The sequence below is a fragment of the Nonomuraea sp. NPDC004186 genome (assembly GCF_053603495.1).
In genome coordinates this window covers 1-55,968 of sequence record NZ_JBSGFQ010000036.1, presented here as the reverse complement: position 1 = coordinate 55,968, position 55,968 = coordinate 1, and the positions used below count along the sequence as shown (strand labels likewise).

General features: G+C 70.8%; 52 protein-coding genes (1 of these 52 only partly in view). 23 read left to right on the top strand and 29 right to left on the bottom strand.

The window, feature by feature from the left end:
* The 7 genes from ACWEPL_RS27715 to ACWEPL_RS27685 form a co-directional block, all read right to left on the bottom strand.
* Window positions 1-1,113, bottom strand: partial view of a glycosyltransferase gene (locus tag ACWEPL_RS27715; RefSeq protein ID WP_363962255.1) — the 5' portion only. Its footprint begins 99 nt before the window's first position; 1,113 of the gene's 1,212 nt are visible here — the first part of the coding sequence; it begins with the start codon at window positions 1,111-1,113; its stop codon lies beyond the left edge, outside the window.
* Window positions 1,114-1,223: 110 nt separating this feature from the next.
* Window positions 1,224-3,350: a hypothetical protein gene (locus tag ACWEPL_RS27710; protein ID WP_452437860.1), complete on the bottom strand. Its 2,127-nt coding sequence runs from the start codon at window positions 3,348-3,350 to the stop codon at window positions 1,224-1,226.
* Window positions 3,347-4,567 carry an acyl-CoA reductase gene (locus ACWEPL_RS27705; RefSeq protein ID WP_397371306.1) on the bottom strand — a complete coding sequence of 407 codons (1,221 nt, stop codon included), beginning with the start codon at window positions 4,565-4,567 and terminating at the stop codon, window positions 3,347-3,349. The genes ACWEPL_RS27710 and ACWEPL_RS27705 overlap by 4 nt, the downstream gene beginning before the upstream one ends.
* Window positions 4,567-5,592, bottom strand: a complete 1,026-nt coding sequence (locus ACWEPL_RS27700) for a LuxE/PaaK family acyltransferase (protein WP_363962258.1) — start codon at window positions 5,590-5,592, stop codon at window positions 4,567-4,569. Before ACWEPL_RS27700 ends, ACWEPL_RS27705 begins: the two co-directional genes overlap by 1 nt.
* An 82-nt stretch (window positions 5,593-5,674) precedes the next feature.
* A complete protein-coding gene (locus tag ACWEPL_RS27695; protein ID WP_350731127.1) occupies window positions 5,675-6,982 on the bottom strand; it encodes an AMP-binding protein in 1,308 nt (435 codons plus the stop codon).
* A complete protein-coding gene (locus ACWEPL_RS27690; RefSeq protein ID WP_363962260.1) occupies window positions 6,982-7,740 on the bottom strand; it encodes an SDR family NAD(P)-dependent oxidoreductase in 759 nt (252 codons plus the stop codon). The genes ACWEPL_RS27695 and ACWEPL_RS27690 overlap by 1 nt, the downstream gene beginning before the upstream one ends.
* On the bottom strand, window positions 7,715-7,963 hold the full coding sequence (locus tag ACWEPL_RS27685) for an acyl carrier protein (RefSeq protein ID WP_350731131.1): 249 nt from the start codon (window positions 7,961-7,963) through the stop codon (window positions 7,715-7,717). Before ACWEPL_RS27685 ends, ACWEPL_RS27690 begins: the two co-directional genes overlap by 26 nt.
* Before the next feature lie 162 nt (window positions 7,964-8,125).
* On the opposite strand from ACWEPL_RS27685, the gene ACWEPL_RS27680 reads away from it, so the two are divergent.
* From ACWEPL_RS27680 to ACWEPL_RS27670, 3 genes are read left to right on the top strand one after another with little or no spacing between them, the layout of a single operon-like run.
* Complete coding sequence (locus ACWEPL_RS27680) at window positions 8,126-8,962, top strand: hypothetical protein (protein ID WP_363962261.1); 837 nt, start codon at window positions 8,126-8,128, stop codon at window positions 8,960-8,962.
* A complete protein-coding gene (locus tag ACWEPL_RS27675; protein ID WP_350731135.1) occupies window positions 8,938-10,566 on the top strand; it encodes a hypothetical protein in 1,629 nt (542 codons plus the stop codon). Before ACWEPL_RS27680 ends, ACWEPL_RS27675 begins: the two co-directional genes overlap by 25 nt.
* A gap of 59 nt (window positions 10,567-10,625) precedes the next feature.
* Window positions 10,626-12,512, top strand: a complete 1,887-nt coding sequence (locus tag ACWEPL_RS27670; protein ID WP_363962262.1) for a glycosyltransferase family 2 protein — start codon at window positions 10,626-10,628, stop codon at window positions 12,510-12,512.
* On the opposite strand, the gene ACWEPL_RS27665 is transcribed toward ACWEPL_RS27670, so the two are convergent.
* Together ACWEPL_RS27665 and pseB are read right to left on the bottom strand one after the other, a co-directional pair.
* On the bottom strand, window positions 12,509-13,633 hold the full coding sequence (locus ACWEPL_RS27665) for a DegT/DnrJ/EryC1/StrS family aminotransferase (protein ID WP_452437859.1): 1,125 nt from the start codon (window positions 13,631-13,633) through the stop codon (window positions 12,509-12,511). The two genes, ACWEPL_RS27670 and ACWEPL_RS27665, sit on opposite strands and share 4 nt — an antisense overlap.
* Window positions 13,633-14,610 (bottom strand): UDP-N-acetylglucosamine 4,6-dehydratase (inverting), encoded by a 978-nt coding sequence (pseB, locus tag ACWEPL_RS27660; RefSeq protein WP_355190366.1) that lies wholly within the window; start codon window positions 14,608-14,610, stop codon window positions 13,633-13,635. The genes ACWEPL_RS27665 and pseB overlap by 1 nt, the downstream gene beginning before the upstream one ends.
* Window positions 14,611-14,714: 104 nt before the next feature.
* On the opposite strand from pseB, the gene ACWEPL_RS27655 reads away from it, so the two are divergent.
* Both ACWEPL_RS27655 and ACWEPL_RS27650 read left to right on the top strand, forming a co-directional pair.
* Window positions 14,715-15,443 (top strand): glycosyltransferase family protein, encoded by a 729-nt coding sequence (locus ACWEPL_RS27655; RefSeq protein ID WP_350731143.1) that lies wholly within the window; start codon window positions 14,715-14,717, stop codon window positions 15,441-15,443.
* Window positions 15,440-16,405, top strand: coding sequence for a PseG/SpsG family protein (locus ACWEPL_RS27650; RefSeq protein WP_452437858.1), 966 nt, complete (start codon window positions 15,440-15,442; stop codon window positions 16,403-16,405). The genes ACWEPL_RS27655 and ACWEPL_RS27650 overlap by 4 nt, the downstream gene beginning before the upstream one ends.
* Here ACWEPL_RS27650 and pseI read toward each other — a convergent pair.
* On the bottom strand, window positions 16,386-17,429 hold the full coding sequence (gene pseI, locus ACWEPL_RS27645; protein ID WP_350731147.1) for a pseudaminic acid synthase: 1,044 nt from the start codon (window positions 17,427-17,429) through the stop codon (window positions 16,386-16,388). The genes ACWEPL_RS27650 and pseI overlap by 20 nt on opposite strands.
* Window positions 17,426-17,917: a GNAT family N-acetyltransferase gene (locus ACWEPL_RS27640; RefSeq protein ID WP_350731149.1), complete on the bottom strand. Its 492-nt coding sequence runs from the start codon at window positions 17,915-17,917 to the stop codon at window positions 17,426-17,428. The genes pseI and ACWEPL_RS27640 overlap by 4 nt, the downstream gene beginning before the upstream one ends.
* A 147-nt stretch (window positions 17,918-18,064) precedes the next feature.
* Here ACWEPL_RS27640 and ACWEPL_RS27635 point away from each other — a divergent pair, with 147 nt between their 5' ends.
* The 3 genes from ACWEPL_RS27635 to ACWEPL_RS27625 are packed head-to-tail and all read left to right on the top strand — an operon-like array spanning window position 18,065 to window position 21,447.
* On the top strand, window positions 18,065-19,513 hold the full coding sequence (locus ACWEPL_RS27635) for a glycosyltransferase family 2 protein (RefSeq protein ID WP_452437857.1): 1,449 nt from the start codon (window positions 18,065-18,067) through the stop codon (window positions 19,511-19,513).
* Between the two features lie 48 nt (window positions 19,514-19,561).
* Entirely contained in the window at window positions 19,562-20,389 is an 828-nt protein-coding gene (locus ACWEPL_RS27630) for a CDP-alcohol phosphatidyltransferase family protein (RefSeq protein ID WP_452437856.1), read from the top strand.
* A 20-nt stretch (window positions 20,390-20,409) separates the two neighbouring features.
* Window positions 20,410-21,447 carry a sulfotransferase family protein gene (locus ACWEPL_RS27625; protein WP_350731155.1) on the top strand — a complete coding sequence of 346 codons (1,038 nt, stop codon included), beginning with the start codon at window positions 20,410-20,412 and terminating at the stop codon, window positions 21,445-21,447.
* A 20-nt stretch (window positions 21,448-21,467) separates the two neighbouring features.
* Here the strand turns inward: ACWEPL_RS27625 and ACWEPL_RS27620 are convergent, their stop codons facing one another.
* From ACWEPL_RS27620 to ACWEPL_RS27585, 8 genes are all read right to left on the bottom strand, one after another.
* Complete coding sequence (locus ACWEPL_RS27620) at window positions 21,468-22,532, bottom strand: glycosyltransferase (protein ID WP_363962268.1); 1,065 nt, start codon at window positions 22,530-22,532, stop codon at window positions 21,468-21,470.
* Window positions 22,529-25,159, bottom strand: a complete 2,631-nt coding sequence (locus ACWEPL_RS27615; protein ID WP_452437855.1) for a CDP-glycerol glycerophosphotransferase family protein — start codon at window positions 25,157-25,159, stop codon at window positions 22,529-22,531. Before ACWEPL_RS27615 ends, ACWEPL_RS27620 begins: the two co-directional genes overlap by 4 nt.
* A 109-nt stretch (window positions 25,160-25,268) precedes the next feature.
* Window positions 25,269-25,964 carry an SRPBCC family protein gene (locus tag ACWEPL_RS27610; protein WP_363962270.1) on the bottom strand — a complete coding sequence of 232 codons (696 nt, stop codon included), beginning with the start codon at window positions 25,962-25,964 and terminating at the stop codon, window positions 25,269-25,271.
* Between the two features lie 83 nt (window positions 25,965-26,047).
* Window positions 26,048-26,902 carry an FAD binding domain-containing protein gene (locus ACWEPL_RS27605; RefSeq protein ID WP_452437854.1) on the bottom strand — a complete coding sequence of 285 codons (855 nt, stop codon included), beginning with the start codon at window positions 26,900-26,902 and terminating at the stop codon, window positions 26,048-26,050.
* The gene (locus tag ACWEPL_RS27600; RefSeq protein ID WP_452437853.1) at window positions 26,899-29,247 is read right to left on the bottom strand and encodes a xanthine dehydrogenase family protein molybdopterin-binding subunit; all 2,349 of its coding nucleotides are present in this window, start codon (window positions 29,245-29,247) and stop codon (window positions 26,899-26,901) included. The genes ACWEPL_RS27605 and ACWEPL_RS27600 overlap by 4 nt, the downstream gene beginning before the upstream one ends.
* Window positions 29,244-29,726 carry a (2Fe-2S)-binding protein gene (locus tag ACWEPL_RS27595; protein ID WP_350731167.1) on the bottom strand — a complete coding sequence of 161 codons (483 nt, stop codon included), beginning with the start codon at window positions 29,724-29,726 and terminating at the stop codon, window positions 29,244-29,246. The genes ACWEPL_RS27600 and ACWEPL_RS27595 overlap by 4 nt, the downstream gene beginning before the upstream one ends.
* Window positions 29,727-29,797: 71 nt before the next feature.
* On the bottom strand, window positions 29,798-30,001 hold the full coding sequence (locus ACWEPL_RS27590; RefSeq protein ID WP_350731169.1) for a hypothetical protein: 204 nt from the start codon (window positions 29,999-30,001) through the stop codon (window positions 29,798-29,800).
* Window positions 29,991-31,592 (bottom strand): PspC domain-containing protein, encoded by a 1,602-nt coding sequence (locus tag ACWEPL_RS27585; protein ID WP_452437852.1) that lies wholly within the window; start codon window positions 31,590-31,592, stop codon window positions 29,991-29,993. Before ACWEPL_RS27585 ends, ACWEPL_RS27590 begins: the two co-directional genes overlap by 11 nt.
* Window positions 31,593-31,705: 113 nt before the next feature.
* On the opposite strand from ACWEPL_RS27585, the gene ACWEPL_RS27580 reads away from it, so the two are divergent.
* From ACWEPL_RS27580 to ACWEPL_RS27570, 3 genes are all read left to right on the top strand, one after another.
* Window positions 31,706-32,914 carry an ATP-binding protein gene (locus ACWEPL_RS27580; RefSeq protein WP_452437851.1) on the top strand — a complete coding sequence of 403 codons (1,209 nt, stop codon included), beginning with the start codon at window positions 31,706-31,708 and terminating at the stop codon, window positions 32,912-32,914.
* Window positions 32,911-33,543 (top strand): response regulator, encoded by a 633-nt coding sequence (locus ACWEPL_RS27575; RefSeq protein WP_185070757.1) that lies wholly within the window; start codon window positions 32,911-32,913, stop codon window positions 33,541-33,543. Before ACWEPL_RS27580 ends, ACWEPL_RS27575 begins: the two co-directional genes overlap by 4 nt.
* A gap of 579 nt (window positions 33,544-34,122) precedes the next feature.
* Window positions 34,123-35,097: a L,D-transpeptidase gene (locus ACWEPL_RS27570; RefSeq protein ID WP_363962275.1), complete on the top strand. Its 975-nt coding sequence runs from the start codon at window positions 34,123-34,125 to the stop codon at window positions 35,095-35,097.
* Between the two features lie 68 nt (window positions 35,098-35,165).
* Here ACWEPL_RS27570 and pcrA read toward each other — a convergent pair whose 3' ends face one another.
* Window positions 35,166-37,415 (bottom strand): DNA helicase PcrA, encoded by a 2,250-nt coding sequence (gene pcrA / locus ACWEPL_RS27565; protein ID WP_449969016.1) that lies wholly within the window; start codon window positions 37,413-37,415, stop codon window positions 35,166-35,168.
* A 95-nt stretch (window positions 37,416-37,510) separates the two neighbouring features.
* Here pcrA and ACWEPL_RS27560 point away from each other — a divergent pair, with 95 nt between their 5' ends.
* Window positions 37,511-38,230 (top strand): PIG-L deacetylase family protein, encoded by a 720-nt coding sequence (locus ACWEPL_RS27560; protein ID WP_350731177.1) that lies wholly within the window; start codon window positions 37,511-37,513, stop codon window positions 38,228-38,230.
* A gap of 6 nt (window positions 38,231-38,236) precedes the next feature.
* On the opposite strand, the gene ACWEPL_RS27555 is transcribed toward ACWEPL_RS27560, so the two are convergent.
* From ACWEPL_RS27555 to ACWEPL_RS27530, 6 genes are all read right to left on the bottom strand, one after another.
* Complete coding sequence (locus tag ACWEPL_RS27555; protein WP_350731179.1) at window positions 38,237-38,668, bottom strand: PIN domain nuclease; 432 nt, start codon at window positions 38,666-38,668, stop codon at window positions 38,237-38,239.
* Window positions 38,662-38,862 carry a type II toxin-antitoxin system VapB family antitoxin gene (locus tag ACWEPL_RS27550; protein ID WP_364243537.1) on the bottom strand — a complete coding sequence of 67 codons (201 nt, stop codon included), beginning with the start codon at window positions 38,860-38,862 and terminating at the stop codon, window positions 38,662-38,664. The genes ACWEPL_RS27555 and ACWEPL_RS27550 overlap by 7 nt, the downstream gene beginning before the upstream one ends.
* 220 nt (window positions 38,863-39,082) lie before the next feature.
* Window positions 39,083-39,766, bottom strand: coding sequence for a CPBP family intramembrane glutamic endopeptidase (locus ACWEPL_RS27545; protein WP_363962277.1), 684 nt, complete (start codon window positions 39,764-39,766; stop codon window positions 39,083-39,085).
* Window positions 39,767-39,870: 104 nt separating this feature from the next.
* Window positions 39,871-40,128, bottom strand: a complete 258-nt coding sequence (locus ACWEPL_RS27540; protein ID WP_192790004.1) for a WhiB family transcriptional regulator — start codon at window positions 40,126-40,128, stop codon at window positions 39,871-39,873.
* A gap of 101 nt (window positions 40,129-40,229) precedes the next feature.
* Window positions 40,230-40,874: a neutral zinc metallopeptidase gene (locus ACWEPL_RS27535; RefSeq protein WP_350731185.1), complete on the bottom strand. Its 645-nt coding sequence runs from the start codon at window positions 40,872-40,874 to the stop codon at window positions 40,230-40,232.
* Entirely contained in the window at window positions 40,871-42,280 is a 1,410-nt protein-coding gene (locus ACWEPL_RS27530) for a glutamate--cysteine ligase (RefSeq protein ID WP_363962278.1), read from the bottom strand. Before ACWEPL_RS27530 ends, ACWEPL_RS27535 begins: the two co-directional genes overlap by 4 nt.
* A gap of 668 nt (window positions 42,281-42,948) precedes the next feature.
* On the opposite strand from ACWEPL_RS27530, the gene galE reads away from it, so the two are divergent.
* From galE to ACWEPL_RS27510, 4 genes are read left to right on the top strand one after another with little or no spacing between them, the layout of a single operon-like run.
* Window positions 42,949-43,926: a UDP-glucose 4-epimerase GalE gene (galE, locus tag ACWEPL_RS27525; RefSeq protein WP_350731189.1), complete on the top strand. Its 978-nt coding sequence runs from the start codon at window positions 42,949-42,951 to the stop codon at window positions 43,924-43,926.
* A gap of 59 nt (window positions 43,927-43,985) precedes the next feature.
* Entirely contained in the window at window positions 43,986-44,432 is a 447-nt protein-coding gene (locus ACWEPL_RS27520; RefSeq protein ID WP_350731191.1) for a MarR family winged helix-turn-helix transcriptional regulator, read from the top strand.
* Entirely contained in the window at window positions 44,429-44,680 is a 252-nt protein-coding gene (locus ACWEPL_RS27515; protein ID WP_355190404.1) for a zinc ribbon domain-containing protein, read from the top strand. The genes ACWEPL_RS27520 and ACWEPL_RS27515 overlap by 4 nt, the downstream gene beginning before the upstream one ends.
* Window positions 44,677-45,027: a VOC family protein gene (locus ACWEPL_RS27510; protein ID WP_363962280.1), complete on the top strand. Its 351-nt coding sequence runs from the start codon at window positions 44,677-44,679 to the stop codon at window positions 45,025-45,027. The genes ACWEPL_RS27515 and ACWEPL_RS27510 overlap by 4 nt, the downstream gene beginning before the upstream one ends.
* Window positions 45,028-45,187: 160 nt before the next feature.
* Here ACWEPL_RS27510 and ACWEPL_RS27505 read toward each other — a convergent pair whose 3' ends face one another.
* Entirely contained in the window at window positions 45,188-46,000 is an 813-nt protein-coding gene (locus ACWEPL_RS27505) for a hypothetical protein (protein ID WP_452437850.1), read from the bottom strand.
* A 392-nt stretch (window positions 46,001-46,392) separates the two neighbouring features.
* Here ACWEPL_RS27505 and sucC point away from each other — a divergent pair, with 392 nt between their 5' ends.
* From sucC to ACWEPL_RS27490, 3 genes are all read left to right on the top strand, one after another.
* Window positions 46,393-47,574 carry an ADP-forming succinate--CoA ligase subunit beta gene (gene sucC / locus ACWEPL_RS27500; protein ID WP_363962282.1) on the top strand — a complete coding sequence of 394 codons (1,182 nt, stop codon included), beginning with the start codon at window positions 46,393-46,395 and terminating at the stop codon, window positions 47,572-47,574.
* Window positions 47,575-47,577: 3 nt separating this feature from the next.
* Window positions 47,578-48,453 carry a succinate--CoA ligase subunit alpha gene (sucD, locus tag ACWEPL_RS27495; protein ID WP_350731199.1) on the top strand — a complete coding sequence of 292 codons (876 nt, stop codon included), beginning with the start codon at window positions 47,578-47,580 and terminating at the stop codon, window positions 48,451-48,453.
* 338 nt (window positions 48,454-48,791) lie between these two features.
* Entirely contained in the window at window positions 48,792-50,375 is a 1,584-nt protein-coding gene (locus ACWEPL_RS27490; RefSeq protein ID WP_452437849.1) for a cell division protein PerM, read from the top strand.
* Window positions 50,376-50,387: 12 nt separating this feature from the next.
* Here the strand turns inward: ACWEPL_RS27490 and ACWEPL_RS27485 are convergent, their stop codons facing one another.
* Window positions 50,388-50,807, bottom strand: a complete 420-nt coding sequence (locus tag ACWEPL_RS27485) for a hypothetical protein (protein ID WP_350731203.1) — start codon at window positions 50,805-50,807, stop codon at window positions 50,388-50,390.
* 74 nt (window positions 50,808-50,881) lie between these two features.
* On the opposite strand from ACWEPL_RS27485, the gene purN reads away from it, so the two are divergent.
* From purN to ACWEPL_RS27470, 3 genes are all read left to right on the top strand, one after another.
* Window positions 50,882-51,511, top strand: coding sequence for a phosphoribosylglycinamide formyltransferase (gene purN, locus ACWEPL_RS27480; protein WP_363962284.1), 630 nt, complete (start codon window positions 50,882-50,884; stop codon window positions 51,509-51,511).
* Window positions 51,508-53,046 carry a bifunctional phosphoribosylaminoimidazolecarboxamide formyltransferase/IMP cyclohydrolase gene (purH, locus tag ACWEPL_RS27475; RefSeq protein WP_363962285.1) on the top strand — a complete coding sequence of 513 codons (1,539 nt, stop codon included), beginning with the start codon at window positions 51,508-51,510 and terminating at the stop codon, window positions 53,044-53,046. The genes purN and purH overlap by 4 nt, the downstream gene beginning before the upstream one ends.
* A gap of 506 nt (window positions 53,047-53,552) precedes the next feature.
* Window positions 53,553-53,729 (top strand): hypothetical protein, encoded by a 177-nt coding sequence (locus tag ACWEPL_RS27470; protein WP_350731209.1) that lies wholly within the window; start codon window positions 53,553-53,555, stop codon window positions 53,727-53,729.
* A gap of 121 nt (window positions 53,730-53,850) precedes the next feature.
* Here the strand turns inward: ACWEPL_RS27470 and ACWEPL_RS27465 are convergent, their stop codons facing one another.
* Complete coding sequence (locus ACWEPL_RS27465) at window positions 53,851-54,762, bottom strand: ROK family protein (RefSeq protein WP_452437848.1); 912 nt, start codon at window positions 54,760-54,762, stop codon at window positions 53,851-53,853.
* Between the two features lie 289 nt (window positions 54,763-55,051).
* On the opposite strand from ACWEPL_RS27465, the gene ACWEPL_RS27460 reads away from it, so the two are divergent.
* Window positions 55,052-55,900, top strand: a complete 849-nt coding sequence (locus tag ACWEPL_RS27460) for a bifunctional methylenetetrahydrofolate dehydrogenase/methenyltetrahydrofolate cyclohydrolase (RefSeq protein WP_363962287.1) — start codon at window positions 55,052-55,054, stop codon at window positions 55,898-55,900.
* Window positions 55,901-55,968 lie beyond the last annotated feature (68 nt).

Genomic DNA, 55,968 nt, shown 5'->3' with positions numbered 1-55,968 from the left:
CCGTCCGGCGCCACGGGGCAGCGCGAGCACGGCCATGGTGGTGAGGGCGTAGTTGGCCAGGAAGAGCGTCGCCGCCCGCACGTGCATGGCGGTGCGCCGGTGGAATGTCCAGCGGCGGTTCGCCTCGGTGCCGACGACTCCGGCGAGGACGAGCGCGGCGAAATTCGTCATTGCCGGCGACCAGATATCCCGCAGCGGCAGATAAATGAGCGCGTACAGAATTGCGGAAACAATGCCTATCACGGCGAACGAGGTGAATTTCGCCAGGGTCACCGCGCGGGGCCGCGCCACCACCGCGTCCGGATGCGTGGGCGTCAGCTCGGACCGCGCCACCTCGACGCGGGCCCGGCCCATCGACATCGACCAGGCGACCCTGGCCAGCCCCTTCAGGTCGTCGACCGCCGTCCTGACGATCTTCACGCGCGAGTCGGTGTCCTCGATCCAGTCCACCGGCACCTCGTGCACGCGCAGGCCGTTGTGCTCGGCCAGCAGGAGCAACTCGGTGTCGAAGAACCACGAGTCGTCCTCGACCTTGGCCATCAGCGGCCTGACCACGTCGGCCCTGGCCGCCTTGAAGCCGCACTGCGCGTCGCTGAAGCGGACACCGAAGCCGTACCTGAGCAGGGCGTTGTAGCCGCGCGACACCACCTCGCGGCGCAGCGAGCGGCGGGTGCGCGCGCCGCGCGCGAGCCGCGTGCCGATGGCGATCTCGGAGTGACCGCCGGCCACCGAGGCGACCAGCGGGAACAGGGCCCCGAGGCCGGTGGACAGATCGACGTCCATGTACGCCACGATGTCGGCGGGGCTGTCCTGCCAGGCCGCGCGCAGCGCCGCGCCCCGGCCCCGGATGTCGAGCCGGCGGACGTGCACGCGCTCGAACTGCCCGGCCAGCTCGTTGGCGACCGGCCAGGTGGCGTCGGTGCTGCCGTTGTCGACGATCGTGATGCGCCACGGCAGCGGGAAGCCGTCGCCGAGGAAGCGGGCCAGCGTGCGGACGCAGCCCGGCAGGGCGCGTTCCTCGTTGAGCACGGGGATGACGATGTCGACGCTCGCCAGCCGGGCCGTGGTGTCGAGAACGCGGGGGCTCGGCTCCGTCGCGGCACGCGTTTTCATGGGAGTTCCTGATCCTGATCGGGTGGCCGTACGTCCACGAAAATGCTCCTGGGGCCGTCCAGCGTGGCGCGGGCCGTTTCTCCGCAGCATTCCGTGAGGGGGAGAGACTTTTACCGGGCGGTGAGCCGGTAAACGGAGAAGGACGAATTGCGGAAGCGCAGTCGCGCGTATTTCCCCAATTCCGGGTTCATCCCGGTGAAGAGCCACTTGACGCCGTAGACCTCGGCGAGGCGCCGGACGTTCTCCGCCGTGGGCGCCCGGAAGGCCGCGTCGTTCGCCGCCAGCCGTACGGGATCCGCGAACGGCACCTCGAGATACGGCGAGACGAACAGCTTGGCCCGCGACAGCGTGCTCTCCGCGTACGCCCACCCCTCGACCAGCACCCGCCGCTCGGTGAACCCCGACACCCAGTAGTGCCGGCTGTCGCACCCGGGCGCTTCGACCGGGCGGCAGTGCAGGTCGGTGGCCACCACGTCGCCGGGCGAGGAGTGCGCACGCAACCACCGCCCCGCCCTCAGCGCCCCCGCGGGGATCTCCGCCTCGCGGCCCTCCGGCACCACCCGCAGGACCAGCTCGCGCGCGGAGGCCGGCACCGCGTACCCCGCCAGCAGCGCCACCACCGCCAGCACGGCCCCGCGCCGCCACACCAGCACCGCCGCCGCCACCACCCCGAGCACGAGGTACGGCACCACCACCCGCACCGCCGCGTCCCCGGGCACCACGATCCACGTGGCGAGCAGCGCGCCCCCCGCCCCAGCCGCGACCACGGCCCACGGCACCCGCCGCCCGGCCACCCCGCACACCGCGGCGATCGACAGGTAGGGCCGGACGCTCTCCAGGAAGTAGAGCTGCGAGTCCGACGGATGCCCGAGCAGCACCGCCGCGCCGACCCCCGCCGCCCCCATGCCGAGCAGCAGCGACAGGGACGGCTCCAGCGCCCGCCGGCCCAGCGCCACCACCCCGCCCCACACGCAGAGCAGGCAGAACAGGTGCACGACGGTCAGGACCAGCAACGGCGTCACCGGTACGGCGGCCAGCTCGGGCGCCGCCACGCCCGTCACCAGCCCCCAGAGCCCCCGCATCGTCGCGAACGGCGCGATGGTCGTCCCCTGGGACCCCTGTCTGAACACCACGAGCTGCGCGACCAGCAGGCACGCCAGCGTGATCCCGGCCACGCCGAGCCACGCGCCCGGCACCCGCCGCTCCACCGCCCACCGCACGGCCACCACGACCAGCAGCCCCGCGAGCAGCAACGGCAGGAACGTGGCCTTCGCCCCGGTCAGCGCCAGCAGCAGCACGACCAGCGCCGCCCAGCACCGCCGCCCGCCGGTCAGCAGCAGCACCACGGGCGCGAACAGCAGCGCCCCGAACGTCTGCGTCGGGCTGGCCCAGGCGGTGAACATCGGCCGCGTCGTGAAGACCACGTCCTCCTGAAGGACCGGCCCGAGCAGGAAGTACGCGACCCCGGCCGCCGCGACCCCGGCGCCCCAGTTCCCGCCCAGCCGCCGCCCGAGCACCGCCACCAGCACGACCATGGCCGCCGTCATCGGCAGCGTGGCCAGCCGGTACACCAGCGTCACCGGCTCGATCCCGGTCACCCAGCTCGTGGCGGCCAGCTCGGCGTAGACGAACCAGTGGTAGGAGAGCCGCTCGCCCAGCACGGACGGCAGCGTGGGCGGCACGTGGTGCTTGACCTCGCCGACCAGCGCCAGGTGGTAGGGCAGGTCCACGTACGCGGCGGAGACCGGCACGCGGTAGAGGTTGAGCGTGCTCCACGCGATCAGGTAGGCGACGACCGCCGCCAGCGCCCACGCGCACCGCGCGGGCATGCGCTCTCTGGCGGCCCCGCCACGCCAGTGCCGCCGCAGCCGGGGCACGCAGGCGAACGCGCAGAGCACCCCCGCGGACGGCACCAGCACGAGCAGCGGCACTCCGGCCGCCCTGGCCGGGAGATAGGCCAGGACCTCGACCGCGTACCCCATCGCCAGCCCGGCCGCGACGTCCTCGGCCGTCGACCTCCCGCCGCCGGTCAGCGCCCGCCACAGCAGCGTCCCGGGCAGCGCCACCCCGGCGCCGAGGTAGGCCGCGAAAACGGCCAGGTCGCGGGCGGAGACCCCGCAGCACAGGAACACCACCACCGCACCGGCGCACACGACTCCCGCGGGCACCCACCCGAGCCACCGCCCGGACGACGCCGGCCACCGGGCGAGCCAGGCCGTGGGGGGCGCGGACGTCATCTGATCACGGTCACCAGTCGCGTGAACTCGGCCGGGAGATCGAACCCGTCCCACACCCGATGGAAGCTCAGCGCGCTCCCGATCGGCACCATGCGATCGACGCCGCGCCCGCCCAGCTCCCTGGCCAGCCGCTCCAGCTCGGCCCTGGCGAACCCGAAGTGCGTCATCGTCTGGTCCCGCCGCTCGACCAGCGAGCCCAGCTCGGCCAGCGACCCGAGCCTGGCGTGCGCGAACGTGCCGGCGCCCAGCCACTGCCTGGGCGCGGCGGCGGCGGCCGACAGCGTGACGTTGGCCAGCGCGTTGCCCCGGAACTCGATGCTCTCTGCCAGCCCGTCGGCGGCCAGGCCGTAGGTGGAGACCCGTTTCTCCACGGCCATCGCGGCGTCGACTCCCCACCCCCGGACCGTGACCACGCGCGACACGTGCTCGCAGAAGTCGGCCCGCGCCGTGTCGCAGTCGCCCTCCGCGCCCACCCAGAACACCGTCCTGGGCGAGGAGCAGGCGGCCTGGTCGAACCAGTAGGTGTCGTTGACGAAGCCTTCGGCCACGGTGACCCGCGCGGCCCTGGGCGCGCACAGCCAGGCCGCCGCCCCCACGACGGCGAACGAGGAGCGGTCGGGGAAGACCAGGTCGCGGGCGTGCGGGGCGAGTGAGTGCCGCCGCATCTCCTGTACGGTGCGGTCGCCGCCCCACACCACCCGCAGGTCGCAGGCGGCGGAGAGCGCGGCGGTGACGGAGTCGCTGCGGCCGTAGGAGACGATGCGCTGGGTCGCCGCTATGACGGGGTCGGCGTCGGCCAGCGCGTCGTGCAGCGTCTCCAGGATGACCTCGGCGACCGCGCCGGAGCGCGGCGAGAGGCGCACGATGTTGCGGTTTCCCATCAGGGCCGACAGGGCCCAGGAGTAGACGAAGACGGTGTCGACGTTGGCGGGCGGGATGTGGAAGACCATGCCGCGCGGGACGCGTACGTGCTCGTTGGCGAGGCCGTCGACGGTGCGGGCCAGCTCGCTGGGGCGCAGGAAGAAGCCGAGCGAGCCCAGCTCGGGATGGCGCCGCGCCAGCGCGGGCCGCAGCAGCCGCTTGCCGAAGCCCGAGAGGAACTCGCGCACCCGCTCGTCGCCCACGTCGAGCCCGCCGCGCAGCTCACCCAGCAGGTCCTCGGCGGACACCGGAGCGGCGGCGGGAAAACGCACGTCGAGCTTCGGGTCGTCCAGCATCAGCCCCGCCCCATGGTGTCGCTGCAGCCGCGCGCCTCGGCCCTGGGCAGCCTGCCCAGCACCTCGAACCGCTTGCCCGGCCAGCACCCGTCGTCGACGCCGTGCACCACGCCCAGGTCCTCGGTCAGCAGGACATGGCCCGGGTAGGACGTGGGCAGCGTGCTGACGACCTCGATCAGCCCCGGCTCGCCGACGGGGACCTCCTGCCAGGTCTCCGGGTCGCGGACCACGACATCGGCGAAGTCGGGGCAGTAGAGCCCGTCGCCGTCGGGCCCCTCCAGGAAGACGGTCCCGATCTGCTCGACCATCCCGTAGAAGTTGTGCACCCGGGTCAGCCCGCACTCGGCCGCCAGCCGCCTCCGGAACTCGGCGTTGTCGACCGCCTGCTCGGCCAGCCGCTTCCACCCGCCGGAGTGGACCAGCACCCCCTGTGACAGGTCCGCCCCGAGGTCGCGCAGGTGGAGCCAGACCATGAACGTGAACCCGAAGATCAGGAACCGCTCGCCGCCGTAGCGGGCCAGGAACCCCTTGACCGCCTCGGCGTCCACCCGGCCCCGCTCGTCGAGCACGAAGGTGTGGTCCCTGCCGAAGTTCATCATCCCGAGCACCCCGGCCCCGCGGGCGCTCAGCGTGGGGTCGCGGACGACCGAGCGGCTGTCCACGACCAGCATCGGCAGCCGCCGCCCGCCCAGCACCTCCCTGAGCGTGGCCGCCAGCATCCGCGGCTGCGTTGCGGCGGCCTCGCGGTCGAGGTAGACCCGGCTCGGCCGCTGCCCGGTGGTCCCGCTGGAGGTCAGCACCCTGAACACCTGGTCCTCGGGCACGCTGCGCAGCTCGTGCGTCTTGAACAGCCGCACCGGCAGCCAGGGCAGGTCCGCGAGCCGCTCGTACGGGGGGCCGGCCTGAATGGCGTCGAGCACCCGCCGGTAGGGGGCGCACGCCCGCCGATGCCGCTCGGTCAGCGCCGCGAGCTCGCTCACCAGCGCCGCCTCCCGCTGGGGCTCCGCCAGACTGAAAACGCTCATCCGCCACCCTCCGCCCGATCGGGGACGCCCGAGAGCCCGGCGCGCCGCGCCGGGCGACCGCCCGCGGAGCGTGGCGGGGCCGTCATGTGCGGGACTCCAGGGCTCGGTAGTCGATCTTGCCGGTGGCCAGGAGCGGGAGGCTGTCGACGGCGCGCACGTCGAACCCGCTCCAATGGACCCGTAGCTCGGCGCCCAGCTTGCGGGCCAGGCCCGCGCGGCCGGCCGCGTCGAGGCCCTCGGCCCACACCGTCACGCGGTCGTCGCCGCTGGTCGCAGCCACCGGGACGGAGCCGCGCAGCAGGCGTTCGACGTCGTCGAGGTTGACCCGCACGCCGAAGATCTTGGCGATGCGTTTCAGCCGCCCGGTGAGGTAGAGGAAGCCCTCGGAGTCGAGCCGGCCCAGGTCGCCGGTGCGCAGCACCCCGCCCAGGTCGTCGCCCCTGGCCAGGTCGGCGGCCGTCTCGGCGTAGCCCATCATGACGTTGGGCCCGTGGTAGACGACCTCGCCCTCGTCGACGGTCAGCCGCCCGCCGGGGATGGCCGGCCCGGCGGAACCGGGTTTGTCGGCCAGCCGGTCGGGAGGCAGGACGGCGATCCGGGCCGTGGCCTCCGTCTGCCCGTACATCACGAAGAACCGGTCGGCCTGGCCCGCGAACTCCTGGACCAGGTCCTGGCCGAGCCGCCCGCCGGCCTGCGTGAGCGTGGCGAGCGCGGGGTGCTCGGAGCGGTCGTAACGCAGCCTCCGCAGCATCTCGTACTGGTAGGGGACGGCGGCCAGCGACGTGCACCGGTGGGCGTCCAGATGGGTCCAGAACGACCGCTCCAGCAGCCCCGCCTCCGTCAGCATCACCGTCGCCCCGACGATCAGGTGGCTGTTGAGCACGGACAGCCCGTAGCTGTAGTGGAGCGGCAGGCTGGTGGGCGCGATCTCGTCGGGGACGATGGCCAGGGCCGTGGCGATGGCGGTGGCGTTGGCCAGCACGGCCTGGCGCGACAGGCGTACGAGCTTGGGGTTGCCGGTCGAGCCCGAGGTGGCGAGGAGCACGGCGAGGTCGGGGTGCGGCTCGGGCACGTCGCGGCGCGGCGGCGGCGAGCCGTCGGCCGCGTGCGTGAACCCGAGCAGCGCCGCCGGCCTGAACCGGCCCACCAGCTCGGCCAGCGCTCCGGGAGCCAGGTCGGGGTCGAGCAGCGCGATCGGCCGGCCCGACCGCCAGGCGGCGAGGTAGCGCAGGACGGACGTGAGGTTGTTGCGCATGCCGCAGAACAGCGGCCCGGGCCGCAGCCGGGTCAGGGCCTCCGCGGTGCGCGCGACGTGGCCGGCCAGCTCGTCGCCGCCGAGGCCCGCCGCCTCTCCCGCGACGACGAGCCGGGCCTGTGGGTGCGGGAACATCACAGCACCAGCCCGCCGTCGACGCCGATGATCTGGCCGGTGACGAAACCCGCGTCGGGCGAGAGCAGGAACGCGGTCACGCGGGCGACGTCGGCGGGCGTGCCGAGCCGCCCGAGCGGGGTCGCGGCGACCGTGGCCACCCGGCTCTCCTTGTCGAGCGTGGCGAGCATGTCGGTCTGGATGTAGCCCGGGGCCACGGCGTTGATCCGGATCCCGGCGGGCCCCAGCTCCTTGGCGGCGGCCTTGGTGAGGCCGATCACGGACGCCTTGGTGGCGGAGTAGACCGCCTGGCCCGCGCCGCCCATGCGGCCCATCACCGAGGCGACCAGGACCACCGCGGGGGAGCTGCCCCGCCGCAGCAGCCTGAGCGCGGACTGCAGCGTGTACGTCGCGCCGACCGCGTTGACCTGGAAGAGCCGCTGGACCGTGTCGTGGTGGGCCATGCCGAGCGGGCCGGCCGCGTGGATGCCGGCATTGATCACGAGGGCGTCGAGGCGGCCGTGGCGCTGGTAGATCTGCCGCATCACGGCCGAGACGGCGGCGGGGTCGCCGACGTCGCAGGCGACCGAGTCGGTCACCCCGCCGGTCTCCTCCGCGACCTCGGCGGCGGCCTTCGCGGCGCGCTCCTCGCCGCGGCCGTGGAGCACCACGTCGTGGCCCGCCCCGGCCAGCGTGACCGCCACGGCCCGGCCGATGCCCGCCGTCGAGCCGGTGACCAGGACGACCCTGGGCTCAGCCGGCGGCGGCGCCGACGCCATGCTTCTCCAGCAGCCCGGCCGCCTTGGCGAACGAGCTCATGTCGATCATCTCGTCGGTGTCGATCATGACGGAGAACTCGTCCTCCATCGCGGCGATCAACGCCATGTGGGCCAGCGAGTCCCACTGGGGGATGGCGCGGTATTCGAGCCCGTCGACGTAGGTGTCGGCCGGAAGGTTGAGCGCGCTGCGGAAGACGGCCCGCAGGCGGTCGAGATGACTCATGATCACTCACTCTCTGTCCTCAAGCCACGACGTAGTGTAGCGGGAATTGCGCGCCAGGAGAAAACCAAGACCCCCTCTCGGGTAATGGAACCGTATAACGAGGCGTGGCACCCGTTGAGGGCTGGGAATGTCGGACGGGACACGGTCCACCGTACGGGGGGAATGATGGACGAATCCAATCACTGGTACGGGCACTCTCGCATAATCGGCCGATACTGCGGCCTGCCGGATGAGACGCCGAAACGCATCCAGGGCTTCCTTCAGCACGGATGGAACTATCTCCACGGATTTCCGCCCAACGACCACTGGTGCAGCCCTGGATATCCCCGTTTCATCTGGTCTGACGTGCTACGTCGCCGAGGCTGGTCGATGGGCCGCAGGGGGCACTACCTCATCGGCGCGCCATGGATATACCTCCTTCATCTGGAGCCTGAGCTGGGCGTGGTCCCCGAACGCAAGGGTACGATCTGGTATCCCTTTCATGGCTGGGAAAAGCATTCCGTCAGTGGTGACCATGCCCGGTTGGCCGACGAAATCCGAAATGTCGAGACCGGTCCGGTCACGGTCTGCCTTTATTGGCTGGAATTCGCGAATCCGGACATTCGGCGAGCGTACGAATCGAGGGGATTCCGGGTCACCTGCCATGGCGAGCGCGGCTCCCGGTGGGAGGGAAAGGGACGCGACTTCCTGCGCAAGCAGCTGGTCCAGTTGCGACGCCACCGCAGGGTGGCCTCCAACCGGCTCGGCAGCGCGCTGTTCTACGGCGCCTCGGTGGGATGCGAGGTGGCGGTGTACGGGGATCCGATGCAGTTCGAGGACGAGCGTCCCGAGTACGGGGGGACGGCGCGCCGCATGCGGCTCTGGCCGGAGCTGCACGGCACGCGCGTCGACACCGAGCTGGCGTCGGAGGTGGCGCGGCGCGAGCTGGGATTCGAGTATCAGGCGACACCGGAGGAGCTACGGCGAATGTTCGGATGGAAACGGGGGGCGCGCACGTGATCACGGGGGAGGCGCCCGAGAACGTTCGGTTGATCGGCGGGGAGATGCTGCTGTGGTCCGACATGTCCAACATGGGCGGCATAACGGACTGGCGGGGCACGGCACTGGAGCTGGTCGGCCGGCTCGTCCCCGACAGCGGCAGGGTGCTGCTGGTCGGCCCGCATCCGCAGGTGCTGGTGGACGACGTGGTCGCGCGGGCCCCGTCGGCGGCCGTGCTGCTGCGCTCCTACCCTGACGCCTGTGCCCTGGGCGAACGGCACCCGGGGCTGGCGGTGTTCTGCGGGCGGCTGGAGGTGTTCGCCGCGGAGCAGCCGTACGACCTGGTGCTGGCCCTCGACGGGCTGCTGCGCACGCACTCCGCGGAGGCTTCGGCGGCGGCGTGGAGCGAGTCGCTGGCGGCGCTGGCCGAGCTGGTCGCGCCCGGGGGGCGGCTGGTGCTCGGCGTACGCAACGACCTGGGCGTCGATCGGTTCCTGGAGGCCAGGCCCGCGGACCGGGAGGGCGCCGACGACCAGTGGGCGCCGCACGGCTTCGACCCGAGTTACCCCAGCGGGCCCGAGGCGCTCGACCGCGGGCTGGAGTCGGCGGGGCTGCGCGTGCGGCGGTGCTACGCGGCGTATCCGGGCAGGCAGGCGCCCCGGGCCCTGCTGTCCCGCGAGGCGCTGGCCGCCGACCTGCCGGACGCCCTCACGTTCCCGCTGAGCGCGCGTGGCGGCGACCGCATGCTGGTGGCCGACCCGCTCCGGCTGACCCGCCTGGTCTTCCGGCACGGCCTGGGCGAGGAGCTCGCGCCGCTCTGGCTGGCCGTGGCCACCGCCGCTTCAGACGATGACGACCACGTGGAGCTGCCGCTGGGGCTGGTCGAGGAGGGCTCCGCCCTGTACGAGCTCACCGCCGGCGGCGCCAGGCGGCTGCCGGACGGCGAGGAGCTGCCGATCCCGGCCGGCCGGGTCGTCGAGGAGATCCTCGTCGAGGCGTGCGCCCGCGAGGACGTCAGGACCGTGCGCGAGCTGCTGGCGCGGCTGGCCGAATGGCTGGAGGCGGGCGGCGACGTGACGGCCGCGACCGACAGCCTGGTGTACGACGGCGAGCGGTTCGCGGCCATCAGCCCAGCCGCCGAGCCGTCCACTCCGCCCGGCCCGAAAGTCGTCCTGTGCCGGATCCTGTGGCGGTTCGCGGTCAGGCTGCTGGCGGCCGGTCACCACCACCCGTGGCCGTGGCCGCTGGAGGCCGACCAGCTCGCGCTGACCCTGTGCGGCATGGCCGACCGTCCCTGCGACCAGGGCGACCTCGACCGTGCCCGCAAGCTGGACGTGGAGCTGGGCTGCCCCGCCGAGGTGGCGGAGCACGCGCCCACGTACCGGGATCTGCTGGGCGCCCGGGACCGCCTGGCCGACCAGCTCACCGCGGCGCTGGCCAGGATCTCGCGCCTGGAGACCAAGCTCTCCTACCGCGAACGCGAGCTGGTCAGGGCGAAGGCCAAGCTACGCAGGACCCAGCGCAAGGCCAGCGCCTTCCGCAGGACGCTCGGATATCGCCTCTCCCGCCGCCTGGCGCGCCCCGGCAAGGTCGCCCGCAAGGTCATCCGCCTCCTGTCCGGCTGATACGGCAAGGACGCAGACGCAGGGCGGAAGGACGAAGGACAAAAGGAAGAGGAATAGGTGTGCCGGTTCTTTCGGTGATCGTTCCGTTCTACAACGTCGAGAAGTACATCGGACCCTGCCTGGATTCCATCGCCGCGCAGACGCTGGGCGATCTGGAGGTGATCTGCGTCGACGACGGCAGCGTCGACGGCGGCCCGGCGGTCGTCGGGTCCAGGCAGGCGGCCGACCGCCGGATAAGTCTCATCAGGCAGGACAACATGGGCGTGGGCCGCGCCCGCAACGTGGGCGTACGCCGGGCGACCGGCCGCTACCTGGCCTTCGTGGACGGTGACGACACCGTGCCGCGCGACGCGTTCAAACGCCTGGTGACCTCGCTCGAGTCCACCGGCTCCGACCTGGCCTGCGGCAACGTCATGCGGCTCTACCGCAACCTGCTCATGCCGTCGTGGGCCCACCGGGAGGCGTTCGCCAAGCCGGTGAAAAGCACCCACATCACCCGCCACCCGCTGCTGATCCGCGACCGCATGTTGTGGAACAAGGTCTACCGCCGCTCCTTCTGGGAGCGCCTGGGCCTGAGCTTCCCCGAGCGCATGTACGAGGACCAGCCCGTCGCGATGGCGGCCCACGTGGGAGCGAGGTCGGTGGACGTGCTGGCCTCGGTCGTCTACCACTGGCGGCAGCGCGACGAGCCGGGCAGCTCGATCACCCAGCGCTGCCTGGAGCCCGACAACCTGCGCGACCGCCTCCTGTCGGTGCTGGAGACCGGCTCCCTGCTGGGCCGCGGGGCGCCGGCGCTCAAGGCGGACTTCGACCGCGACACGCTGGACATCGACATGGCCGTCGCCGTGGAGGCCATGGCCGCCATGGGCACGACGGCGGACCCGGCCCTGCTCGACATGATCGTCCGCTACCTCGACGGCGTGTCGCGCGAGGCCTGGCACAGCATCCCGTTCGCGCAGCGCCTCCAGGTCCACCTGCTGCACCGGCGCCGCCTGGGCGAGCTGGCGTACGTGTTCACCCAGGACCGCTGCGGGCAGCTGCAGCCGCGCGTCGGCGCGGCCGGGCTGCTGCGCAGGCGCTGGTACGCCAGGCACCCGTCGATGCCGCCGCACCTGTCGGAGGTCTCCGGCGAGCTGACCCTGGTCCCCCGGCTGGTCGACCTCGACTGGCGCGACAGCGTGCTCTGCGGCGCGGGCCGGGTGGCGGTGGGCCGGTTCGACGTGGGGGAGCTGCGCCGCATGCGGGTGCGGGTCTGGCTGGAGGAGCGCAGGACCGGCGCGACCATCCCGCTGTCCGACGAGGAGAGCGCGCCTACCTGGGAGAACGTGGTGCAGGAGGACGGCGGCGCGCTGCCGGAGCACGCGTTCCCGTTCCGCTTCGCGTTCGACCCGGCCGTGCTGACATCCGCGCAGCTCGCCAGGCGCGGCCGCTGGGACCTGCGCGTGCAGCTCAGAGGGCATGGGCTGCGGCTGGACGGCCGGGTGGCCGGGCCGCGCTGGCTGCCGCCCCTGATTCCCGCGCCGAGGCGCAGGTCGGGCGTGTGGGTGGTGCCGATCCGCAGCGCCAAGGGCGCCTGGGGCCTGCGCCTGCGCAAGGCGCGGGCGGTCATCGGGGAGTGCCGGGTGGACGGCGGCGACCTGGTGTTCTCGGGGGAGATCACCGACATCGGCGACGGCGAGCCGGTGCTGCGACTGCGGCGCAGGAGCGACGGCGAGGAGATGTACTTCCCGGTGACGCTGGCGGGGCGCGACTTCCACGCGCGGGTGCCGCTGGCCGACATCGACGAGAGCGTCGGCCACGAGTCGTGGTGGGAGGTCGTCATCGACCAGGGCACACCCATCCGCCCGCTGGTGCGGACCGGGCAGCGGCCGATCGCGACCGTCGCGGCCAGGCGCTTCCTCGTCGACCGGGGCGAGGACGGCTGCCTGCTGCTGGCGGAGCGCTAGCGCAGGATCGCCGCCAGGGTCTCCACGACCCGGTCCTGCTGGGCGTCGGTCAGGTCGGGGAACAGCGGCAGCGACAGCTCCTCGGCGTAGTACGCCTCCGCCCGCGGGCAGAGCCCGCGCCGGTAGCCGAGGTCCTCGAACACCGGGTGCCAGTACGCCGGCACGTAGTTGACCTGCACGCCGATGCCGGCGGCACGCATGCGGTCGTAGACCTCGCGCCGCCGGCCGTCGCGGACCCTGACCGGGTAGAGGTGCCAGCTCGGCCGCACGTACGCGCGCTGCGCGGGCAGCGTCAGCCCCGGCACGTCGCGCAGCAGCGCGTCGTAACGCGCGACGAGCTCGCGGCGCCGCTCGCGGAAGCCCTCCAGCCGCCGGAGCTGGCTGACGCCCAGCGCGCACAGCACGTCGGGCAGCCGGTAGTTCAGCCCGAACTCGTGCACCTCCTGGTGCCACCCGCCCACGTCCGGCTCGCGCTGGTCGGCGGGCTCCCTGACCAGGCCGTGGTTCCTGAAGCGGGCGGCCCGCCGGAACCGCTCGGGGTCGGCCGCCGCCACCGCCCCGCCCTCCGCCGTGGTCACGGTCTTGGTCGGGAAGAACGAGAAGGTCGTCAGGTCGGCCAGCGCCCCCACGGGCCGGTCCTTGTACGCGGCCCCGATCGAGTGCGCCGAGTCGGCCATCAGCACCGCCCCGGCCGGGTCGGCGACCGCGCGCAGCTCGTCGTAGTCGGCGGGATGGCCCGCGTAGTCCACCGCCGTGACGACCCGCGTCCTCGGGGTGAGCACGGCGGCGACGGCGTCGGGGTCGAGATTGCCCGTGTCGGGCTGCACGTCGGCGAAGACCACCCGCGCGCCCAGCAGCGCGGCCGCGGCGGCCGTGGCCACGAACGTCAGGGGCGAGGTGACCACCTCGTCGCCCGCCCGCACCTCGGCCGCCACGTAGGCGACGTGCAGCGCGGCCGTCCCCGACGTGACCGAGACGCACGGCACGCCGCCGGTCCAGCGGGCCAGCTCCGCCTCGAACCTGCCGACCGCGGGCCCGGTGGTCAGCCAGTCGCCGCGCAGCACCTCGGCGACCGCCTCGATGTCGGACTCGACGATCGACTGCCGTCCGTAGGGGAGCATCAGCGGGCCACCATGGCGCGCAGGTCGTCCACCGAGAGCCATTCGTCGTTGGTGTCGGAGCGGTAGGAGAAGCCCTCGGGCAGCGGCTCGCCGGTCTGCGGCGGCGTGTAGCCCCAGGTCGCGATCGTGGGCTGGACGATGTAGCGGTCGGCCAGGCGCAGCGTCCTGCGGCCGTCGTCCGGCCCGATCATCTCCTCGTGCAGCTTCTCGCCCGGCCGGATGCCGATCTCGTAGATCGGGCTGTTCGGCGCCAGCGCCTCGGCCAGGTCGGTGATGCGCATGCTCGGCAGGCGCGGCACGTAGAGCTCGCCGCCCCGCATCAGGTCGAACGAGTCCACCACGAACCGGACCGCCCGGTCGAGCGTGATCCAGAACCTGGTCATGCGCTTGTCGGTGATCGGCAGGCTGGCGCCCTGCTCGGCCAGGCGCAGGAAGAGCGGCACCACGGAGCCCCGGCTGCCGACGACGTTGCCGTAGCGGACGACGGAGAAGCGGGTCTCGTGGGCGGCGGCGTAGTGGTTGGCGGAGACGAAGAGCTTGTCGGCGACCAGCTTGGTGGCCCCGTACAGGTTGATCGGGCTGGAGGCCTTGTCGGTGGAGAGCGCGACCACCTTGCGCACGCCGCTGTCGATCGCGGCCTCCACCACGTTCTGTGACCCTGCGACGTTGGTGCGGACGTACTCGAACGGGTTGTACTCGGCCGTGTCCACCTGCTTGAGCGCGGCCGCGTGGACCACGTAGTCCACCCCGTGCATGGCGCGGGCCAGCCGGTCGCGGTCCCTGACGTCGCCGATGAACCAGCGCAGGCGCTCGTCGTCGCCGAAGAGCTGCCTGGTCTCGTACTGCTTGAGCTCGTCGCGGGAGAAGACCACCAGGCGCCGCACCCCCAGCGAGTCGAGTGCGTTGCGGATGAACGCCTTGCCGAAGGACCCCGTTCCTCCGGTGATCAGAATCGACGATCCACTGAGAATGCTCACGTGGCCCCCTGGGTTCGCGCTTACGCGCAGTAGTCGTTCGAGCAGGGCGGTAGCATAGCGCGATCGATAAGCGACACACGGTCACACGGGGGATTGGGGCATCGGTGCGCATTGTCGGGATTGTTCAGGCGCGGATGGGCTCGACACGCCTGCCGGGCAAGGTGCTCCGGGAGCTGGGCGGCCGGTCGGTGCTGGAATGGGTGGTTCGCGCCGCCCGCGAGGCGGGCACGCTCGACGAGCTCGTGGTGGCGACCACGACGGAGCAGGCCGACGACGCGGTCGTGGCCGAGTGCCGCCGCCTCGGCGTGTCGTGGCACCGTGGGCCGGTGGACGACGTGCTGACGAGGTTCATGGAGGCGCTGGCGGGGCGGCGGTGGGACGCGATGATGCGGTTCACGGCGGACTGCCCGCTGCTGGACCCGGCCGTGATCAGGGAGGCGGCGCTGGTGTTCCGCGCCGTACGCGGGCTCGACTACCTGAGCACCGCTCTGACGCGGACGCTGCCGCGCGGGCTCGACGTGGAGATCGTGGGCAGGGGCGCGCTGGAGCGGGCCGACACCGAGGCCGCCGACTTCCACCGCACCCACGTGACCTCCTACGTCTACTCGCATCCGGACGACGCGCGGCTGCTCGGGCTCGCCTACCAGCCGGTCGCCGGCGACCTGCGGGTGACGCTCGACACCGAGGACGACTGGCGGCTCATCACCCGGGTGGTGGACGGCCTCGGCGACCGGTGCGTGCCGTTCGGGACGCTGGTGAGCTGGCTGCGGGAGCGCCCCGAGGTCTGCGGGCTCAACGCCCACGTCCAGCAGAAGGAGCTCCAGGACGCGTGATCCGGGTCGGCTTCCGGTGCGACGCCGGGGTGCGCAGCGGGGTCGGCCACCTGGTGCGGTGCGTGGCGCTGGCCGAGGAGCTGCGCGCGCGGGGTGTCGAGGTGACCTTCCTCGGCGACGTGCGCGGGTCCGTCTGGGCGCGGGCCCAGCTGCGCGAGCGCGGGCTGCCGCTGGTGCCCGCCCCCGAGGAGCCGTCCCGGCTGGCGGCGCTGGCCCGGGAGCTCCGGCTGGACGCCGCGGTCCTCGACTCGTACGAGCTGCCGGAGGGGACGGGGGCGGCGCTGCGGGGAGCGGGCCTGACCGTGCTGGCGATCGTGGACGGCGACCCGCTGGGCCAGGAGGCCGATCTCTACCTGGACCAGAACCTCGGTGCGGAGCGCCGCCCCTTCCCCGTGCCCGCCCGGCGCCTGTCCGGGGCGCGTTACGTGCTCCTGCGTGACAGCGTGCGCGGGCTCGGGCGGGCACGGCCGGCGGGGCCGGTGCCGCGCGTGCTGTGCTTCTTCGGCGGCACCGACAGCGCCGGCGTGGCCCCCGCCTGGGCCGGGGCGCTCCTGGCGGCCGGGGTGCCGTTCGAGGCGACGGTCGTCAGCCCTGCGCCCTTCGAGGCGGGCGGGCCGATCGCCGTGATCCCGCCGACGGACCGGCTGCCCGAGCTCATGGCCGGGGCCGACCTCGTGCTCACCGCCGCCGGCTCGGCCGCCTGGGAGCTGCTCCACCTCGGCGTCCCCACCGCCCTGACCTGGGTGGCGGACAACCAGCTCATCGGCTACGAGGAGCTCGTCGGCCGGGGCGTCGCGGCCGGGCTCGGGCGCGCGGCCGACGCCGCGGCGGTCGGCGTGCTCGCCCGCCTGCTCGCCGACCCCGCCGCCCGCGAGGAGCACGGGCGGCGGGGTCGCGGCCTCGTGGACGGCAAGGGCAGGGAACGCGTCGCCGACGCGCTCCTTAGATCAGATCCCAGGTGAACGGCGTGCCGTAGGGCACGTCCTTGGTGAACTGCCGCCCCATGACCACCGTGGCCGTGTCGGGGGGCAGGCCGCCCGCCGGCCGGATCGACCGTACGTTCGCCGGGGACACCACGTCGCCCTTGCGCACGTCCTGCACCACGTAGAGCGACCGGCGGAACCGCAGCCCCTCGCGCTCCGACGGCCGCGGCCCGATGATCACCTCTCCCAGCGACAGCCACGCCCGCCGGCTCTCCACCACCAGCGCCGCCAGCTCGTCCGGCTCCAGCGAGAAGGCCGAGTCGACCCCGCCGTCGGCGCGCGACAGGGTGACGTGCTTCTCGATCATGCACGCACCCAGCGCCACCGCGGCCAGTGGCACCCCGATCCCGGGCGTGTGGTCGGAGAGCCCGACCTCCACGCCGGTGAGCGCGCTCAGCGCCATCAGCGACCGCAGGTTGCTCTCGTCGGGGGAGGCGGGGTAGCTGGCCGTGCAGGACAGCAGGGCCAGCTGGCTGGTGCCCGCTTCCAGCGCGGCGACCAGCGCGGCGTGGATCTCGCCGAGCGACGCCATCCCGGTGGAGATGATCACCGGCTTGCCGGTGGCGGCCACGAGCCTGATCAGCGGCAGGTCCACGATCTCCGACGAGGCGATCTTGTACGCCGGCACCTCCAGCTTCTCCAGGAACTCGACCGCCGTGGGATCGAAGGGTGTGGAGAACGCGATGAGCCCGTGCTCGCGAGCCCGCTCGAAGATCGGTTGATGCCACTCCCACGGCGTGTGGGCGCGCTGGAAGAGCCGGTAGAGGCTCTCGCCGCCCCACAGATCGTGCCCGTCGCCCACGCGGAACGAGGGCCCGTCGCAGTCGATGGTCAGCGTGTCGGGCCGGTAGGTCTGCAGCTTCACCGCGTGCGCCCCGGCCGCGGCGGCGGCGTCCACGATGGCCAGGGCCCGCTCCAGGCTCCCGTTGTGGTTGCCGGACAGCTCGGCGACGATGAACGGCGGGTCGTTCCGCGAGATCGGCCGCCCCTCGATGGAGATCATGACTGCTCCTTCACAAGCCGGATGGCAACGACGTCGCGGGACTCGCCGTCGACGTCCCGCAGGTAGGCCCCGACCTCCAGGAAGCCGAACCGCCTGTGCAGCCGCCTGACCGCCTGGTTGCAGGCCAGCACCTCGCCGCGCAACGTTGTCAGGCCGAGCGTCCCGAAGGCGTGGTCGATCGCCGCCCGCTCCAGGCCGATCCAGGCCCGCAGCAGCTCCCCCGACTGCTCCAGCCCCTCCAGGTCCAGGTAGAAGCCCCAGGAGGCGCTCTCGGACGACAGCCCGAAGAAGGTCACCACGCCCGAGGGGTTTCCGTCGTGCTCGTAGATCAGCACGCGCTTGCGCGCGTCGGCCCGGGTGGCCTCCCACCACTGGGCGTGCTCGTCCTCGCCGATCTTGTGCGTGGCGAAGCTGGCCGCTCGTACGCGCGGATGATTGCGCCATCGCCGCATGGACGGCAGATCTTTGTCCTCGACGCCTCTCAGCACCTCTCCCCCTACTGTTGGTTTCCAATCAATTGCTCAACGTAGCCGATTATGCGTCCGGTAAAGAGCTGATCAGGGACACGGAATCCGCGGAGTGGTCAAGGCATGCTGCCCTCGAACCCACATCCCGAGAGCCAAGGAGCAAATCGGATGATCCCCCTGCTCAGCGTGGTCGTCCCGATCTACAACGTCGAGCCGTACATCACGGAATGCCTGAAGTCGCTGGCCACCCAGACCCTGGACGACATCGAGGTCATCCTGGTCAACGACGGCTCCGACGACGGCAGCCGGCGCGTCGCCGCCGACTTCGTCGCGCGGGACGGCCGCTTCGTCCTCATCGACCAGCGGGACAACCTCGGGCCGGGTCCCGCGCGCAACGTGGGGATCCGGCAGGCCCGCGGCACCTATCTCGCGTTCGCCGACAGCGACGACGTCGTGCCGCCGGAGGCGTACGGGCGGCTCGTCGGCATGCTCGCGGAGACGGGCTCCGACCTGGCGTGCGGCGCGGTGGCGCGGCTCGTGGACGGCGTGCTGGAGGAGTCGATCCTGCACGAGAAGGCGTTCAGGCGGCCGGAGCTGTGCACCCACATCACCGACAAGCAGGTGCTGGTCAGGGATCGTACGGTGTGGAACAAGGTCTACCGGCGCGACTTCTGGGAGCGCAACGCGCTGGCCTTCCCCGCCGGCATCTACGAGGACGTGCCCGTCGCGATGCAGGCGCACGTCCTGGCCGGCAGCGTCGACATGGTCGGCGACGTGGTCTACCACTGGCGTAGGCGGGACGCGGGGGAGACCTCGATCACGCAGCGCCGGGCCGAGCTGCCCAACCTGTGGGACCGGCTGGCCGCCATCCGCGCGGTCCGCTCCTTCCTCGACGAGCGGGCGCCCGAGCTGCTCGACGGCTTCGACGCGCTGGTGCTGGAGAAGGACATCGTGTTCCTGTTCCAGGCGCTGGAGGAGAGCGATGAGCCGGGGGCGCTGCTGGAGCTGGCCGACGCGTGGCTGGCCACGCTGAGCCCGAAGGCGCTGGCCACCGCGCCGTCGCTGCGCCGCCTCGAGCTGCACCTGCTCAGGCGCGGCCTGGTGGCCGAGCTGCGCAAGGTGCGCGAGTTCCGGCGCACCTGCGAGGACGGCACCCGCATCGTGCCGCGGGGGCTGCGCGTCACCAACTGGTACGGCGACTACCCCTTCTTCCGCAAGCGCCGCCGGCTCCGGATCCCCGACGAGGTGTTCGACGCCCGCGACGAGCTCAAAGTGGTCGCCAGGGTCGAGGAGTGCGCGTGGACCGGGTCCGAATACCGCCTGCGCGGGCAGGTGGCGCTCCACCGGGTCGACCGCAAGGTCGGCAAGGTCAGCCTGTGGCTCAGCGACGGCCGTCGCCGGGTGCCGCTGGAGGTGCGGCGCGCCGGCCGCCACGGCGTCTCCGCCGCCTTCGACCCCAAGCGGCTCGAAGGCGGCGGGCCGACCTGGCGCCTCATGGTGCGCGCCGAGACCCGCGGCCTCGTGCTCAAGAGCTGGTTCAGGGACGGGGACGCGAACTCCGCGTGGCGGTTTTCCGTGCCGGGTTGGTCAAGAAGCGGCATGGACATCACCCAGTAGTTCCAGACAGTAATCGATCAGGCGCGTCGCGTGGTCATGCTGGAGTCCATGAGGACCTATTCGCTCGATGACGTCTTCGAGACACGCAAGCGGAGAGATTCCTGGTGGACCGTTTACTTCGTGGACCCGGTCGCCTGCCGGGTCGCCCTTCCCATCGCCAACCACACCCAGCTGACGCCCAACGGCCTCACCGTGCTCTCGCTGGTCCTCGGTGCGGTGTCGGCCACCTGTTTCGCCCTGAACCACCACGTAGCGGGCGCCGTGGTTTTCTATCTCAGCTTCATGATCGACTGCGTGGACGGCAAAATCGCCCGGCTGAAGGGCACGGGCACGCCGTTCGGCCTCTGGCTCGACTACGTGGGGGACCGGGTCAGGGTGGTCCTGTGTGCCGGGGGGCTGGCATACGGGCAGTACGCCCTCACCTCGGATGTGCGCTACGTCGTGCTCGGGGCGGCGGTGGCCGTACTGGACCTCTTCCGGTACGTCAACGCGCCGCAGATGAAGCGCGTCCGCGATGCCGTCAGGGAGGAGCGGGGGGAGCGCGAGCCTGAGCCCGAGTCCGAGGAGGACATCGACTCTCTCGAGCGGGTGGCTCTCGTCCCGAGGCCACGCCGGCCGCGCAGCTTCCCCAAGCGGTTCAACAGGTTCCTGGCCCGGCACCGGGTCCGCTCGCACCTGATCAGCGGCATCGAGTTTCACGCCGCGGTGTTCGTGGTCGCGCCCCTTGCGGGGGCATGGGCGCTGATCCCGCTCGCCGCGGTGGCCGGGGCGCTGCTGCTGGTCAACGAGGTCTTCCTCGTCTACCGGTTGTGGCGCTTCACGCGCAGGCACGGTGTGCCCTCCTCTCAGGAGAGCCGAGAGCACGTTCTCGTCTAGTTTTCGGGGGTTACTACGAAATGTCCGACCGGCCAGTCTTCGTCATTGGATGTCCGCGGTCCGGCACCACGATGCTCCAGCTCATGCTCCACTCGCACCCCCGCATGGCGGTGCCGCCGGAGACGCGATTCCTCATTCCCGCCTACTACCGCCGCCGGACGTGGGGCGACCTGCGGATCGTCTCCCGCCGCCGCGCGCTGGCGCAGTGGATCGCGACCGACCGCAGCACGAAGTTCCGCGAGCTCAAGATCGACAAGGACGACTTCGTCAGGCAGGCCGTGGAGGGGCCCGGCTCGCTGGGATCGGTGATCGGGACGGCCTTCCGCATGTACGCCGACCGGTTCGACAAGGTCCGCTGGGGCGACAAGCGGCCCAGCTACGTCAAGCAGGTCGACCTGCTGCTCAGGCTCTTCCCCGACGCCCAGTTCATCCACCTCATCAGGGACGGCCGCGACTGCGTGGCCTCGCTGAAGGAGATGCCCTGGTACACGCTGGACTCCTTCCATGCGGTCGCCACCTGGGCCGAGGCCATCGACGCAGGCGGCCGGCTCAAGCGCACGCTGGGCGAGGACACGTACTACGAGCTGCGGTACGAGGACCTCACCGACGACCCGATGACCGAGCTGAAGAAGCTCTGCCACTTCCTCGACGAGGAGTTCTCGGCCTCGATGATCTCCCCGCGCGAGGCGGCCAGCGTGGCGGTGCCCCAGCACAAGGTCTGGCACAGCAACACGCACGGCGAGGTCATCCGCAGCCGCGTCGGGAGCTGGGCGAACCGGCTGGACGACTGGGAGATCGCGCTGTGCGAGCACATGCTCGGCGACCGCCTGGAGTCCATGGGGTACGAGCTGACCGGCGCGCCCAAGCCGGCCAAGGAGCACGTGACGGCCTGCCAGAAGACCATGCAGAAGCGCAAGGCCAGCCGCATGCGCAAGCAGATGCGCGACCGGTTCAACCGGCTGCGTGAGCCGAGCCCCGTGGGCGCGATGCTCACCGCGCGCCAGCGGTCCCTGGCGGGCGTGCCTCAGCACCGTACGGAGCTGGCCGAGCCCGTCTGAAAAGCGCCGTCTGGTGCCGTCTAGCGCCGGATGTGGGCGAACAGCCGCTCCCAGCCGTCGAGCACGTGGTCGAGGCGGAACGCCTCGGCCCGTGCGCGGGCGTCGGCCCCCAGCCGCCGCCGCTCCTCCCAGGAGGCGACCAGCCCGCCCAGCGCGGTCGCGAACGCGTCCACGTCCCCCGGCGGCACCAGCAGGGACCCGGCGGAGCGCACGCCGCCCGACACGTCGAACGCCACCGACGGCACCCCGTGCGCGGCCGACTCCAGCAGCACGACGGGCAGCCCCTCGTGCCCGCTGGTCAGGCCCAGGACGGAGGCGTTCAGGTATTCGGCGGGCATCCGGTCGCTCGGCACCAGCCCCTTGAAGACCACGCGGTCACCGACGCCCTCCCCGTGCGCGTGCTCGCGCAGCCGGTCCAGCTCGGTGCCGTCGCCGATCAGGTGCAGCTCCCACGGGGGCGGCGCGCCCGAGCGGGCGAACGCGCTGATCAGCCGGTCGAACCGCTTGACCCCTTCCAGCCGGCCCACGCCGAGGACACGGGGCGCGTCGAGCGCGGAGAGCTCCTCCGGCCAGTGGGCCAGGGGGTTCGGCAGGGCCCAGGCGTTGGGCAGCAGCGCGTGCTCGGAGAACAGCCGGGCGTCGTCCTCGCTGAGGAAGACCGCCTGGTCGAGGCCGGGGTAGTGCCGTTTGATGGAGCCGAGGTGCCAGCAGCCGCGGGCGTGGTCGTACGAGCCGTGATACTGCCCGATCGGCCGGAACGCCGCGGGCAGCAGCCTCGACACCCGGGCCACCGCGGCCGGCGAGGTCATCACGGCGTAGCCGGGCCGGATCTTCCCGAGCAGCTCCTTCAGCCGCCGGCCGGCTCTCTTGCGGGCCAGGAGGCCCTGCGGTTCCGTCGGCCGCCGGCTGATCACGTGGTGGTGGTAGAGCGGGCGGTCCACGTACCGGAACGGCGCCGCCGCCCGGTGCAGCCCGATCACGTGCACCTCGTGGCCGCGCCCGGCCAGCCCCTGGGCGAGGGTGTGCGTCACCCGCTGGACGCCGCCGAGCGTGTCGGCGTCCACGCAGGCGAAGACGACGCTCATCGCGCACCTTCGAAGAAGTCGTCCACGATCCTGGCGGCCGCGTCGCCCCGCTCGTCGGCGCACCACAGGTCGCGGAAGGCCGCGTACCGGCCGGCGTAGGCGTTGTGCAGGTCGGGCAGCCGCCTGAGCGCGTCCACCAGCTCGGCGGTGGTCGACACGCACGGGCCCGGCGCGATGGCGGGCAGGTCGTGGTACACGCCGCGCTCGGCCAGCCGGTAGTCGTCCCAGTCGTCGATGTAGAACAGCATCGGCTTGCCGGTGAGCGCGTAGTCGCACATCACCGAGGAGTAGTCCGTCAGCAACGCGTCCGAGGCCAGCATCAGGTCGTTGATCTCGGGGTACGACCCGGCGGACCGGACGAAGTGCTTGAGGTGCTCGGGCGGGCTGTAGCGCTCGACCGGGTGCGTACGCAGGATCAGTACCCACTCGCGGGCCAGCTCGTCGGCCAGCAGCTCCAGATCCACCCGTACGGACTGGCCGCTGCCTTTGACGCTATCCCTGTACGTAGGCGCATAAAGCAGGATTTTTCGGCCGGGCGGGATCTCCAGCCGCTCCAGCACGTCATCGGCCGGCTCGGCCCGTACCAGCGCGTCGCACCGCGGCGTCCCGTACCGGTAGACCTTCCCCGCATAGCCGTTGGACGGCAGGAACACCCGCGAGAACTCGGCGCTCGGCGAGACCAGCGCGTCCCACCGCCCGACCGCGGCCCGCCACTGCGCCCGCGGCCCGTCGAAGTCGGTACGCAGGTCGGGCGCGTCGAACCCGATCGACTTGATCCCCTGCCCGTGCCAGGTCTGCAGGTAGCGGGTGCCGTGCGGCTTCGGGTAGTCCAGCGGGAACCCGTGGCTGTCCACCCAGATCCCGGCCCTGGCCATCGTCCAGACGTAGGCCCAGCTCCCGCGCCGGACGAGCCGCGCGTCGGCTGGGAAGTTCCGGCGCCCCTTGGCCACCGACCAGACGACGTCGATCGGCAGGTCGCGGCGGCGCAGCTCCTCGTAGATGGCCCGGGGGCTGCCGCTGTAGCCCTTTCCGACGTCGGACTCGAACAGGGCGAGGTTCTGCCGGGGCGGCACCACCTTGATGAGCAGCTTGTAGGCCCGCAGCTTGTTCGCCGGCGTGTTGAGCCGGCTCATCAGCGCCTGCTTGACCCGCCGCAGCGCCGAGCGGGTGACGGAGTCGGGACGCACGCACAGGTACGCGGCGCACCCCTCGGCCTTCACCGTGCACCCCGGCAGCTCGACGGGCCGCAGCCGCGGGTCGGCGAGGATGCGGTCGGCCGTGCTGTGCCCGTCGGAGGTCCTGGTGAAGACGATGCGCGGCTCGCACCTGCCCGTGGGCCTGCAGACGACGTCGGTGACGTAGCCTCCACCGCCGGACGGCTGCGGCTTTATCGGGATTTTTAGGGATCCGAGCTCCAGGACCGCCGTCCAGTCCAGCGGCAGCGCCCCGAACGGGTCGTACGTGCGCACGGTCATCCGCACCCGCTCGCCGTCCGAGAGCATCTCCGTCAGCTCGTGGCGCAGCCTGGACTCGGAGAAGGGCAGCTCGGCCAGCCGCAGCTTCGTGATGTCCATGCCGGGCGACACCGTCGTCCCCCAGTACGTGCGCCCGTTCAGCCGCACCGCCGAGCGCGGGGCGGCCCTCGGCCCGGTGAGCGAGGCCGCGGCCACCCGCAGGTCCTCGGTTCGGTCGTCGAGGATGAGCTGGCAGCAGACCCGGTCCAGCGGCTCCAGCTCCTCCAGCACCCAGCGGGGCATCTCCTCCATGTACGGCCGGACCACCGCGGCGAACTCCTTGACCCACACCGGCTCCCGCGCCGGCAGCGGGTTGAGGTAGACCCGCAGGTCCTGGCGCACGAACCGGCGCTGCCGCTGGGGCACCAGGTCCCCGGCCCCGTGCGCGCGCAGGACGTCGTCGCTCAGCCGGGCCGCGATGACCCGCTGCCGCACGTTCTCCAGGTCGTCGACGCTCAGCGAGATCGAGTCGTTCGTCGCCGCCCGGTGCCAGAGGTAGACCGTCCACGGCACGACCGCGAACCTGCGCGAGACCGCGTACAGCCCGGTCGAGAAGACGTGGTCCTCGTAATGGATGTCCTCGGGGAAGCGCAGCGCGTGCTCCCGTAGCCAGCCCACGTTGTAGAGCTTGTTCGTGCTGAAGCAGTCGAGGAACAGGTCGGGTTCCTGGCGGATCCCCTCCACCACCCTCCGCCTGGCGAACAGTTCGGGATAGTAGGGGCTCAGCCGCCCGTTCGACTCGAACAGCCGCGAGATCTGCCCCGACACGAAGTCGGCCCCGGTCCGCTCGATCTCGGTGAGCAGGCTCTTGCAGGCGTGCCTGGGCAGCTCGTCGTCACTGTCGAGGAACATCACGTACGGCGCGGCCGCGGCGTCGAGCCCGTCGTTCCTGGGCGCGCCGCAGCCCCCGCTGTTGACCTGCCTGCGCAGGTAGAGCACCCGCGGATCGCCGTCCATGAGCCGGGCGGCCACCTCCGGCGTGCCGTCCGTGCTCGCGTCGTCCACGATGATCACTTCGAGGTCGCGCAGGGACTGCCCGAGCACGGATCGCACGGCCCTGGGCAGGCGGGCCGCGTCGTTGTAGGAGATCACGACCACGGTGCAGTCCGGCATCCCACGTCCCCCCGCTGGTTCGACCACCTGCGGAAATGGGACTTCCCCCAGCTCGGGCGAAGTGTCCGGACTTGATGGAGTATTTGCTGAAAATCAGTCCTTTAGGCGATCAGCGCCGCAGCCGGCGGATCACCCACACGATGACCAGCAGCGCCGCGAGCGCGCCCGCGACGGGCGCCAGGCGCTTCAGCAGCGGCTGCCCGGCGATCTCCAGCAGGTCCAGCGCCTCCTCGTCGGCCGTGCGCGACGTGCGGGTCGTGCCCGCGGGCCGCGACTCCGGCTCGGGCGGCGTCGGCACCGCGGTCAGGTGCCGCTCCTCCTCCGGTCCCGGTGTGGCGGCGACCAGCTCCACTGTGGGCTCGGACAGCAGCTCGGCCAGGTTGGCCGCGAACTTCTCGATGAGCTTGCCGCCGACCTCGGCCATCACGCCGCGCCCGAACTGGGCGGGCCGGCCGGTCACGTTGAACGACGTCTCCACGGTCACCCGCGTGGCCTCGTCGACCGGCGCCAACCGCGCCTTGACCGTGGCCGAGGCCGTGCCGGAGCCCCGGGCCTCCTTGCCGGACGCCCGGATGGTGAGCGTGTACGAGTCCTTGTCGACGTCCTCGAACCTGGCCGAGCCCTTGTAGGTCACCACGATCGGGCCGACCTTGACCTTCATCCTGCCGGTGAACTCGTCACCCTCGAAGATGTCCAGCGTCGCCCCCGGCAGGCACGGCGCGACCCGCTCGACGTCGAGCAGCACCGCCCACGCCTGCTCGATCGGAACTGGAACAGTGAATTCGTGCTCGAACCGCATCGCCATCGATCCGCTCCTTTTCCCGCTGGTTGCGACACTATGTCGGGGTGGGGGCGCCCCGGAAGAGGCGCCCCCTCGGACCTCGGTGGTCAGGGCGATCCGGCCGCCGTGCGTACCGCGCGGTGGGTCAGGACCCTGGCCAGATGCCGCCGGTAGTCGGGCTGCGCGTGCAGGTCGGACGGCGGCGAGGTGCCGGCCGCCGCCTCCGCGCACGCCTGGCGCACCTGGTCGCCCAGCTCCACCCCCTCCAGGGCGGACTCGGCGGCGTGGGCGCGCAGCGGCGTCGAACCCATGTTCGTCAGCCCGATCCTGGCCTCGGCGATCGACCCGTTGGAGCGCCTGACGGCGGCGGCCACGCCGACGATCGCCCACGCCTGGGCGGTCCGGTGGAACTTCTCGTAGTGGAAGCCCCAGCCCGCGCCCAGCTTCGGGACCTTCACCCCGACCAGGATCTCGCCGGGATTCAGCGCCGACTCCCAGTAGTCGACGAAGAACTCGGCGGCCGGGATCTCCCGTTCGCCCTCCTGCGACCAGGCCACGAACGCGCCGTTCAGCGCCAGCACCACGGCCGGCAGGTCGCCCGCCGGGTCCGCGTGGGCCAGCGAGCCGCCGAACGTGCCGCGGTGCCTGATCGCCGGATCCGCCACCTGGGCGGTGGCCAGCGCGACCAGCGGGCAGTCGGCCCGGACGACGCCGGAGTGCAGGATCTCGTCGTGCGTGGTCATCGCGCCGATGAAGACGTGGTCACCGCGGTCGTGCACGCCCTTCAGCTCGGGCAGCCGGCCGACGTCGACCAGCTTCGACGGGTACGCCATCCGCAGCCGCATCAGCGGCAGCAGCGACTGCCCGCCCGCCAGGACCTTGGCGTCCTCGTCGGAGGCGAGCTCCTGGCAGGCCTCCGCCAGCGAACCCGGCCGCACGTAGTCGAACTGCGCGGGGATCATCGCCGCACTCCTTCCATGGCACGCCATACGCGTTCGGGCGTGCACGGCATCTGCACGTCGTGGATGCCGTGCGGGCGCAGGGCGTCCACGATGGCGTTCACGACGGCCGGGGTCGAGGCGATCGTGCCCGCCTCGCCCACACCCTTGACGCCCAGCGGGTTGCTGGTCGCCGGGGACTCGGTCCGGTCGAGCTGGAACGCCGGCAGGTCCGCCGCCGACGGCAGCAGGTAGTCGGCCATCGTCGTGGTCAGCAGGTTGCCCTCGGCGTCGTAGACGGCCTCCTCGAACAGCGCCTGCGCGATGCCCTGCGCGATGCCGCCGTGCACCTGGCCCTCGACGATCAGCGGGTTGACGACCTTGCCGACGTCGTCGACCGCCACGTACGAGCGGATCTTCACCATGCCCGTCTCGGTGTCCACCTCCACCGCGCACAGGTGGGTGCCGTGCGGGAAGGAGTAGTTCTCCGGGTCGAACGTGGCGTCGGAGTCGAGCCGCGCCTCCACGCCATCCGGCAGGTCGTGCGCCGTGAACGCGGCGTAGGCCAGCTCCTGGATCGTCTTCTGCGCGTCCGTGCCCCGCACCTTGAACGCCCCGCCCGCGTACTCCAGGTCCTCGGGCGAGCACTCGAGCACGTGCGCGGCGAGCTTACGGGCCTTGTCCTTGACCTTCTCGCACGCCTTCAGCACGGCGATGCCGCCGACGACGAGCGAGCGCGAGCCGTAGGTGTCCATGCCCTTGTGCGCGATGGCCGTGTCGCCGTGCAGCACCGTGACGTCGTCGAACGGCACGCCGAGCGCGTCCGCCGCGATCTGGCTCCACGACGTCACGTGGCCCTGCCCGTGCGGCGAGGTGCCGGTGATGACCTCGACCTTGCCCGTGGGCAGCATCCGCACCGAGCCGTGCTCCCAGCCGCCGGCGCCGTAGTTCGCCTCGCCGAGCATCCTGGACGGGGCCAGGCCGCACATCTCCGTGTACGTGCTGACGCCGATGCCGAGCTGCACCGGGTCGCCCCGGTCACGCCGGTCGGCCTGCTCCGCGCGCAGCTTGTCGTAGCCGAACAGGGCCAGCGCCTTGTCCGTGGCCGCCTCGTAGTTGCCCGAGTCGTACGTCAGGCCGGAAATGGTGGTGTACGGGAACTCGTCGTGTTTGATCCAGTTGCGCCTGCGCACCTCCACCGGGTCGATCTTCAGCTCGGCGGCCAGCTCGTCCATCATCCGCTCGATGCCGAACGTGGCCTCGGGCCGCCCCGCGCCCCGGTAGGCGTCCGTGGGCATCTTGGTGGTGAACACGCCCGTGCAGCCGAACTCGTACGCGTCCATCTTGTAGATCGCGTTGAACATCGACGCGCCGAGCAGCGGGATGCCCGGCGTGACCAGCATCAGGTACGCGCCCATGTCGGCCAGCAGGTCGACCTGCAGCCCGCGGATGCGCCCGTCGGCCTCGGCGGCCAGCCGGATGTGCTGGATCTGGTCGCGGCCGTGGTGCACGGTCAGGTTGCCCTCGGAACGGGACTCGGTCCACTTGACCGGCCTGCCGAGCTTGCGGGCCAGCAGCAGGCAGAGCACCTCCTCAGCGGTGACCTGCAGCTTCGAGCCGAACCCGCCGCCCACGTCGGGGGCGATCACGCGGATCTTGTGCTCGGGGATGCCGGTCACGACGGCCAGCATGACCCGCAGGACGTGGGGGATCTGCGTGGACGACCAGACCGTGAACGCGTCGCCGTCGGTGTCGGCCATGACCGCCCGCGGCTCCATCGCGCTCGGGATGAGCCGCTGCTGGATGTACGTCCGGTCGATGACGACGGGGGCGTCCCTGAACGCCGCCTCGAGGTCACCGGAGTTGATCTTGACGCTGAACGCCTTGTTGCCCGCCTCGTGCACCTTCGGGCTGCCGTCCGTCAGCGCCTCGTTCATGTCGAGGATCGCGGGCAACGGCTCGTACTCGACGTCGATGGCCTCGAGCGCGTCGGCGGCGCGGTACCGGTCGGTCGCGATCACGCAGGCCACGGCCTCGCCGACATACCTGACCTCGGACACCGCCATCGGCGGGTGGTCGGGGATGACGACGTCCTCGCTCACCGGCCACGCGCACGGCAGGCTGCCCTGCTCGGCGGCGAAGTCCTGGCCGCTGAAGGCCGCCACGACCCCGGGCAGCTCGCGCGCCCCCGACACGTCGACCCTGGTGATCCGGGCGTGCGCCATCGGGCTGCGCAGGAACATCACCTGCAGCATGCCCGGCCGGACGAGGTTGTCCGTCCACTGCGTGCGCCCCGTCAGGAGCCTGGCGTCCTCTTTGCGCTTCCTCGGCCTGCCGATCTCCTGGCCGGCCTCCTGCTGGACGGTCATGGCGTGGTCACCGCCCGCCCCATCTCCTGCGCGCCCCGGCGGACGGCCTTGACGATGTTGCAGTAGCCGGTGCAGCGGCAGAGATTGCCCTCCAGGCCCTCCCTGATCGTCTCCTCCGACGGCTCGGGATCCTCCCTGAGCAGGTCTATCGCGGCCATGACCATGCCGGGCGTGCAGTAACCGCACTGGAGCGCGTGTTCTTCGTGGAAGGCCCGCTGCATCGGGTGCATCGACCCGTTGACGCCCAGGCCCTCGATCGTCAGGACCTCGCAGCCGTCGGCCTGCACGGCGAGCACGGAACAGCTCTTCACACTCTTGCCGTCGAGCATGACCGTGCAGGCGCCGCAGTTGCTGGTGTCACACCCGATGGGGGTGCCGGTCTTGCCGAGCCGCTCTCGTAGCAGATGTACGAGCAGGAGCCGCGGCTCCACATCCTCCTCGTACTTGATCCCGTCGACGGTGACGGTGATTCGGGGCATACGTCCTCCCTCAGGAGCAGGGGATTGGCGGACACACCCGAAACTACGCCGGTGTCTTTCCCGGTCAAGGGTTACTTACCGCGAACCACCCTGGCGATGATCGCCACCAGCCCCGCGAACGCCAATCCCAGCACCAATACCCCGATCAGGACCAGCGGATCCGTGATCGCGCGTGTCACTATGAGAATGCCCAGAACCACGAAGAGCACACCGCTGAGCAGCGCCATCCAGTCCGTGCGATGCAGGCGTCGCGGGCGTTCGACGTCACGCGGCACGCCGCACCTCCATGTCCCCGAGTCCGCCCCGCAGGTTGAGGACGATGGTCGAGACCTTGCCGTCAGGCTTGACCTCGGGCTCGAGCACCTTGTTGTACCGCACGTCCACGCCGCCCCTGACCGAATGGTCGACCTTGATGTCGCCGACCTTGTTGGTGGCGTGCACCTCGATCCTGGCCGTCGGCGGCACGATCACCATCAGCTCACCCATCGTCACCGCGGCGTTGAACGTCACCTCGGTGCCCGGCTCCAGCTTCAGCTCCGACAGGTCCAGCCGCCCGTCGCCGACCCCGACGTCGTACAGCATGGTCGACTGGGTCACGCTGGTCGGCGCCCAGTCCGACTCGCCGATGTTCCGCGGGATGCCTCCGAGCACGAAGCCCAGGGCCACGATGACCGCCACGAGCGTCCCCGCGGCCACCAGTCCGGCCCCGCGTCCCCACCAGGCGGCGATGAGCAGCCCGGCGCCGATCGTGATGAGCACGGCGCCGCCGACGATGGTCGGGCTCACTCCGGCGGCCGACCTGGCTTGGACCGCCACGACGATCCCTCCAATGATGATTGCCAGCAGGATGGTGATGGCGCCGATGAACGACCTCGGGCGCGGCTTCCGCTCCCTCTTGGGGACCGGACGGCCGTACAGGACGGGGTCGTACGGCGAGTAGCCTGCTGCCCGCTTGGCCGGGTCGAGCGGCTGGTAGGGGCCCTTCGGCGCGAACGGCTCGCCGTAAGGGGTGTAGTCGAGGCGGGTTCTGGGCTGCGACTGGTACGAGGGGACCCGGTGCTCGGCGGTGACCTTGGCATCCTCACCGGCGGGCGCGTCCTTACCGGCGGGCACGTCCTTACCGGCGGGCGCGGGCGGCGCGGGGGGCGCGGGGGGCGCGGCCTCGTGCACCCGGGTCGGCGGTTCCGGCTCCCGAACAGCTTCCTGCACCGGCTCTGGGACGACCGCCTCCTGCACCGGCTCCGGGGCAGCGGGCTCCTTGACCGGCGGTGGCCCCGCCGAGGGCGCGGGTGTGGGCGGGGGTGTGGGCTGTCTCACCGGCGACGACTCCGGGGAGGACCATACCGGCGACGGCTCCGCGGGGGGCGTGGGCCTGACCGGCGGGGCTTCGGGAGCGGCGGTCGCGTGCCGCTGCCTCCTGCTCAGCCGTTCGGGCATCGAGCGGGCCAGCCCCAGCAGGTCCACCCCGCTGGAGTGGGCGGCGAGCAGCGAGACGGCGAGCAGGACGGCCACCACCAGGGTGCCGACGTCGAGCCACACCGTCGCCAGGTTGAGCGCCAGGCCGAACGCCAGCACCGCCGTCATCAACGCCATCACGGTTTCGGCGTCGAAGTCGCGGCGCGTCCACTGCTCGATGATCCCCGGCTTGCCGTTCGGCTCCTTCATCAGCAGGAACGCCGCGAGATAGAGGAACAGGCCGATGCCGGAGCCCAGCAGAAGCACGGCGAAAGCCACGCGGAACACCACGGGGTCGATGCCGGTGTGCCGCCCAAGACCGGAACAGACCCCCATGAGGAAGCGCCCCTCGTTGCTGCGTCGCAGCGACCGGGGCGGGGCGGCCGGTTCTTTGGGCGGAGCTTCTGTCATGTCACCATCGTGGACCTACGTGTGGTGTGCTCGCATCCGGGACACCCCTGACCCGACCCGGGGGTTGTTCCCTGATGCCCGAAGTGCCCCCGACATGTGACTATGGCGATGTTATGGCTGACCAGAAGACTCTCGCCGAGCCGACCGGCGACGCGCCTTATCGGCGCTTGATGCGCCCCATGGAGGGCCGCCTGCTGGGCGGTGTCGCCCAGGGCCTCGCGACGCAGCTCTCGCTCGATCCCGTGGTGATCAGGCTGATGTTCGTGCTGCTCAGCGTGGTCGACGGGGTCGGCATGGTGGCGTACGCCGTGTTGTGGATGGTCACGCCCCGGCAACCGTACGAAGGGCAGCCGCCGCAGCGGGACTGGAGCCAGCTGGCCGCGTTCAGCGCGATCGGGGTGGCGCTGTTCGCGTTCGGCTGGCTCACGGGGGCGTCCCAGGGTGGGATCGGCATGCTTCCGTTCGCCGTGGGCGGGATCGGGGCGCTGATCCTCTGGCAGCAGGCCGACCCGGAGCGCCGTAAGAGCTGGGTGCAGGGCGCCACCACGAGCATCAGGAAGAACCGGGTTCGCACGCTGCTCGGCGTGGTGCTCGTGGTGATCGGCGCGGCGGGCTTCCTGTACGCGGAGGGCGAGCTGAACCAGGCCAAACCCGGCCTGCTGTTCACCGTCGTGGTGGTCGGCGGCCTGGCCGTCATCGCCGCGCCCTGGCTCGCCGGCCTGTGGAAAGAGCTGCAGCTGGAGCGGCGCGAGCGCATCAGGCAGGAGGAACGCGCCGAGGTGGCCGCCATGGTGCACGACTCGGTGCTGCACACGCTCACGCTCATCCAGCGCGTCGCCCACGATCCGCGCGAGGTCACCCGGCTGGCCCGCTCCCAGGAGCGCGACCTGCGCAACTGGCTCTACCAGCCCGCCCAGGACGCCGACGCCACCGTGGCGGCCGCCGTACGCAGGATCGCGGCGGAGGAGGAGGACGCCCACGGGGTGCCCATCGAGGTCGTCTGCGTGGGAGACATCGCCCTCGACCCGGCGGGTAAGCTGGCCGCCCAGCTCAAGGCGGCCCGGCAGGCGATGGTCAACGCGGCCAAATACTCTGAGAGTCCAGCTATTTCCGTCTATGCCGAAGTAGAGGGTGAAGAGGTCACGATTTTCGTGAAGGATCGTGGCAAGGGGTTCGACCTCGACGCGGTGCCACTCGACAGGATGGGCATTCGGGAGTCCATCATCGGGAGAATGGAACGCCACGGAGGCACGGCCCGGGTACGCACCTCCGTCGGTGAGGGCACGGAAGTGATGTTGACCATGAAGGTGGAGAAGGCATGACGCGCGTGTTGATCGTCGACGATCACCGGCTGTTCCGCTCCGGCGTACGCGCCGAACTGGGCGACTCGATCGAGGTGGTGGGCGAGGCCGAGGACGTGGAGACGGCCGTCAAGGCGATCGCCGAGCACCAGCCCGACGTGGTCCTGCTGGACGTGCACATGCCGGGCGGCGGGGGCCAGGAGGTGCTGCGCCGGGTCCTGGGCGCCGGCTCCCAGGTGCGTTTCCTCGCCCTGTCGGTCTCGGACGCCGCCGAGGACGTCATCGGCGTGATCCGGGGCGGGGCGCGGGGCTACGTGACCAAGAACATCAGCGGCAAGGAGCTGACGGACGCCATCCGCCGGGTGGCGGAGGGGGACGCGGTCTTCTCGCCGCGGCTGGCCGGGTTCGTCCTGGACGCCTTCGCCTCGTCGGAGGCGCCGTCCATCGATCCCGAGCTGGACTCCCTGACGCAGCGCGAGCGCGAGGTGCTGCGCTTGATCGCGCGGGGGTACGCGTACAAGGAGATCGCCAAGGAGCTCTTCATCTCCGTCAAGACCGTGGAAACCCACGTCTCGTCGGTCCTGCGCAAGCTCCAACTCTCCAACCGCCACGAACTCTCCCGCTGGGCCACCGCCCGCCGCCTCGTCTAACCCCCCACACCTCCGCACCCCACCCGCCACCCCGCCCAACCCCCAACTTCCTCCACGCCCCACCAGGGCCACCCCTTCACGTCCTCCACCTCCTCACGTCCTCCACACCCCTCACCACGGCCCACCTCACCCCTCACCGCGGACCGCTTCACCGCGCACCGCAGCCTGCCTCACCCTTCACCCCTCGCCGCGGCCCGCCTTACCGCGCACCGTGGCCTGCCTCATACGGCCACCCCCTCACCGCGGCCAACCCTCACCCGGCCGGTCCCTCCCGTCGCCGCTCCCACACCCCGGCGCTCCCACGCCCGTCGCCGGCACATCACCGTCCCACCAGCCCGGCGCCGTTCCGCCCGTCCCGCGCACGCCTCCGTCCGCGCCGCCCCGCGCCCGCCGACGCGCCCCGCATCGGCCACCGCCGTGCCCCCGGCACCGCGTCGGGCGCGGGTTCCCCGTGAGGAGGGGGTTCATCCGTGCCGGTTTGGAACGTTACGGGATAGTTATCGTTGGTACGCCCACAAAACTCCCGCCTCAGTTGTCACACATAAAGGAGAAAAAGCACATATCCCAGGAGTAGCCCCCTTGAATCGCGTCCCCCGGATGCTGCCGGTCCTGGTCGCATTGGCCGCCATGACGGCCTGTGCGGCGGAGAACGTCCCCGTTCCGCAAACGCAGCAAGCCTCGGTGGTCCGGGCCGCCGGCGCGGCGAGCGTCACGGCCCCGGATGAGCCGGACAAACCGGCAAAGAAGGTCAAGCTCGATATAGCCGACATCACCCCGATGGGGGAGAAGACGGAGAAGGTAGGCGTCGGCTTCCCGATCATCGTCACGTTCGACCGCGACGTGAAGGACCGGGCGGCCGTGGAGGCGCTGCTGGAGGTGGAGGCGGAGAAGCCGGTCGACGGCGCCTGGCGCTGGGTGTCGGCGCGTAAGGTCATCTACCGGACGAAGACGTACTGGAAGCCTCACCAGAAGGTCCTCTTCACCGCCCGCCTGTCGCAGCTCCCCGGCAACACCGGTGCCAAGGACGTCTCCCGTCGCTTCGCCGTCGGCACGTCGCAGATCTCCGTGGTCAACACCCGCAACCACCAGATGAAGGTCTACCGCGACGGCAAGCTGACCAAGAAGATCCCGATCAGCGCAGGCAGGGGCGGGCTGATCAAGAATGGCGTGGACGTCTACCTCACCACCAGCGGTGTTCACCTCACCATGGGCAAGAAGGCCGTGGAGACCATGACCTCCTCCTGGATGGGCGTGACGGATCCCAAGGATCCGCGCTACTACAAGGAGGAGATCCCGTGGGCGGTCCGCATCTCCGACAGCGGTGAGTACGTCCACCAGAGCGCCGGTTACTACCAGTTCCTCGGCCGCTCCAACCAGAGCCACGGCTGCGTGCGGGCCACCCCCGCCGGAGCCAAGTGGTTCTACGGCATCGCCCAGCGCGGCGACGTCGTCAAGATCACCGGTACGAAGCGCAAGCTGCAGTGGAACAACGGCTGGAGCTACTGGCAGCTGAACTGGACCCAGTGGAAGAAGGGCAGCGCCCTGAAGGGCTGACCCCGTAAAGACATCAGGGCCGCCCTCCCAAGGCCAGGGAGGGCGGCCCTGCGGCCGTCAGGGGCCGGTCAGAGCTTGTCGATGGGCGCGTACGCCAGCAGCAGCGTCTTCTCCCCGCCGCTGCCGAAGTCGATCTTGACCTTGGTCTTCTCCGCCACCCCGTCCACGGACACCACCGTGCCGAGCCCGAACGCGTCATGCGTCACCCGGTCGCCGGGCGCCAGCGAAGGCACCTTCCGCCCGCCGGTCTTGGCGGGTGGGCGGGCGGCGGGCTCCTTGCGGGTGGCCGCGCTCCAGGCGGACTTCTCCGGATCCGTACGCCAGTCGATGAGCTGCCCCGGCACCTCGTTCACGAACCGCGAGGCCGGGTTGAACGCCGGCGCCCCCCAGGAGCTGCGCACGGCCGCCCGCGTGATGTAGAGCCGCTGCTGCGCCCTGGTGATCCCCACGTACGCCAGCCGCCGCTCCTCCTCCAGCTCCTTGGGCTCCCCGAGCGAGCGGATGTGCGGGAACACCCCGTCCTCCATGGCCGTCAGGAAGACGACGGGGAACTCCAGCCCCTTGGCGGTGTGCAGGGTCATCAGCGTGACGACCCCCTGCCCGCCGTCGGCCTCGGGGATCTGGTCGGCGTCGGCCACGAGCGACACCTGCTCCAGGAACTCCACCAGCGTCCCCTCCGGATTGGCCTCCTCGAACTCGGAGGCGACGGAGATGAGCTCGTTGAGGTTTTCCAGGCGCGACTCGTCCTGCGGGTCCTCCGACGCCTCCAGCTCGGCGCGGTAGCCGGTGGCCACCAGCACCTCCTCGGCCAGCGCCGACGGCGGCATGCCCTCGGCCTTGGCGATCAGCTCCTCGAGCATCGCGACGAACTCGCGTACGGCGTTGAGCGAGCGCGTGGCCATCCCGTACGCCTCGTCGGCCCTGCGCAGCGCGTCCCAGAACGGGATGCGCTCGCGCGACGACAGCGCCTCGACCATCGCCTCGGCGCGGTCGCCGATGCCGCGCTTGGGCACGTTGAGGATGCGGCGCAGCGAGACCACGTCGGCCGGGTTGGCCAGCACGCGCAGGTACGCCAGCAGGTCCTTGACCTCCTTGCGCTCGTAGAAGCGCACGCCCCCGACCACCTTGTACGGCAGCCCGGTGCGGATGAAGATCTCCTCGAACACACGGGAGGCCGCGTTGGTCCGGTAGAAGACGGCCACCTCGCCCGGCTTGACGTCTTCCTCGTCGCTGAGCCGGTCGACCTCCTGGGCCACGAACATGGCCTCGTCGTGCTCGTTGTCGGCGACATATCCCACGATCTTGGGCCCGTCGCCCTGGTCGGACCAGAGGTTCTTGGGCTTGCGCGACTCGTTGCGCGCGATGACCGCGTTGGCGGCGGCCAGGATGTTCTGGGTGGAGCGGTAGTTCTGCTCCAGCAGGATGGTGCGCGCGTCCGGATAGTCGCGCTCGAACTCAAGGATGTTGCGGATCGTCGCGCCGCGGAAGGCGTAGATGGACTGGTCGGCGTCGCCCACCACGCACAGCTCGGACATGTCGGAGCCCGTCCGGACCAGCTCGCCGTCGGTCGTGCGCAGCTCGGGATGCCCGACCAGTTCCCTGATCAGGATGTACTGGGCGTGGTTGGTGTCCTGGTATTCGTCGACCAGCACGTGCCTGAACCGCATCCGGTAGTGCTCGGCCACGTCGGGGAAGAGCTGGAACAACGTCACCGTGTTCATGATGATGTCGTCGAAGTCCATCGCGCCGGCCTCGGTCAGCTTGAGCTGATAGGCCTTGTACGCCTCCGCCAGCGTCTTCTCCAGGTGCGAGCCCGCCTTGTCGAGCGCGGTCTCGTAGTCGATCAGCTCGTTCTTGAAGTTGCTGACCTGGGCCGAGAAGGAGCGCGGCGGGTAACGCTTGGGATCGAGCTCCATCTCCCTGCAGACCATGGCCATGAGCCGCTGCGAGTCGGCCTGGTCGTAGATCGAGAAGCTCGACGGGAACCCCAGCCGCTTGGCCTCCCGCCGCAGGATGCGCATGCAGGCGCTGTGGAACGTCATCACCCACATCGCCCTGGATCGCGGGCCGACCAGCTTGTCGATGCGCTCCTTCATCTCGCGGGCGGCCTTGTTGGTGAAGGTGATCGCCAGGATCTCGCCCGGGTGCACCTCACGCTCGGCCAGCAGGTACGCGATGCGATGCGTGAGCACCCGCGTCTTCCCGGAGCCCGCCCCCGCCACGATGAGCAGCGGACTGCCATGATGGATCACGGCCTCGCGCTGCTGAGGGTTGAGGCCGTCGAGCAGAGGGTGGTCAACAGAGACTTGGGTCGGCACCTACCTAGGTTAAGACGCCCCACCGACAATCGGCGCCCGGAATGCCTTCGGCGGGGGGCCGGTTGTCTTTTCGTAGAACTTCAGAAAGGGGAGTCATGCTGCCGGAAGCCGAGATCAACCGGGTCCTCGTGGTGACCGCCCATCCGGACGACGTCGACTTCGGCGCGGCGGGGAGCGTGGCGCTGTTCGTCGACAAGGGCGTCGAGGTCACGTACCTGCTGGTCACGGATGGCGACGCGGGCGGCAACGAACGTACGTTGGACAACTCCGGCATGGCCGAGCTCCGCAGGACCGAACAGCGGGCCGCCGCCAAGGCGGTCGGCGTCACCGACGTGCGATTCCTCGGCTACAAGGACGGGCTCGTGGTGCCCTCGATCGAGCTGAGGCGCGACATCTCCCGCGTGATCCGTCAGGTCAGGCCGGACCTGGTCATCACCCACCACCCCGACCGCAACTACCACAACGTCGCCCCCAGCCACCCCGACCACCGCGCGGTGGGCGGCTCCGCCCTGGACGCCGTCTACCCGGACGCCCGCAACCCCTACGCCTTCCCCGAACTGGTGCGGGAGGAGGGCCTGGAGGCCTGGACCGTACGTGAGGTCTGGCTGACGGGCGGCTCGACCCCCAACCACTGGGTGGACGTCACCGAGGCCATGGACCGCAAGCTCGCGGCCTTGCAGTCACATGTGAGCCAGGTCGCCCACGTGGAGGGCTTCGTCGACTTCGTCAAGACCCGCTTCGCCGCCTGGGCCGACCAGGCCGGTTTCGCCTCGGGCCACTACGCGGAGGCCTTCCAGGTCGTCCCCACGGGCTGACTCTCCCTAGGGCACCGACCCTGGGGACACGACCCAGAGCGAGGGCTGGCCGGTGACCTCGGAGATGACGTCGAAGTCCCGGTCGTAATGCAGGATCGTCGCCCCGTGCACCTCGGCACAGGCGGCGATCAGCAGGTCGCTCGGTCCGACGGCCCGGTGGTGCGATTTGCGCGCGAGGATCGCCTGGACGTCCAGCGCCCGGGCGGCCGCCTCCTTCTCATGGATCGACAGGAGGCGGAAGCCCTCGCGCAGGTAGTGGGCGTCGCGCTCGTAGCCCGCCGGGTCACGCGCGCTGAAGAGGACCTCGAGCTGCGTGACCTCGCAGATGGCCAGCATCTTGTCGAGCATGAGCGGCTCGAGTGCCCGGTGGACCGCCGGGTGCGGCATGCGCGCCAGGGCGCTCTTGTCGATGAGGTAGACCACGCCGGTGGCTACCACGCATGCTTCATGATCTCCGGATCCAGAAGATCGGAATAGTCCCGGGTGCGCCAGTATTCGAACGCTTCGCGACGCTTTGCCCTTTCGGCGATCTCCTCCAGGGCCGCGTTGACCGTCTCCTTCATGGTCGAAGTCCCCAACTCGTGCTGGGCGACCTCCAGCAGCTCCTTGTCGATGTCGATTACCGTACGCATGCAACACCACCTCCGTGCCTCCATCGTATATCAGAACTTGTGATCTTGATATACGCATTTCCCGACCTCGGGAAGCGCGCGCTGGAGACGTTAAAGCATCGAGGTGGGACGTGCATGGAACGCTCCAATCGAAGGTGAAGGATCTTCCCCTTTCGGGTCAGGAATCCTCATCCTCGGCTGATCAAAGATCCACCGGAGTGCCGGAAATGCTCACGTTCTGTCACTTTCGCTTGGCGGCGAGGCGAGCGAAGAGATAGCCGAAGGAATTGGTGGCCAGGTGCAGCATGGCCGGGGTCAGGAGGCCGCCGCGGCGCCGGAGCTCGCAGAACAGCACCCCGGCCGCCGCCGTGGACACCACGCTCCCCGCCACCACCCGCGCCGTGTCCAGGCGGGCCGGGGAGTCGGCCGACGTCAGGGCGCCGAGGGCAGGGTTGGCGTGGGCCATGTCGATGGCCGGGAGGATGTGCCAGAGGCCGAACAGGGACGACGAGATCGCCGTGGCGGCCACCGTGCCGTGATCCTTGCGCAGCATCGCGTACAGGGCGCCCCGGAAACCCACCTCCTCCAGCAGGACCGTGCCCAGCGGGACCTGGAGCAGGGCCTCCTCCAGGACGCGGGCGCGCGAGAGCGACACGGCACGCTCGTCGTGGAAGAGCTGCCTGGTGCGGGGGTTGGCGATGCCGACGGCGTAAACGGCCGCCACCGCCGCCGCCAGCGCGCCTCCCGCCACGGCGCCGCGCCGGCCGTGCTCGAACCCGAGCTCCTTCCACGACAGGCCGGACCTGCGGGCCGCGGCCACCAGGGCGGCGGTCGCGGCGGCCGAGGTCAGGGGGGCCAGGCGGGGGGCCACCTTGTTGTTCAGGAGGTTGGCTGCGGCGAGGATCGCGATCGAGCGGAGCAACACCCTTGCCAGGCTACGTCGCTCACCGCATCTTCGCCCACGCTCACGGGGTCGGTTTCGCCCACGCTCACGCGGTCGGTTTCGCCCGCGCCGTCGGCCGATTGGCGTCAGGAGGCGGCTGGGCGGCGCCAGCCTGTGGGGAAGCGGCTGCGGCGGCGCTCCTCCGGGGTGAGGCCGCCCCAGATGCCCTCCGACTCGCCCGAACGTAACGCGTACGCGCGGCACTCCTCGATGACCTGGCAGCGCGCGCAGACCGCTTTGGCGCGGGCCTCCTGCAAGGGGGTGGGGGCGAGGGGGAAGAAGAGGTCAGGGTCGCTGGATCTGCACGCACCCCTTCGCAGCCAGCCGATCTCCTCCAATGGCATGGGTCAACGGTAGAGCGTGGGCATGATCAGATACATCATCCTCTGGGTTGACCCGCGTATACATCCTGGGGTCCGATCCGCGCCCCGCGTGTACGCCCCGGTCAGCATGCGTTCACGCCGTCCCGGTAGCCGGTCGCGAACGATGTCTGGCGCTGCTCGGCCGTCCCGTGAGCCGACGGGTTCAGCCAGTCGTCCGTCGGGTCGCCCGCCGCCTCCAGGCTCGTGAGCAGCTCGTCCTCGTCGCCCGGTTGTGTGTCGAGCACGCCCGAGCGCACGAGCGCCGAGAGGGTCCCGCCCGCATAACAGTCGGCCTGGAGCTCCATTTGTACGTTGAGCTGGAAGTTCGTCTGGAGCTGCGCCTGGATCGCGTGCCCGAACTCGTGGGGAATGATCACATAGACCGACCCGTCGCCCATCTCGTTCCAGAGCGACTCCATCCAGGTCTGGTCAAAGGCGATGAAGTGGCCGATGGGGCAGTAGAAGGCGTTGTTCGGGACGGCGGGCTCGTTGCCGCAGCTGGGTCCGGAGTTCCCGGAGTAGGGAACGAAGTCGGAGATAGGCCGATAAGTCCGCCCGCTCTGCTGGAACTGCTGCGTCCAGAACGCCTCCGTCAGCGTACGGGCTGTGCGCACATCGTCCTCGAACGAGTCGGCCCCCTGGGTGTCCATGGACGGCCGCCTGCCCAGACCGCAGGCGCCGACCAGGAGGACCAGGGCGAGGACCAGGATGCGCTTCACGGGCTTCACACGTCCCAATTGTGCACGGGTTCGTTGGTGTGCATCCGCTCGATGTACTCGAGCGTCATGGACCGCAACGCCTCGTGCCGGTCCCCGGAGACTTCTTCGTGCGCGCGCACGCGTTCCACCTGCCAGCTCGCCCCCGTACGGCCGGTCAGGCAGCGCCCCTCGATGATGCCGAGCAGCCGGTCGGCCACGGGACCGTCCACGCCCCACCTGGCCAGTCCCTCACGCGCCATGGGCAGCAGGCGCCGCAGGATCAGCTCGGCCGCCGGCACCTCACCCATGCCCGGCCAGTACAGCCGCGCGTCCAGCCCGTGCCGCGCCGCCGCGCCGAGGTTGTCCTCCGCCGCCTGGAACGACATCTGGCTCCAGATCGGCCGCTCGGCGTACGGCAGCACGCGCATCAACCCGTAGTAGAACGCCGCGTTCGCCGCGATGTCGGCCACGGTGGGCCCGGCGGGCAGCACGCGGTTCTCCACGCGCAGGTGCGGCACCCCGTCCACCACCGCGTACACCGGCCGGTTCCACCGGTAGATCGTGCCGTTGTGCAGGGTCAGCTCGTGCAGGTGGGGGATGCGGCCCTGTTCGAGCTCGGTACGGGGGTCCTCGTCCTCGCACAGGGGGAGCAGGGCCGGGTAATAGCTGACGTTCTCCTCGAACAGGTCGAAGACGCTCGTGATCCACCGCTCCCCGAACCACACCCTCGGCCGCACCCCCTGCGTCTTCAGCTCGGCCGGCCGTGTGTCCGTGGCCTGCTCGAACAGGGTGATCCTGGTCTCGCGGTGCAACTCCTTGCCGAACAGGTACGGGGAGTTGGCCGCCACCGCCACCTGAGGCCCGGCGATGGCCTGGGCCGCGTTCCAGTGCGAGGCGAACGCGTCGGGGCTGACCTGCAGATGCAGTTGCACGCTCGTGCACGCGGCCTCGGGGGCGACGCTGTCCGCGTGGGTGTCCAGGCGCTCGACGCCCTCGATGGCCAGGTGCAGGTCCTCGCCTCGGGCCGCGAAGATCTGCTCGTTGAGCAGGCGGTAGCGGGGGTTCGCGGAGAGCGTGCCCTCTCCGATGTCCTGCTCGCGCAGCGTGGGCAGGATGCCGATCAGTACGAGGTGACCGTCCTGGGAGCGGGCGCGTTCCTCGGCGTGGTTGAGCCGTGTCCTGACGTCGTCCTCCAGGCGGAGTGCGCCGTCGCCGCCCAGCTCCTGCGGCTCGATGTTGATCTCGATGTTGAACTGTCCCAGCTCCGTGGCCCAGTCCGGCTGCTCGATCGCGGCCAGCACCTGGGCGTTGCGCATGGCCGCCTCGCCGTACGCGTCCACGATGTTGAGCTCGATCTCCAGGCCGGCGAGGGGGCGCTCGATCTCAAAGCGGGACTCGCGCAACATCTGGGCGAAGACGTCGAGGCATCGATACACCTTTTCCCGATATTTCCGTCGGTCGTCCCGGCTGAAGACGACGCTTGGCACGTCTCTGCCCATATCAGGAAATGTCGCACGCCAACACCAGACCCAACAAGCCCAGACCACCACCCGTTTCCGATGCCACGTCGGCCGGCAGCCCCGCCCCCCCTTGCTCCAGCGATTTCGGCCAGCCCGCAGGCGAACGCCGCCGCGCCGCTCGGTGCGTGCCCGCGACGGTGGCGCTGGCCTTCCTGGGGCTGGGGTTGGGCCTCCCCGGGGATGGGCTCCCGGGGGGTGGGCCTCCCGGGGGTGCGGCTCCCCGGGGGTGGGGCTCCTGGAGGGGGCGACGAGGGCGGATGCGGGGCGGGTCGCGGTGGTGGGGTGCAGCTATCGACTGGGGCGTGCCCGCGACAGCGGCGCTGGCCTTCCCGCGGGGGCGGTGGTGGGTGCGGCTATGGGCTGGGGCGTGCCCGCGACGGCGGCGCTGGCCTTCCCGCGGGGGCGGTGGGGTTCCTGGAAGGCGCGGGCGAGGCCGGGTGGTGGTGCGGCCATGGGGTCGAGATGTGCCTCCAGAGCCGCGTCGAGCGAGGTCCGGGACGGGGTGTGGTGGGCGGAGTTCGGGGCGGCGGGGTGAGTGGGCGGGAGCCGGCCGTACAAGATGATTATGGGTTTAGGGTGCTGGGATGCGTGTATTGATTACTGGCGGGGCGGGATATATCGGGAGCACGGTCGCGTCAGCGTGCCTCGATGCCGGGATCGAGCCCGTCATTCTCGACAACCTCATCACGGGCAGGCGCGAGTTCGCGAAGGGGCGGGCGTTCTATGAAGGGGATATCAGCGACGGCCCGCTGATTGACAAGATATTCGCCGAATATCCGGATATTGAGGCCGTAGTCCACTGTGCCGCGCTCATTGTGGTCCCCGACTCCGTCGCCGACCCCATCGGCTACTACCGCGCGAACGTCACCAAGAGCCTCGAGTTCGTCGATCACCTGATCCGCAACGGCTGCACCCGGATGATCTTCAGCTCCTCCGCGTCCATCTACCGCACGGGCGACGACCACACGGTGAACGAGGACTCCCCCCTCGACCCCCAGAGCCCGTACGCGCGGACCAAGGCGGTCTGCGAAGCCATGTTCGCCGACATCGCCGCAGGCCGCCCGATCAGAATCCTCTCCCTGCGCTACTTCAACCCGATCGGCGCCGACCCCGAGATGCGCACCGGTCTGCAGCTGCGGCGGCCCAGCCACGCCCTCGGCAAGATGATCGAGGCGTACGAGGACGGCATCCCCTTCCGGATCACCGGCACCGGCTACCCGACCAGGGACGGCACGGGCATCCGCGACTACGTCCACGTCTGGGACCTGGCGACGGCGCACGTGGCGGCGCTGCGGCGGTTCGACGAGCTGGACGTCGACGTGATCAACCTGGGCACCGGCGCCGGCACCACCGTCCGCGAGCTGGCCGAGGCGTTCAACCGCGTCGTCGACCGCCCGATCGAGGTCGTCGAGACCGACCCGCGCCCCGGCGACGTGGCCGGCGCCTACACCCGCAGCGACCGCGCCCGCAGCCTGCTGGACTGGCAGGCCCGCTACTCCGTCGAGGAGGGCATCAGGCATTCGCTCGAATGGGCGGGCCTGCGGGAGTCCCGGCTCGGGTAGACCCCGGTCCTGCGGCGGAGTACAGTTCGTACACGAATAGTTCGTACACGAAAGAAGTGATGGAAGAAGCGGAGGCGGCCCGCGAGGTCGCGCGGCTCTACCCTGCGATCTACCGGCGGTTCAAGGCGTCCAAGCGACCGATCGCGGCCGGGCTGACCGCCAGGATGCACGCCGTGCTCGGCCACCTGCAGGCCGCCGGGCCGCTCACCCTGAGCGAGCTGGCCGAGCACCTGCAACTGTCCAAGGCCGCGACGACCGAGCTGGTCAACCGGGTCGAGGAGCGCGGCCTGGTGGGCAGGATCAGGGACGAGCGCGACCGGCGGCGGGTGTTCGTGTGGGTCACGGACGAAGGGCGGGCGGCCTTCGCGGCGGCCGCGCCGCGGGTGCTCGAGGACGACCTGCTGGCGCGGGCCGTACGTCAGATGACGTCCCAGGAGCGCGAAGGGCTCGTCACGGGGCTCCGGGCGCTCCTCAGGGGCGAAGACCCAGGAGAGGACGAGCCGTGAACTGCCAGAGCTGCGGGATGCCCATGCGGACCGCCGACGACCACGCCCCCGGTCACCCGGACAGCACGTGGTGCCGGATGTGCGCCAAGCCGGACGGGACGCTGCAGGACTTCGACGAGCGGTTCGAGCGCATGGTGCAGTGGCAGACCCAGCGCACCGGCCAGGCCAGGGCCGAGGCCGAGGAGGCCACCAGGGCCTACATGCGCTCGATGCCCGCCTGGCGCGACCACCCGAGGCTCGCGTCATGAGGATCCTCGGCGTCGACAACATCCTGGTCGGGGTCGCGGACCTGGCGCGGGCCCGGGAGTTCTACGGGGGTGTGCTGGGGCTGGAGGAGAAGTTCGCGACGGGGGAGCTGGCGCTGTTCGCGATCGGGGAGGAGACCCCGGGGCTGCTGGTACGGCTCCAGGAGGGCGGGCCGGGCTCCATGCGCGTATGGCTGGAGGTGCCCGACGCCCGCGCGGCGGCCGATGAGCTGGGGATCGAGCCGTTCGAGGTGTTCACGGGGTGGACGGTCGAGGTCGCCGACCCCTGGGGGAACGTCGTCGGCCTGACCGACTACACCAAACAGCCTCACTTGGCCCGCGCGGGTTGAGGACCGCCTGTCGGGAGGCGAGCGCGTCGTTCGGGAGGATCTGCAGTTCCTGCAGCATCTCGTCAATGAGCTCTTCGGAGCTGGTCACCAGCTCCTCGGGCGGGGCTTTGATCGTCCGCCTCCTCCCACCCGGCGGGCGGAAGGAGGCGGAGAGGGCTACTCAGTTGGTGAGCGAGTTCAGGGAGTTGTTCGGGATCTCCAGCGGAACGTCGCTGTCCTCACCGAGGTCGTCCACGTCGACCCACAGGTCCTTGGCCGGAGCCTTGATCTTGACCTTGGATCCCCACCCGAGGTACCGGGTCTCGGTCTCGGAGCGGGTCTTGCCCAGGACGCCGAAGTCCAGGCTCCAGCCCGAGGTGAGCGCGGTGACCAGGCCCTTGGAGTTGACCTTCAGCGCGTAGTCAATCTTGATCTTGCCGATCGTGCCGGACGGCTTCTGGCCGTAGGCCTTGGCCAGTTCGCTGTACGTGAGGGCGCCCTTGTACGTGCCGCCCTTGAAGCTCTTGGCACGCGAAACCAGCGTCTTCAGCACCTTCGGCTCGAAGATGTCGAGGATCTGGTTGTAGGTGCCGCCGGTCGCCTCGCCACCGCCGTAGCGAACCCACTTCTTGCCCTCGGGCAGGTCCTCGGTGAACAGCCCGCCCTGAACGTAGCTGTAACCGCCGACCGTGATGATGCGCGGCGGGGCGAGCGCGGCCGCAAGGCTCTTGTCCTTGCTGGGCCTGCGGGTCCGGAGATCGCTCGCGACGATTCCGGACTTGCCGAACTCGAAAGAGCCGAGCGTCGTGCTGACCCCGACGCTCTTGCCGTCCATGGACATCCGGGTCTTCTCGGAGATCCGTACACCGTGCCCCGCGACGAACTGCTTCTTGAGCGCCTTCACCGGGTCCACCGGCGCGGCCTGCGCGGCAGGTGTGGCGGTAACGAGCGCTGCGGCCGTGGTTAACGCCAAGCCCGCGAGAATTCGCTTCATACGATTTCCCCGTTCGATTCAAAAGGAGAGGGAGCAGAAGCCTGCCAATAGAAGATCACGACCATATATCGACAGCCGGGGCACGCGATGCCAAAACGGTGCATTTTTCGTGCAGGGTCGGTCTGGAGAAGTGAGATGACCGTCACAGAGCGGAAGAACCATGCCCCCATGACCTGTGCAGGTCAAGCTTCGGGCTAGGCTTTACCGGCGGAAACGCCCGGCACGCACCCCTGAGCGTAGGAGCTCGCCGTGAGAGAGCGAGGCACGATGCCGACGAGCGGTGAGCGGACGCGACCGTCAGCGCAGTTGCCCGGGCCGTCGAACATCAGTCGGAAAAGCAGGGCGCGAACCCGACAGAGGGTGAGCGACCAAACGGAAGAGGACGGACCCTCGTGGACCTGTTCGAACATCAGGCGAAGGAGCTCTTCGCCGACTACGGCATCCCGGTGCCACGCGGCATCGTCGCACACAACGTGGAGGAGGCGCGGTCGGCCGCCGAGGAGCTGACCGGCCGCGTTGTCGTCAAGGCCCAGGTCAAGACCGGTGGCCGAGGCAAAGCCGGAGGCGTCAAGGTGGCCGACGACGCGGCCGACGCCGTGACGAAGGCCGAAGCCATCCTCGGCATGGACATCAAGGGCCACACGGTCCACAAGGTCCTCGTCGAGGAGGCCAGCGCGATCGCGGAGGAGTACTACTTCTCCTTCCTGCTCGACCGCGCGAACCGTACCTTCCTCGCCATCTGTTCCGCCGCGGGCGGTATGGACATCGAAGAGGTCGCCCACACCGCGCCCGAGAAGGTCGCCAAGGTGCCGGTTTCGGCGCTGACCGGCATCGACCGCGCGAAGGCCCGCGAGATCGCGGTGGCCGGCGGCCTGCCGGAGAAGGCGCTCGACGGCGCCGCCGACCTCATCGAGAAGCTCTGGTGCTGCTTCGTCGACGAGGACGCCACGCTCGTCGAGGTCAACCCCATGATCCTGTCGGCCGACGGCCAGGTCAAGGCCCTCGACGGCAAGGTCACGCTCGACGACAACGCCGGCTTCCGCCAGACCGACCACGAGGCGCTCGCCGACAAGGCGGCCGAGGACCCGCTCGAGGCCAAGGCCAAGGAGAAGGACCTCAACTACGTCAAGCTCGACGGTGACGTCGGCATCATCGGCAACGGCGCGGGCCTGGTCATGTCCACGCTCGACGTGGTCGCCTACGCGGGCGAGCAGTTCCCCGGCAAGCCGTCCCCCGCGAACTTCCTCGACATCGGCGGCGGCGCCTCGGCCGAGGTCATGGCTGCGGGCCTGGAGATCATCCTCTCCGACCCGAGCGTCAAGTCGATCTTCGTGAACGTCTTCGGCGGCATCACCGCCTGCGACGCCGTCGCCAACGGCATCGTCTCGGCGTTCAAGCTGCTGGAGAGCCGCGGCGAGGCTGTGACCCACCCGCTCGTGGTCCGCCTCGACGGCAACAACGCCCAGCTCGGGCGGCAGATCCTGGCCGACGCCGCGCTCCCGCGGGTCGAGCTGGTAGACACGATGGACGACGCGGCCAAGCGTGCCGCCGAGCTCGCTGCGGTAGGTGCGTGACCCATGGCCATCTGGTTGACTGAGAACAGCAAGATCATCGTTCAGGGCATGACCGGCGGCGAGGGCACCAAGCACACCCGCCGCATGCTCGCCTCCGGCGCCCGCGTCGTCGGCGGCGTGAACGCCCGCAAGGCCGGCATCACGCACGAGGGCCTGCCGGTGTTCGGGACGGTCAAGGACGCCATGGAGAAGACCGGCGCCGACGTGTCGGTCGTGTTCGTGCCGCCGGCGTTCACCAAGGACGCGGTCATCGAGGCCATCGACGCCGAGATCCCGCTGTGCGTGGTGATCACCGAGGGCGTCCCGGTCCACGACAGCACCGCGTTCTGGGCGTACGCCGTCTCCAAGGGCAACAAGACCCGCATCATCGGCCCCAACTGCCCCGGCATCGCCTCCCCCGGTGCCTCCAACGCGGGCATCATTCCGGCCGACATCACCACCGCGGGCCGCATCGGCCTGGTCTCGAAGTCGGGCACGCTGACGTACCAGCTGATGTACGAGCTGCGTGACTTCGGCTTCTCGACCGCTGTGGGCATCGGTGGCGACCCCGTCATCGGCACGACCCACATCGACGCGCTCCAGGCGTTCCAGGAGGATCCGGGCACCGACGCGATCGTCATGATCGGCGAGATCGGCGGTGACGCCGAGGAGCGGGCCGCCGCCTACATCGAGCAGCACGTCACCAAGCCGGTCGTGGCCTACGTCGCGGGCTTCACCGCCCCCGAGGGCAAGACCATGGGCCACGCCGGCGCCATCGTGTCGGGCTCCGCGGGCACCGCCCAGGCCAAGAAGGAGGCCCTGGAGAAGGTCGGCGTCCGCGTCGGCAAGACCCCCTCCGAGACCGCCCGCCTCATGCGCGAGATCATGCAGGCGCGCTGATCAGCGGGTTTCCGTTTTCCGAAAGCCCCGTGCGGTTCTCACCGCACGGGGCTTTCCCTTCCCCATCTTTTACGCTTGCGGCGGGCAACCCACCCGCCGCACGTGGCCGGCCCCTGTCCAGGGAGACGGTCACGAGGTGCGCGGGGCCGGCCGCCGTTACGCCGTCCCGTGGGCCGTCTCCGTGGCCGGTTCGAGGGCCCGGAGGACAAATCGGGTGTAGTTCGACGTCACAAAGTGGGTGGACGGCGGCGCGTCAACCAAGCGCCGGTCGGGAAACCTTGAGAAAATCGCCTACTGTGACGGCGATTCTCGACCAGTTGCGTGCTGCCCCCCGGTCGATGCTAGGCAAGCTCCCCGGGAGCTCGGGCGACGACGACGAGACGAGGCGGCCGCTACCCGTTTCCGGGATGCTGGCCGCCGCCGCCACGCTGGGCGTCGGGCTGGCCGCGCTCACCACGCTCACCCTCGTCGGCTGGATCGCCGCGCCGCGCGGCACGCTGGGCACGGGGCTGCCGGGAGTGTTCCGCACGGCGGCGCAGCTCTGGCTGGCCGCGCACCACGCCGGGTTCGCGATCCAGGGCGGGCGGGTCGGGCTGCTGCCGCTGGGGCTGACCGTGCTGCCCGCCGTGCTCCTCTACCGCGCCGGGCGGTGGATGGCCCGCGACGCCGACCTGCGGCTGCGGCTGCCCGCCCGGCTGCCGAAGAACAGCCCCAAGGAGCAGGCCGGGGCCCGTCGCCGCGCCCAGCTCGCCGTGGTCGTCCAGGCGGGGGTGTCGCTGGCGGCGCCGTACGCGCTGCTCGCGGGGTTGATCGCGCTCGCGGCGAGCAACGAGATCACGCAGCCGTTCATCGGTGAGGCGTTGCTCAGCCACTTCGTGCTGGCGTTCCTGGCGGGGTCGCTGGCTACGGCGCGGATGATCGGGCCCTGGCGGGTGATGCTGCGGCTGCTGCCCGAGCGGGTGCGCGCGCTCACCGTCGGCACGGCGGTCGCCACGGCGTTGCTGCTCGTGGCCGGGCTCGCGCTGGTGCTGGTCGCCATCGTGCTGAACTTCGGGCAGGTCAAGGAGCTGTCCGACGTGCTCTCGCCGGGGCTCGTCGGCGGCGTGCTGCTGTTGCTGCTGCAACTCCTCTACCTGCTGAACGCCGTCGTCTGGGCCTCGTCCTACATCGCCGGGCCCGGGTTCGCGATCGGCGCCGAGACCCTGGTCGCCCCCACGGGGGTGCAGCTCGGCACGGTGCCGAGCCTGCCGCTGCTGGGGGCGTTGCCGGAGAGCGGGACCGTGCCGGGGTGGATGATGGCGGTGGTCGCGGTGCCGTTCGCGGCGGGGGCCGTCGCGGGGGTCATGGTGGCCCGGATCTCGCCGTCGCCCTCCTACGAGGCGGCGCCGCTGTGGGGGTTCCTCAGCGGGGTCGTCACCGGGCTCGTGGCGGGACTGCTGGCGGCGCTGTCCGGCGGGCCCATCGGCGGCGGGCGGCTGGCCACGATCGGGCCCTCGCCCTGGGAGGTGGCGCTCTCCGTCGCGGTGGAGGTCGGCGTGGCCGCGGGCATCTCCGCCGGCGTGGCCAACCTGCTGCTGCTCAACAAGCGCGCCCGCACGCCGCTCGACAAGGCGGCCGCCCCCGTACGCAAGGCCGGAGCCGCCATCGCCAAGGCGGCGAGCAAGGTCGGCCTGGCCGAGTCGGACCCGCGCCCGCTGCCCGGCCACTGGATGGACGCCACCGAGGCCGACACTCAGGAAATCCCGGTCATCCGGGACGACTGGCAGGACGAGCACGCCTCAGCCGAGGCAGAGACGCTGGCCCAGGCCCGCCCGCGCCTGCCGCAGCCCGACCGCCCGCCCCGCAAGGACATCGTGGACGAGTCGGACGACCGCGGCGGCCACGTCATCTACCTCGACCCGTACGCCTGGGACCGCGACTGACCCGCGTCCGGCTCAGGGCTGCACGGTGCCGAGCAACTGCAGCACGTCGGCGGGCAGCTTGCGCTGGGCCGCGTCCCTGAACTGCGTGAAGCACTCGCCCTGCGCCGAAACGGTCCCCGCGCCCTTCATGCACTCCTGGTAGGCCGAGTATTCGTCCATCAGGTACAGCTGCATCCCCGTGGCCATGGCCGACAGCGCCAGCGCGATCGAGGAGATCGTGATGCCGCCCACGGCGACGCCTGTGGACCGGCCCGCGGACTTCAGCAGCGGCAGCGCCCGGATCCCCGCCACGAGCGCGAACAGCGCCATGACCAGGCCTGCGAGCGGCAACATGAACGTCATGGCCAGCGCTGCGATGGACAACCAGATCGCTCGGCGACCCGCCGAATCGGCGGGCTGCTGGCCTGCCGGTGCCTGCACCGGTGTCGACACCTGACCTCCTCTGCGTCGCCGGGCGAGGAACCGATATTCTGACACCCCCACCCTGTTTCCTTATTGGAGTGTGCGTGTCTAAGGCTGGGCGGCTCGTCGTCCTCGTCTCCGGCTCTGGAACCAACCTACAGGCCCTGCTGGACGCTTCCGCCGACCCGTCGTACGGGGTTCGCGTGGTCGCGGTCGGTGCGGACAGGGATGGGATCGAAGGGCTGGCCAGGGCAACGAGGGCACAAGTCCCGACTTTTGTTGAAAAATTGGGCGATTATGCGACGCGGGCGGAATGGGATTCCGCCATCGCGGCCAGAATCGCAGCGTACGAGCCTGACCTGGTGGTGTCGGCGGGTTTCATGAAAATTCTGGGGCCGCCGACCCTCGACGCCTTTCCCGTGCTGAACACGCACCCGGCGCTGCTGCCGTCGTTCCCCGGCGCGCACGGCGTGCGGGACGCGCTCGCCCACGGGGTCAAGGTGACCGGCTGCACGGTGATGCTGGCCGACTCCGGCGTCGACACCGGGCCGATCGTCGCCCAGGAGGCGGTGTCCGTGCTCCCGGACGACGACGAGGCGGTCCTGCACGAGCGCATCAAGACCGTCGAGCGGCGCCTGCTCGTCGAGATCGTCGGCCGGATGGCTCGCGAGGGCTGGACGGTCAGCGGACGCCAGGTCCGCATCGGCAACCTAACAAGAGGGGAATCCACGTGACACGCATCGCCATCCGGCGCGCGCTGATCGCTGTTTACGACAAGTCCGGGCTCGAGGAGCTGGCCAGAGCCCTCGACGGCGCCGGCGTGGAGATCGTCTCGACCGGTGGCACGGCCGCCGCGATCTCGTCGTTCGGGATCCCGGTGACCAAGGTCGAGCAGCTCACCGGGTTCCCGGAGTGCCTGGACGGGCGGGTCAAGACGCTGCACCCGCGCGTGCACGCCGGCCTGCTGGCCGACGTCACCAAGCCGCACCACGTGTCCCAGCTGGAGGAGCTGGAGATCGACCCGTTCCAGCTGGTCGTGGTCAACCTCTACCCGTTCCAGGAGACGGTGGCCTCCGGCGCGTCCGACGAGGAGTGCGTCGAGCAGATCGACATCGGCGGGCCCGCCATGATCCGCGGCGCCGCCAAGAACCACAACACCTGCGCCGTCGTGGTCGACCCCGGGTTCTACGGCGACGTGCTCAACGCGCTGACCGAGGGCGGCTTCACGCTGGCCGAGCGCAGGGGGCTGGCGGGCATCGCGTACGCGCACACGGCCTCGTACGACGTGGCGGTGGCCAACTGGTTCGCGCGGACGTACGGGGAGGACCGGTTCCCGGCCTTCACGGGGGCGACGTACGAGCGCAAGGCCACGCTGCGCTACGGCGAGAACCCGCACCAGAGCGCCGCCCTCTACACGGCCGGCACGAGCGGGCTGGCCAACGCCGAGCAGCTGCACGGCAAGGAGATGTCGTACAACAACTACCTCGACTCCGACGCCGCCTGGCGGGCCGCCTGGGACTTCAGTGAGCCGTGCGTGGCCATCATCAAGCACCAGAACCCGTGCGGCATCGCCATCGGCGCCGACGTGGCCGAGGCGCACCGCAAGGCGCACGCGTGCGACCCCGTCTCGGCGTACGGCGGCGTGATCGCCGTCAACCGCGAGGTCACGGCCGAGCTGGCCCGGCAGATCGCCGACATCTTCACCGAGGTCGTCATCGCGCCGTCCTACGCGGCGGAGGCGCTGGAGGTCCTGCGGGCCAAGAAGAACCTGCGCCTGCTGGAGTGCCCGGAGGGGCCGTCGCGGCAGGTGGAGCTCCGCGAGATCGACGGCGGCGTCCTGGCGCAGTCCGTGGACAAGGTGGACGCGTCCGGCGACTCGGCCGCGCAGTGGGAGCTCAAGACCGGCACCCCGGCCTCGCCCGAGCAGCTGGCCGACCTGGAGTTCGCCTGGCGCGCCTGCCGCTCGGTGAAGTCCAACGCCATCCTGCTGGCCAGCGACGGGGCGACGGTGGGCGTGGGCATGGGCCAGGTCAACCGGGTCGACTCGTGCCGCCTGGCGGTCTCCAGGGCGGGCGAGCGCGCGGAGGGGGCGGTCGCGGCCTCGGACGCGTACTTCCCGTTCCCGGACGGGGCTCAGGTGCTGATCGACGCGGGTGTCCGGTTCATCGTGGAGCCCGGCGGCTCAATCCGGGACGAACTAGTCATCGAGGCCGCCGAAAAGGCCGGCGTCACCCTCTACTTCACCGGCACCCGCCACTTCTTCCACTAGCCCACCCACGGCAACCCGCACCTTCACCACCTCAGGGCCAGAACCCGCCTCTGGCCCTCACCTCACCCCGGTGACCGTGCGAGGACCTCCGTGCCGCTCGGGGGTTCGTGGGGCGAGGCAGGGGGACCTCCGTGCCGCCTGGGGCGTTCGTCGGGTACGGCGGGCACCATCACCTCGCTCGGAAGGGCCGTCGTGCACGGAGGGCTCGCCGCCTCCCTCGGGGCATTCGCTGAGTACGGCGGGGGCCGCTGTGTCGCTCACGGTGGGGATCGCGGTGTTACCCAGGGCGGGACGATCGCCGTGCGAGGGGCGCCGGATTTGTCGACGCCCACGAGTCGGCGGTCCCGGCGCTCATTGCGTGATGATCGTCCGAAGTCGCCTCAATCGTCCGCTAAAGAGCGGCATTGACGATCATGTTGTCGTTTGGCCGTTTTATGGGCGAGCACACGCCGGCTGCGGTTACCCTGAGTGCCGCCCCTAGCTCGCCCAATCCCCCGGAGCCCCTCTTGCTCGAGTTGATCCTGCAGGTCTTCGTCACCATGAACGGAATTGCCACCAGCCCCTTCGTCCTCCTGGTGCTCGCCCTGATCGGGGCCTACCTCGGCAGCCGCGTGGTGGAGATCATCCCGATCACCCGCCGGATCATCGAACGCCGCGAGGCCCAGGCCGCCGAACGCGAGTAACCCACCGCTCCACCCCTACGGGCTGAACACGGTCGGCACCCCCATGGGCTGAACGTGATCGGCGCTCCCGCCGGCACGCCATTGATCGATCGCGCACCGGCAGGAGGCGTTCAAAGGCCGCCTAACGGGCCATAGAGGCCAAACGGGCTGCTCCCGCCAGGGCCGCGTCCACGCCAAGGGTGCTCTGATGGACCTGCACCGCCCGGACGAACGCCAGCCCGGCCACGTCATCGAGGATGCGCTCCAGCGGATCGAACAGCACCTTCCCGGCCGCCGACACGCCACCCCCGATGACCACCGTGGTGATCTCGACCGCGGCCGCCGTGGAGGCGACCATTCCGGCCAGCGCCCGCGCGCCGCGTTCGAACGCCGCCACCGCGACCGGATCGCCCGCCGCCGCGTCCCTGGCGAGCACTCGGGCGTCCGCCTTCTCCTCGGGTCCATCGAGGGCGGGGGACCAGCCGTTGTCCAAGGCCCAGCGGGCGAGGTTGGGTCCGCTGGCGTAGCGCTCGACACAGCCCCGGCCGCCGCACTCGCACCGCTCGCCGTTGGGGTCGATGGACATGTGGCCGACATGTCCGGCATTCCCGGTGGTTCCCAGGAGCGGCATGCCGTCGATCACCAATCCGCCGCCGATCCCGGTGGACACGACGATGCCGAGCAGGGACGTACTGTCGCGTCCCGCTCCCAACCAGTGCTCACCGAGCGCGAAGCACTGTGCGTCGCCGGCGAGCACGGTGGGCAGCCCTGTCAGCTTCCGCACCTCCTCGCGCAAGGGGAATCCGCGCCAGCTGGGCATGTTCACCGGGCTCACCGTCCCGGCGGTCAGGTCCAGCGGTCCGGCGCATCCGATCCCGACGGCTTCCGGTGGCGGGCCGCCCTCGGTCACTTCCGTGATGAGAGCCGCCAGGGCGGACATGACGTCCGTACGCGGCGTGGGCCGCGTACCGGAACGCAGCACGGAACCTTCCTCGTCCACCAGCGCGGCGGCGAGCTTGGTCCCTCCGATGTCGATGGCAAGTACGTAGTTCATCAATGTGTGTGGTGGTTGTCGGGCTGGCGGGGGCCGCCAGGGTGTTCGAGTCCGGGCACGAGTTCGACCTTCTTGGCGCGCATGTTGCTGGCGCCCGCAACACTAAGCCCTTCCAAGATCAATGACAACGATGTCAACGATTTCCTGTGGATAACTGGGGCTGGCTACCTGGTTTCTGTGGATAACTTGTGGATACTCCGGCCCAGGATGGGCTCTCGGGGGCAAGGGCGGGCAGCCGCTGTTGGGAGTGGCGTGTTGAGGGTGTGAGGGGACGTGGAAGGATTGCCGCATGAGCGCAGTGAAACTCGACGGCAAGGCGACCGCCGCCAAGATAAAGGCAGACCTCACGACCCGAGTGGCCGCGCTCAAGGAACGCGGCATCACGCCCGGCCTGGGCACCGTTCTCGTGGGTGACGACCCCGGCAGCCAGATCTACGTCGCGGGCAAGCACCGCGACTGCGCCGAGGTGGGCATCGCCTCCATCCGCGTCGACCTCCCGGCGACCGCCACCCAGGCCCAGGTCGAGGCGGCGATCGACGAGCTCAACGCCTCACCCGAGTGCACCGGCTACATCGTCCAGCTCCCCCTCCCCAAGCACCTCGACGCGATGGCCCTGCTCGAGCGCATGGACCCGGCCAAGGACGCCGACGGCCTCCACCCGATCAACCTGGGCCGCCTCGTCCACATGGTCGACGCCCCGCTCCCGTGCACCCCGTACGGCATCGTGCTGCTCCTGCAGGAGTACGGCGTGCCGATCAAGGGCGCCGAGGTGGCCGTGGTCGGGCGCGGCATCACGGTGGGCCGTTCGCTGGGCCTCCTGCTCACCCGCCGCAGCGAGAACGCCACCGTGACCCTCTGCCACACCGGCACCCAGGACCTGGCCGGACACGTTCGCCGGGCGGACATCGTGGTGGCGGCGGCGGGCGTACCCGGTCTGGTCACCCGTGACATGGTCAAGCCCGGCGCGGCCGTCCTCGACGTGGGGGTCTCCCGCGTCAACGGCAAGATCGCCGGTGACGTGGCGCTCGACGTGGCGGAGGTCGCGGGGTTCCTGACGCCCAACCCGGGCGGCGTCGGGCCCATGACCCGCGCTCTGCTGCTGTCCAACGTGGTGGAGGCCGCCGAGCGCTCCCTATGAGCTGCGACCTTCCGCTTCGCCAACGGCACCACCACCGACCGGCCGATGACCATCGCCGTCAACGGCGC

Bases quoted from the DNA above. Each gene is read 5' to 3' on its own strand.
- ACWEPL_RS27510 (WP_363962280.1), top strand. From the start codon at position 44,677: ATGAGGATCCTCGGCGTCGACAACATCCTGGTCGGGGTCGCGGACCTG.
- ACWEPL_RS27705 (WP_397371306.1), bottom strand. From the start codon at position 4,567: ATGCTGGACGACCCGAAGCTCGACGTGCGTTTTCCCGCCGCCGCTCCG.
- ACWEPL_RS27680 (WP_363962261.1), top strand. From the start codon at position 8,126: ATGATGGACGAATCCAATCACTGGTACGGGCACTCTCGCATAATCGGC.
- ACWEPL_RS27605 (WP_452437854.1), bottom strand. From the start codon at position 26,902: ATGATCCCCGCGCAGTTCGACTACGTGCGGCCGGGTTCGCTGGCGGAG.
- ACWEPL_RS27490 (WP_452437849.1), top strand. From the start codon at position 48,792: ATGCTAGGCAAGCTCCCCGGGAGCTCGGGCGACGACGACGAGACGAGG.
- ACWEPL_RS27630 (WP_452437856.1), top strand. From the start codon at position 19,562: ATGAGGACCTATTCGCTCGATGACGTCTTCGAGACACGCAAGCGGAGA.
- ACWEPL_RS27710 (WP_452437860.1), bottom strand. From the start codon at position 3,350: ATGACGTCCGCGCCCCCCACGGCCTGGCTCGCCCGGTGGCCGGCGTCG.
- ACWEPL_RS27615 (WP_452437855.1), bottom strand. From the start codon at position 25,159: ATGCCGGACTGCACCGTGGTCGTGATCTCCTACAACGACGCGGCCCGC.
- ACWEPL_RS27550 (WP_364243537.1), bottom strand. From the start codon at position 38,862: ATGCGTACGGTAATCGACATCGACAAGGAGCTGCTGGAGGTCGCCCAG.
- pseI (WP_350731147.1), bottom strand. From the start codon at position 17,429: ATGATCTCCATCGAGGGGCGGCCGATCTCGCGGAACGACCCGCCGTTC.
- ACWEPL_RS27635 (WP_452437857.1), top strand. From the start codon at position 18,065: ATGATCCCCCTGCTCAGCGTGGTCGTCCCGATCTACAACGTCGAGCCG.
- ACWEPL_RS27675 (WP_350731135.1), top strand. From the start codon at position 8,938: ATGGAAACGGGGGGCGCGCACGTGATCACGGGGGAGGCGCCCGAGAAC.
- ACWEPL_RS27540 (WP_192790004.1), bottom strand. From the start codon at position 40,128: ATGCCATTGGAGGAGATCGGCTGGCTGCGAAGGGGTGCGTGCAGATCC.
- ACWEPL_RS27595 (WP_350731167.1), bottom strand. From the start codon at position 29,726: ATGCCCCGAATCACCGTCACCGTCGACGGGATCAAGTACGAGGAGGAT.
- ACWEPL_RS27620 (WP_363962268.1), bottom strand. From the start codon at position 22,532: ATGAGCGTCGTCTTCGCCTGCGTGGACGCCGACACGCTCGGCGGCGTC.
- ACWEPL_RS27625 (WP_350731155.1), top strand. From the start codon at position 20,410: ATGTCCGACCGGCCAGTCTTCGTCATTGGATGTCCGCGGTCCGGCACC.
- ACWEPL_RS27575 (WP_185070757.1), top strand. From the start codon at position 32,911: ATGACGCGCGTGTTGATCGTCGACGATCACCGGCTGTTCCGCTCCGGC.
- ACWEPL_RS27560 (WP_350731177.1), top strand. From the start codon at position 37,511: ATGCTGCCGGAAGCCGAGATCAACCGGGTCCTCGTGGTGACCGCCCAT.
- ACWEPL_RS27600 (WP_452437853.1), bottom strand. From the start codon at position 29,247: ATGACCGTCCAGCAGGAGGCCGGCCAGGAGATCGGCAGGCCGAGGAAG.
- ACWEPL_RS27610 (WP_363962270.1), bottom strand. From the start codon at position 25,964: ATGGCGATGCGGTTCGAGCACGAATTCACTGTTCCAGTTCCGATCGAG.
- galE (WP_350731189.1), top strand. From the start codon at position 42,949: ATGCGTGTATTGATTACTGGCGGGGCGGGATATATCGGGAGCACGGTC.
- ACWEPL_RS27700 (WP_363962258.1), bottom strand. From the start codon at position 5,592: ATGAGCGTTTTCAGTCTGGCGGAGCCCCAGCGGGAGGCGGCGCTGGTG.
- ACWEPL_RS27690 (WP_363962260.1), bottom strand. From the start codon at position 7,740: ATGGCGTCGGCGCCGCCGCCGGCTGAGCCCAGGGTCGTCCTGGTCACC.
- ACWEPL_RS27580 (WP_452437851.1), top strand. From the start codon at position 31,706: ATGGCTGACCAGAAGACTCTCGCCGAGCCGACCGGCGACGCGCCTTAT.
- ACWEPL_RS27505 (WP_452437850.1), bottom strand. From the start codon at position 46,000: ATGAAGCGAATTCTCGCGGGCTTGGCGTTAACCACGGCCGCAGCGCTC.
- ACWEPL_RS27465 (WP_452437848.1), bottom strand. From the start codon at position 54,762: ATGAACTACGTACTTGCCATCGACATCGGAGGGACCAAGCTCGCCGCC.
- ACWEPL_RS27520 (WP_350731191.1), top strand. From the start codon at position 43,986: ATGGAAGAAGCGGAGGCGGCCCGCGAGGTCGCGCGGCTCTACCCTGCG.
- sucD (WP_350731199.1), top strand. From the start codon at position 47,578: ATGGCCATCTGGTTGACTGAGAACAGCAAGATCATCGTTCAGGGCATG.
- ACWEPL_RS27695 (WP_350731127.1), bottom strand. From the start codon at position 6,982: ATGTTCCCGCACCCACAGGCCCGGCTCGTCGTCGCGGGAGAGGCGGCG.
- ACWEPL_RS27460 (WP_363962287.1), top strand. From the start codon at position 55,052: ATGAGCGCAGTGAAACTCGACGGCAAGGCGACCGCCGCCAAGATAAAG.
- ACWEPL_RS27685 (WP_350731131.1), bottom strand. From the start codon at position 7,963: ATGAGTCATCTCGACCGCCTGCGGGCCGTCTTCCGCAGCGCGCTCAAC.
- ACWEPL_RS27665 (WP_452437859.1), bottom strand. From the start codon at position 13,633: ATGCTCCCCTACGGACGGCAGTCGATCGTCGAGTCCGACATCGAGGCG.
- ACWEPL_RS27585 (WP_452437852.1), bottom strand. From the start codon at position 31,592: ATGACAGAAGCTCCGCCCAAAGAACCGGCCGCCCCGCCCCGGTCGCTG.